The 57,671-nt window shown below is 50.5% G+C and carries 49 protein-coding genes (1 of these 49 running past the window's edge); 13 read left to right on the forward strand and 36 right to left on the reverse strand.

The window, feature by feature from the left end; translation table 11 throughout:
• The 19 genes from P9J64_15710 to P9J64_15800 all read right to left on the reverse strand — a co-directional run.
• On the reverse strand, positions 1 to 1,252 hold a 1,252-nt coding region (locus P9J64_15710; protein ID MDG5469768.1), incomplete at its 3' end, for a cytochrome c biogenesis protein ResB.
• Positions 1,253 to 1,434: 182 nt separating this feature from the next.
• Positions 1,435 to 1,854 carry a hypothetical protein gene (locus tag P9J64_15715; GenBank protein MDG5469769.1) on the reverse strand — a complete coding sequence of 140 codons (420 nt, stop codon included), beginning with the start codon at positions 1,852 to 1,854 and terminating at the stop codon, positions 1,435 to 1,437.
• Between the two features lie 109 nt (positions 1,855 to 1,963).
• The gene (locus tag P9J64_15720) at positions 1,964 to 2,272 is read right to left on the reverse strand and encodes a hypothetical protein (protein MDG5469770.1); all 309 of its coding nucleotides are present in this window, start codon (positions 2,270 to 2,272) and stop codon (positions 1,964 to 1,966) included.
• Positions 2,269 to 2,526 carry a zinc ribbon domain-containing protein gene (locus tag P9J64_15725; protein MDG5469771.1) on the reverse strand — a complete coding sequence of 86 codons (258 nt, stop codon included), beginning with the start codon at positions 2,524 to 2,526 and terminating at the stop codon, positions 2,269 to 2,271. Before P9J64_15725 ends, P9J64_15720 begins: the two co-directional genes overlap by 4 nt.
• A 6-nt stretch (positions 2,527 to 2,532) precedes the next feature.
• Positions 2,533 to 3,240 carry an ABC transporter ATP-binding protein gene (locus P9J64_15730; protein ID MDG5469772.1) on the reverse strand — a complete coding sequence of 236 codons (708 nt, stop codon included), beginning with the start codon at positions 3,238 to 3,240 and terminating at the stop codon, positions 2,533 to 2,535.
• 12 nt (positions 3,241 to 3,252) lie between these two features.
• Positions 3,253 to 4,410 carry an ABC transporter permease gene (locus tag P9J64_15735; GenBank protein MDG5469773.1) on the reverse strand — a complete coding sequence of 386 codons (1,158 nt, stop codon included), beginning with the start codon at positions 4,408 to 4,410 and terminating at the stop codon, positions 3,253 to 3,255.
• Between the two features lie 15 nt (positions 4,411 to 4,425).
• Positions 4,426 to 4,950 (reverse strand): DUF2318 domain-containing protein, encoded by a 525-nt coding sequence (locus tag P9J64_15740; GenBank protein ID MDG5469774.1) that lies wholly within the window; start codon positions 4,948 to 4,950, stop codon positions 4,426 to 4,428.
• A gap of 50 nt (positions 4,951 to 5,000) precedes the next feature.
• The gene (locus tag P9J64_15745) at positions 5,001 to 5,870 is read right to left on the reverse strand and encodes a heavy-metal-associated domain-containing protein (GenBank protein MDG5469775.1); all 870 of its coding nucleotides are present in this window, start codon (positions 5,868 to 5,870) and stop codon (positions 5,001 to 5,003) included.
• Between the two features lie 445 nt (positions 5,871 to 6,315).
• Complete coding sequence (locus P9J64_15750; GenBank protein ID MDG5469776.1) at positions 6,316 to 7,506, reverse strand: Xaa-Pro peptidase family protein; 1,191 nt, start codon at positions 7,504 to 7,506, stop codon at positions 6,316 to 6,318.
• Positions 7,507 to 8,019: 513 nt separating this feature from the next.
• Positions 8,020 to 9,363 carry a multiheme c-type cytochrome gene (locus P9J64_15755; protein MDG5469777.1) on the reverse strand — a complete coding sequence of 448 codons (1,344 nt, stop codon included), beginning with the start codon at positions 9,361 to 9,363 and terminating at the stop codon, positions 8,020 to 8,022.
• 352 nt (positions 9,364 to 9,715) lie between these two features.
• Positions 9,716 to 10,321, reverse strand: a complete 606-nt coding sequence (locus P9J64_15760) for a hypothetical protein (protein MDG5469778.1) — start codon at positions 10,319 to 10,321, stop codon at positions 9,716 to 9,718.
• Between the two features lie 16 nt (positions 10,322 to 10,337).
• Positions 10,338 to 11,939 carry a multiheme c-type cytochrome gene (locus P9J64_15765; GenBank protein MDG5469779.1) on the reverse strand — a complete coding sequence of 534 codons (1,602 nt, stop codon included), beginning with the start codon at positions 11,937 to 11,939 and terminating at the stop codon, positions 10,338 to 10,340.
• 697 nt (positions 11,940 to 12,636) lie between these two features.
• Positions 12,637 to 14,253, reverse strand: a complete 1,617-nt coding sequence (locus tag P9J64_15770) for an amino acid permease (GenBank protein MDG5469780.1) — start codon at positions 14,251 to 14,253, stop codon at positions 12,637 to 12,639.
• Positions 14,250 to 14,738, reverse strand: a complete 489-nt coding sequence (locus P9J64_15775) for an amino acid permease (protein MDG5469781.1) — start codon at positions 14,736 to 14,738, stop codon at positions 14,250 to 14,252. The genes P9J64_15770 and P9J64_15775 overlap by 4 nt, the downstream gene beginning before the upstream one ends.
• Before the next feature lie 52 nt (positions 14,739 to 14,790).
• Positions 14,791 to 15,447 (reverse strand): ABC transporter ATP-binding protein, encoded by a 657-nt coding sequence (locus tag P9J64_15780; protein MDG5469782.1) that lies wholly within the window; start codon positions 15,445 to 15,447, stop codon positions 14,791 to 14,793.
• Entirely contained in the window at positions 15,444 to 16,607 is a 1,164-nt protein-coding gene (locus P9J64_15785; protein MDG5469783.1) for an FtsX-like permease family protein, read from the reverse strand. The genes P9J64_15780 and P9J64_15785 overlap by 4 nt, the downstream gene beginning before the upstream one ends.
• Positions 16,604 to 16,963 (reverse strand): DNA-binding protein, encoded by a 360-nt coding sequence (locus P9J64_15790; protein MDG5469784.1) that lies wholly within the window; start codon positions 16,961 to 16,963, stop codon positions 16,604 to 16,606. Before P9J64_15790 ends, P9J64_15785 begins: the two co-directional genes overlap by 4 nt.
• A 46-nt stretch (positions 16,964 to 17,009) precedes the next feature.
• Positions 17,010 to 17,864, reverse strand: a complete 855-nt coding sequence (htpX, locus tag P9J64_15795; GenBank protein ID MDG5469785.1) for a zinc metalloprotease HtpX — start codon at positions 17,862 to 17,864, stop codon at positions 17,010 to 17,012.
• Between the two features lie 191 nt (positions 17,865 to 18,055).
• Entirely contained in the window at positions 18,056 to 18,499 is a 444-nt protein-coding gene (locus tag P9J64_15800) for a hypothetical protein (GenBank protein ID MDG5469786.1), read from the reverse strand.
• 485 nt (positions 18,500 to 18,984) lie between these two features.
• Between P9J64_15800 and P9J64_15805 the strand changes: the two genes are divergently transcribed.
• Positions 18,985 to 19,758 carry a ZIP family metal transporter gene (locus tag P9J64_15805; protein ID MDG5469787.1) on the forward strand — a complete coding sequence of 258 codons (774 nt, stop codon included), beginning with the start codon at positions 18,985 to 18,987 and terminating at the stop codon, positions 19,756 to 19,758.
• Between the two features lie 92 nt (positions 19,759 to 19,850).
• On the opposite strand, the gene P9J64_15810 is transcribed toward P9J64_15805, so the two are convergent.
• From P9J64_15810 to nadC, 8 genes are all read right to left on the reverse strand, one after another.
• The gene (locus P9J64_15810; GenBank protein MDG5469788.1) at positions 19,851 to 20,348 is read right to left on the reverse strand and encodes a MogA/MoaB family molybdenum cofactor biosynthesis protein; all 498 of its coding nucleotides are present in this window, start codon (positions 20,346 to 20,348) and stop codon (positions 19,851 to 19,853) included.
• The gene (locus P9J64_15815) at positions 20,345 to 20,815 is read right to left on the reverse strand and encodes an MOSC domain-containing protein (GenBank protein ID MDG5469789.1); all 471 of its coding nucleotides are present in this window, start codon (positions 20,813 to 20,815) and stop codon (positions 20,345 to 20,347) included. The genes P9J64_15810 and P9J64_15815 overlap by 4 nt, the downstream gene beginning before the upstream one ends.
• Complete coding sequence (locus P9J64_15820; protein ID MDG5469790.1) at positions 20,816 to 21,862, reverse strand: hypothetical protein; 1,047 nt, start codon at positions 21,860 to 21,862, stop codon at positions 20,816 to 20,818.
• A 17-nt stretch (positions 21,863 to 21,879) separates the two neighbouring features.
• Positions 21,880 to 23,265 (reverse strand): SPOR domain-containing protein, encoded by a 1,386-nt coding sequence (locus P9J64_15825; GenBank protein MDG5469791.1) that lies wholly within the window; start codon positions 23,263 to 23,265, stop codon positions 21,880 to 21,882.
• A gap of 59 nt (positions 23,266 to 23,324) precedes the next feature.
• Entirely contained in the window at positions 23,325 to 25,403 is a 2,079-nt protein-coding gene (fusA, locus tag P9J64_15830; protein ID MDG5469792.1) for an elongation factor G, read from the reverse strand.
• 76 nt (positions 25,404 to 25,479) lie between these two features.
• Positions 25,480 to 26,250, reverse strand: a complete 771-nt coding sequence (locus P9J64_15835) for a type III pantothenate kinase (protein MDG5469793.1) — start codon at positions 26,248 to 26,250, stop codon at positions 25,480 to 25,482.
• Positions 26,251 to 26,363: 113 nt separating this feature from the next.
• Positions 26,364 to 27,347, reverse strand: a complete 984-nt coding sequence (locus tag P9J64_15840; protein MDG5469794.1) for a biotin--[acetyl-CoA-carboxylase] ligase — start codon at positions 27,345 to 27,347, stop codon at positions 26,364 to 26,366.
• A gap of 26 nt (positions 27,348 to 27,373) precedes the next feature.
• Positions 27,374 to 28,204, reverse strand: a complete 831-nt coding sequence (gene nadC / locus P9J64_15845; protein ID MDG5469795.1) for a carboxylating nicotinate-nucleotide diphosphorylase — start codon at positions 28,202 to 28,204, stop codon at positions 27,374 to 27,376.
• A 232-nt stretch (positions 28,205 to 28,436) separates the two neighbouring features.
• Here nadC and P9J64_15850 point away from each other — a divergent pair, with 232 nt between their 5' ends.
• Both P9J64_15850 and P9J64_15855 read left to right on the forward strand, forming a co-directional pair.
• A complete protein-coding gene (locus P9J64_15850; GenBank protein MDG5469796.1) occupies positions 28,437 to 29,324 on the forward strand; it encodes an OmpA family protein in 888 nt (295 codons plus the stop codon).
• Between the two features lie 232 nt (positions 29,325 to 29,556).
• Entirely contained in the window at positions 29,557 to 30,390 is an 834-nt protein-coding gene (locus tag P9J64_15855; protein ID MDG5469797.1) for a mechanosensitive ion channel family protein, read from the forward strand.
• 94 nt (positions 30,391 to 30,484) lie between these two features.
• Here P9J64_15855 and P9J64_15860 read toward each other — a convergent pair whose 3' ends face one another.
• The 4 genes from P9J64_15860 to P9J64_15875 form a co-directional block, all read right to left on the reverse strand.
• A complete protein-coding gene (locus P9J64_15860) occupies positions 30,485 to 31,168 on the reverse strand; it encodes a hypothetical protein (protein ID MDG5469798.1) in 684 nt (227 codons plus the stop codon).
• A 77-nt stretch (positions 31,169 to 31,245) separates the two neighbouring features.
• Positions 31,246 to 32,196, reverse strand: coding sequence for a GTPase-activating protein (locus tag P9J64_15865; protein ID MDG5469799.1), 951 nt, complete (start codon positions 32,194 to 32,196; stop codon positions 31,246 to 31,248).
• A gap of 142 nt (positions 32,197 to 32,338) precedes the next feature.
• Complete coding sequence (locus P9J64_15870) at positions 32,339 to 33,625, reverse strand: ParA family protein (GenBank protein MDG5469800.1); 1,287 nt, start codon at positions 33,623 to 33,625, stop codon at positions 32,339 to 32,341.
• The gene (locus P9J64_15875; GenBank protein ID MDG5469801.1) at positions 33,622 to 35,562 is read right to left on the reverse strand and encodes an ABC-F family ATP-binding cassette domain-containing protein; all 1,941 of its coding nucleotides are present in this window, start codon (positions 35,560 to 35,562) and stop codon (positions 33,622 to 33,624) included. The genes P9J64_15870 and P9J64_15875 overlap by 4 nt, the downstream gene beginning before the upstream one ends.
• A gap of 139 nt (positions 35,563 to 35,701) precedes the next feature.
• On the opposite strand from P9J64_15875, the gene P9J64_15880 reads away from it, so the two are divergent.
• Together P9J64_15880 and P9J64_15885 are read left to right on the forward strand one after the other, a co-directional pair.
• Positions 35,702 to 36,796, forward strand: coding sequence for an AAA family ATPase (locus P9J64_15880; GenBank protein ID MDG5469802.1), 1,095 nt, complete (start codon positions 35,702 to 35,704; stop codon positions 36,794 to 36,796).
• A 411-nt stretch (positions 36,797 to 37,207) separates the two neighbouring features.
• Positions 37,208 to 39,943: an Rne/Rng family ribonuclease gene (locus P9J64_15885; protein MDG5469803.1), complete on the forward strand. Its 2,736-nt coding sequence runs from the start codon at positions 37,208 to 37,210 to the stop codon at positions 39,941 to 39,943.
• Positions 39,944 to 40,329: 386 nt separating this feature from the next.
• Here the strand turns inward: P9J64_15885 and P9J64_15890 are convergent, their stop codons facing one another.
• Positions 40,330 to 40,920, reverse strand: coding sequence for a histidine phosphatase family protein (locus P9J64_15890; protein MDG5469804.1), 591 nt, complete (start codon positions 40,918 to 40,920; stop codon positions 40,330 to 40,332).
• A gap of 434 nt (positions 40,921 to 41,354) precedes the next feature.
• Between P9J64_15890 and P9J64_15895 the strand changes: the two genes are divergently transcribed.
• Positions 41,355 to 41,702 (forward strand): hypothetical protein, encoded by a 348-nt coding sequence (locus P9J64_15895; GenBank protein ID MDG5469805.1) that lies wholly within the window; start codon positions 41,355 to 41,357, stop codon positions 41,700 to 41,702.
• A gap of 427 nt (positions 41,703 to 42,129) precedes the next feature.
• On the opposite strand, the gene P9J64_15900 is transcribed toward P9J64_15895, so the two are convergent.
• Positions 42,130 to 43,854, reverse strand: a complete 1,725-nt coding sequence (locus P9J64_15900) for a mechanosensitive ion channel family protein (GenBank protein ID MDG5469806.1) — start codon at positions 43,852 to 43,854, stop codon at positions 42,130 to 42,132.
• A 277-nt stretch (positions 43,855 to 44,131) separates the two neighbouring features.
• Positions 44,132 to 45,208 (reverse strand): KamA family radical SAM protein, encoded by a 1,077-nt coding sequence (locus P9J64_15905; protein ID MDG5469807.1) that lies wholly within the window; start codon positions 45,206 to 45,208, stop codon positions 44,132 to 44,134.
• Positions 45,209 to 46,235: 1,027 nt separating this feature from the next.
• Between P9J64_15905 and P9J64_15910 the strand changes: the two genes are divergently transcribed.
• From P9J64_15910 to P9J64_15930, 5 genes are all read left to right on the forward strand, one after another.
• Entirely contained in the window at positions 46,236 to 46,604 is a 369-nt protein-coding gene (locus P9J64_15910) for a response regulator (protein ID MDG5469808.1), read from the forward strand.
• A gap of 319 nt (positions 46,605 to 46,923) precedes the next feature.
• Complete coding sequence (locus P9J64_15915) at positions 46,924 to 47,886, forward strand: ABC transporter ATP-binding protein (protein ID MDG5469809.1); 963 nt, start codon at positions 46,924 to 46,926, stop codon at positions 47,884 to 47,886.
• Entirely contained in the window at positions 47,886 to 48,881 is a 996-nt protein-coding gene (locus tag P9J64_15920; protein MDG5469810.1) for a dipeptide ABC transporter ATP-binding protein, read from the forward strand. The genes P9J64_15915 and P9J64_15920 overlap by 1 nt, the downstream gene beginning before the upstream one ends.
• A gap of 505 nt (positions 48,882 to 49,386) precedes the next feature.
• Positions 49,387 to 49,869, forward strand: a complete 483-nt coding sequence (locus P9J64_15925) for an ecotin family protein (GenBank protein MDG5469811.1) — start codon at positions 49,387 to 49,389, stop codon at positions 49,867 to 49,869.
• A 95-nt stretch (positions 49,870 to 49,964) separates the two neighbouring features.
• Complete coding sequence (locus P9J64_15930; GenBank protein MDG5469812.1) at positions 49,965 to 50,450, forward strand: YajQ family cyclic di-GMP-binding protein; 486 nt, start codon at positions 49,965 to 49,967, stop codon at positions 50,448 to 50,450.
• Between the two features lie 52 nt (positions 50,451 to 50,502).
• Here the strand turns inward: P9J64_15930 and ltaE are convergent, their stop codons facing one another.
• Positions 50,503 to 51,528 (reverse strand): low-specificity L-threonine aldolase, encoded by a 1,026-nt coding sequence (gene ltaE, locus P9J64_15935; protein MDG5469813.1) that lies wholly within the window; start codon positions 51,526 to 51,528, stop codon positions 50,503 to 50,505.
• Positions 51,529 to 51,722: 194 nt separating this feature from the next.
• Between ltaE and P9J64_15940 the strand changes: the two genes are divergently transcribed.
• Together P9J64_15940 and ptsP are read left to right on the forward strand one after the other, a co-directional pair.
• Positions 51,723 to 54,002 carry a sigma 54-interacting transcriptional regulator gene (locus tag P9J64_15940; protein ID MDG5469814.1) on the forward strand — a complete coding sequence of 760 codons (2,280 nt, stop codon included), beginning with the start codon at positions 51,723 to 51,725 and terminating at the stop codon, positions 54,000 to 54,002.
• Between the two features lie 496 nt (positions 54,003 to 54,498).
• Entirely contained in the window at positions 54,499 to 56,844 is a 2,346-nt protein-coding gene (gene ptsP, locus P9J64_15945; GenBank protein MDG5469815.1) for a phosphoenolpyruvate--protein phosphotransferase, read from the forward strand.
• A gap of 194 nt (positions 56,845 to 57,038) precedes the next feature.
• On the opposite strand, the gene P9J64_15950 is transcribed toward ptsP, so the two are convergent.
• Positions 57,039 to 57,671, reverse strand: the final stretch of a protein-coding gene (locus tag P9J64_15950; GenBank protein MDG5469816.1) for a valine--tRNA ligase. Its footprint extends 2,028 nt past the window's final position; only the last 633 of its 2,661 coding nucleotides appear in the window; its start codon lies beyond the right edge, outside the window; it ends in the stop codon at positions 57,039 to 57,041.

The raw sequence follows: 57,671 nt of genomic DNA on the forward strand, positions 1-57,671 counted from the left end.
CAATGCCCTTATCCAGTTGCTCAATGCTGACCCAGATACGACGGTGCGACAAGAAGAAAGCACCACAGGAGCCGAGCACCATCAACAGGCAGCCGAGCCAGACCACCCAGACGCCGGGGTCTTTGGCCACCTGCAGGCCGGTGTAATAGCTTTGCGTTGCCTCAAGCAGACTGACTGAATAAGCACCACCGCGTTTTTCATCAAACTGCGGATAGTTTTTCATAACGATAAAGGGTGCTCCGGTACCGACCTTCACCTGGGCGGCCGGGCCGAAGTTCTGATAACTCTCGGCATAGCCCAGGGCAATCAGGGAAGCGCCACCGGGAAGCTTGAGACGCTTGCCTTGGGCCCCCTGCACGATTACGGTTTCGCCGGTCTCATTGTTTTTGACACGGAACTTATAAACCGGGTCACCGGTCGGGCCGTAGCTGGACTGGTAGAAGGTCAAGCCTTTGTAGCTCAAGGGATCGTTAACCTCAATCGTCTTCTTCAAGACTTCTTTGCCATTCTCAAGAACAACCAGGTCGCTGGTAAAGTCTTTGGGACGGCCACCACCTTCGTAAAAGGTGACCTCGAAATTATCGCAACGGACTTCGAAACCAAGAGGAATCGGGGTTTGCCCGGCCCGCGGCCAGACAGCATCAACCGATTTGCCTTCAACGATATTGATATAGGCCTTGAAACCCCAGATGTTACCGATCATGGCACCGAGGAAGATGATCAGGATCGAGGTGTGGGTCACGTAAACACCGAAGCGGGACAGCTTGCCTTTTTGTGAAAACAGATAAACCTTGTCATCCTGCTCGGTGACCACCGGCGCGGCAAATTTACTGCTGAGCAGTGCGACCACTTTATCGCGGACGCTCTCGATGGTGCCCTCTGCGACAACTTCGCCCTTACTGGAAAAGGTGCGAAACAGGTTGTCATCGGCCACCAGGGTGGGCTCGCGCACAATCTTGATGATCCTGGGCAGGCGCTTGATCGAGCAGCAGATCAGGTTGACGGCAAAGAGGCCCATCAGGGAGAGGAACCAGTAAGAGTGGTACATGTCGAAAAACTGCAGGGTGTCGAGGGCCTTGTAGGTCGACTCGCTCATGCCGTAGTTCTGCATGTACTCCTGGGGAGACTTGTTCTGCTCAATCACCGTACCGATAATCGAGGTCGTTGCCAGCAGAATCAAAGTGATAATCGCAAGCTTCAGGGAACAGAAAAAGTCCCATAGCTCGTCAGTGAAGCTCTTTTCTTTATTCAAGATAATTTCTCCTGAACCAATTGTTAACAATGGCGGTTAAAAGAAGAGTTGCCATTGCGTATCGAAGCATCCGTGAGACCGTCATGGTCTTGCGGACATTAACTATTGAATTGTCTTTATTTGGATCAATTGGGAGAGTGGGGAAAGGCCGTATCGGCCCAACCTCACCTATGGGACATGACTCAATTCAGCAGAACAACCGTGCGATGAGCAAGAATGGTTGGCGAAACACGTGGTGACAGAGAGGTTAACCTGGCAACTCGCAGATCGCCTTGTACCCTTTTGGGGGAGAAGCTATCAGCAGCCAAAGACGCAACAGAAGCTGTCGAAGCATGCTTCAGACGTTTGAAAAATACCGCACCACGCTGTTGAGTGGAGACATCCAGGCATGAACCGCAGGAGTCTGCACTCGACTGGCTGAGACTGGGGACAGCATACCTGTCCGTAGCAGACTTCTCAACATCTTCGGCACAACAACCACCGCCCTTTGAGTAACTGACCTCCACATGGCCATCATCGCCGAAGCACCAGGCATAACCGAAAACGGTGCCCGCGCTGGCAACCAGGAAGGTCGTCACAAGCAGGTAAGTCACTAATTTCAAACAATATCTATATTTCATCGCATCAAAAGATAGCACAAGAGCAGCTTGGCTTGCCAGCCTTATCGAGTCGTTTGGTTGCGAAAACCAAGCAGGCCATCTGCCCTGGTTCTCAGCCCGGGTGATCATCACCGCAATTAGGACAGTAGACCCAGGAACTCTGCAGTTCTGAGCTGCACGAAATACAGTGAATGTCATCATGCTTCATAGTGTTGTATCGTTTGAGCAAGACGTAGACCAGAGCAGCAACCAGGTTAGCGCCGATCACCCCCCAGCCTATCAAGGGGATGCGTAGAAAATCATTGAGAACACAGTGTCCCCAATAAAGAGACCAGAGGTTGCATACGACGATAGACGCAATCGCTACCAGACAAAAAACGATAAATGGCGAGTATTTATATTTTCCGAACAAACTCTTCATGCCCTTATCTTTTCGTTCAAATATTTACACCAGGGACAATATTTCATCCAGACATCATGGGCTTTGCCGCAACCGGGACAACTTTCCCTCAATACCGCCTGGCATTCCGGGCAAACCAGCCATCCCGACTCCACCTGCTCCGAACAACCTGGGCATGGACCAGACAAAGCCGACTCCGGGGGCGCCGGTTTAACCAGCTCCATGCAGATGAAGTAGAAGATGATCGAGAGACTGATGATAAAGAGTAAAAACATACGGCCTCACACCGCCTTTGAAAAGCTGCGCGCATCTCCGGCAGAATCCATTTCAAGCATTCCGTCACGCAGATAAATAGTGCGATCAAACCACTCCAGATTTTCCCTGTTATGGGTCACCATGATGATGGTCTGGCCATCCTGATGAAGTTCAGAAAGCAGGTTCATCACTTGTAGACTGGTCGCCGAATCAAGGCTGCCGGTCGGCTCGTCAGCAAGCAGGAGCGGCGGATTGTTCACCAGAGACCGGGCAATGGCGACCCTCTCCTGCTCTCCCCCTGACAGTTGCTGCGGCAAATGCAGCATACGATCAGGAAGCCCGACACGCTTGAGCATATTGCAGGCACGCTCACGTTTCTCCGCTGAAGAAAGTTTTGATACCGCCAGAGGCAACATGACATTTTCCAGGGCGTTCAGGTATGGGATCAGGTTGTGTGACTGAAAGATGAAGCCAAGATATTCACGCCTGAAGTCAGCTTGCTTCTCCTGTGAAAGGCCGTAGACATCGATCTCATCAACACGAACTTTCCCGGAAGACGGGCTGGTCAAACAGCCTAGCACGCTCAACAAGGTGCTCTTGCCGCTGCCGGAGGGTCCCATAACACCGAGGAAGGTCCCTTCATTAACAGCGAGGTTCAGTTCCTGCAGTGCCGTAACACAATCAGCACCGTTGTGGTAGCGCTTATTCACCTGTTTCAATTCAATCAGACTCATAATTAATCCGTATCAAAGAGCCCTGAGGGCTTCACTAGGTTCAAGGCGACTGGCACGAAATGCCGGCTGTAAAGAAGCGAGCAGACCTACAAAGATAGCCGCGAAAACGGCAGCAACGGCCAAGGTTGGATTCCATTGCCAGCTCGCTTTACCGCCATCAAGCAATGGCAGAGCCACCAGGGTTGCAGCCACTCCGGTCAGATAGCCAAGCACACCAGCCAAGGCACTGACGATAGTCGCCTCCATGAGTACCAGGTGCAAAACGTGTCGACGGCGGTAACCGATTGCCCGAAAAATGCCAATTTCTCGGGTTCGTTCACTGATGGCACCCATCATGGTTACGAAAACCAACAAAGCACCGATAATCACAACGGTGACGGCAACACCCCAGGCAAACAAGCGAAACTGGCCAAGGGCATGCATGCGCGTTTTCACGACTTTTTGAACCGCCTGGACATCCGTTCCAGGCAGTACCGTTTGCAATTGGTTGACCATGTCATCAACAGGGCAATCGTGGCAAAGCGCAGCAATTTCGACCATGCTGACCTGCCCTGGCTTGCCTAAAGTGGCCTGGGCCTCATCAAGAGGAGCGATCAAAAGCTGATCATCCTGAGAGCCTGTCTTGGCCAGAAGCCCGACCACAGTGAAATCCTGGCCATTGACTTTAAGCGTGTCGCCCATATTCAGGTTGAAACGCTTGACCACTGCGTCACCGACCAGCAGCTCGCGACCTTGCTCAACGGGTCTCCCTGCGATGGACCACCATCTTTTCAGCTTAAACTCCGCCGCCGGGTCAACGCCCATCATCATAATACGTTGGCCGTCAACCTCAACAGCCCCTAACACCTTGGGTGCAATCGTGGCGACATTACGGCGATTGGGGATGTCATCGATATTGGCAAGGCTTGACTGCTCAAGCTCTTTTGCAACCAGGGTTACACCCGCGAGTTGAATGCCTCCATAGTTCAAAGCAAGGGCGTCGCTACGCGGGGTGATGATGATATTGGCGCCAAAGTTCTCCAGTTCGTGCTGGGCACGCTGCCCCATGGCATCAGTCAGGGAAAGCAAGGTGACAACCGTCGCCACACCGATCAGCAGACCGATCACCAGAAAGATGGCCCGTCCCTTCCGACGCCTGAGATTATGTAAGACGATATGCTCTAAACGCACGATAGGTTTCCTTGCTTAATTTGTAGCGCCTTTGAAATACCAGGCCCCTGCCTTGATGTCATTTGCAGCGATGACAACATTTTCACCAGATTGCTGACGTTTCAGCGGGGCAGGATTACAACCACCCTTGACCACGTTGATCATGTCTGTTTTAAAACGTTGATCGCAGTTATTACAGACCATATCATTCCCTTCCTGGCGGTATCCCTTGAGCGCTTTGTAGCAAACATCACAGGTGTCAAAAGCGCTGCGGATCACACCATCATTGCTGCGCACGACAAAGAAATCGACCGGCCCGGACTCACCTTTGAAGCGATAGAATTTGGCTTTACCGTCGTTGAAATCGGTCGCCGTGAGACGGACCTTACCATCCTGCCCGGCCGAGACAATCTCCGGTCCACCGACAGACGTCGAACCAAAGAGGAACCATCCGCCAACAGCAAATACGGCAAGGAACAGCACAGCAACGGGAGCCATCAGTTTCTTCCTCGCAGAAGGTTTTTCGTTAAATTGTTCTCGCTTGGATTCGCGTTCTGACATGATCAATATCTCCTGTCCTTATTTATTAGGGGTCGTGTTCAACTAAGCCATTAACTGCTGCAACAGCCACCGCCACCGCTGCCACAGCCACCGCCACCCTGACTGACGGCCTTAAGTCGACTGTCAAAGATAACGACGTCGGTTTTATTCTGCAGCTCTGCATACCATTGTTGCAGCTTGTTTTTTTGCGCGCCAGGATCGGTGATCCCGGCATAGACATGATCTTCAATATTTCTTGTGATAATCATATCCTCATGCAGTCGGGCACGAAAAACATCCACGCTGCCGTAACGTTTAGCCAGCAGATCGTCAAGCCCTTGATGTCCCTTGCGTAACTCATCCAGCCTCGCCTCGACTTCTCCATCCAGAACAACCACCTTGTTCTCTTCCGCAGAAGACAACATCAATTCACGCTGCAAGACATCCTGCCAGACGGTCTTCCAGAGCTGAGCGTTCTGCCCTGAAGCCACAGCGCCACGTGAGCGCTGCGTGACCAAACCTTCAAAATCCGACCGGGCAAGCAGACGGTCGCCGATACGAGCAAGGTACTCCTGACCGAGCTGGGCCTGTTCCTGCTGCAACGCAAGATATGCTTCAGAATCCAGCTCGAAGCGAAGCTTGGCCGGATAGCCAGCGGCAGTAATAGCCTCGGCAATCGCCTGGCTGTCCAGTAGGGTTGGATCGTAAGTAACCCGGCCACGGTTGCTGGTCAGGTTGATATCGACAGAACCAACACCGCCAAGACCAACGAGCGCCGTTTCAATATTGCCGATGCATGATCCACAGGTCATTTTTTCGATCTGGTATTCAGCCAGAGCGGCGTTGGCAAGATTGCTTCCCGTGGGATAAAAGAGCCATACGGCAACAAGGGCAGCAAGGCCAAGGCACAGAGACAGATAAAGCTTAGGACTTTTAATCATTGGTTTCGACTCGATTAATTTAAGGGTTATAGTCAACGCGCATTGTTAATAATGGTTACTCAATAGATCAACTTTCATGCCAACCAACAAACAGACTAACAACTACCCTAAATCATTGACTTATTGATTTTTCAAGAAAAACCATGATGACAAAAGACCTACTACTTGTGGAATATTACACAGAAGAGAGGAGACTATTCTGCACCTTACGAAAACAGGGCAAAGAACAAAAAACCCCATCAATAAATGATGGGGCATTGAGATAATCTATGGGTTTAAAACCCAAACAAGGGCAAAACTATTTATTAACGCAGAGACGCAAAGACGCGGAGGTGAGCCACTTGAATTTATGGAAAACAGCTTAATCTTGCCAATTAGGCTCTGCGACTTTGCGCATTTGCATTAAACATTTTTTCTATAAACTACAACCGATGCTTGAAAAGTACTAAAGAATGATCAATTCGTGATTGGCAAAGGTTAGATGCTTCAGGCCATCTGCTCCAACCCAGAAAGTATCCTCAACGCCGACCGCACCCAGTCCCGGATAGACCACTTTGGGCTCAAAAGCAAAGACCATATTCTCTTCTAATTCGTAATCGTTAAAGCCTCTGGCGATAAAAGGGTATTCATCCAGTTCCACACCAACGCCGTGACCGATAAAGGACACCTGGGCTCCTTTGGAGCCCATGAAGTGATCCTGGTAACCCATATCGCAAGCCATCTGCAAGCATTCGTCGTAGACGCCGCCCCAGGTCGCGCCTGGCTTAGCTATTTTTTTGGCATGGTTGAGGAGAAGAACCATGTCGACGTACGCCTTTGAAAGCTTCTCAGGCAACTCACCGATACTGAACATCCGGGTTTGATCAACAATGTAACCGTCAAACACTCCGGAGAAATCAACGGTTACAGGCTCATTCTTGCGTACGCTTTTATAACTGGCGCCCTGGGGAAAAGAGGGGTTGAGGCCAACACCACCGAGGGGGGTGTCAGAATAGGTCGGTACGGCGCTATCGGCCCCGGAGAATGTGTGACCGTAGAACAACTCGTTATTGAAGCCCCGCATACGAACCAAACCTTGATGGCCTTCTTTTCTGGCGACAAACTCAAGCTCTGCCGTCAGCTCAAGATCTGTCATACCTTCCCTGAGAATCTCTGGAACCCTTTTACAGACCTTGTCGACAATCAGTGCGGCATCCTTCAAAATACCGAGCTCATAATCCGACTTAACCGCCCGCACCTTGCGAATCATTGGAGTTGCGTCACTGATATTGCAGCCTCCGAGGCCTTTGCGAAACCTGTTCATCACGGAAACCGGCACGACATCCAACTCCATGCCGATTGTGTCCGGCAACGTATAACCGAAATCAACGAGGACGCCGGGAATATCTCTTGGGCTGCTGAAAGGAATGACTTCCTTCAGACCCGACTCCATCCTGGCACGCGCAAAATCCTTGCGCACCAGGTAGAGAGCCTCCCCTTCTAAAGGCACGTACAAGGCTCCCTGCTGGATGGCACCGGTAAAGTAAAAGAGATCTGCATTCTGCAACGCGAGGATCGCTCCCAGGCTGTGGACAGCCATCTCTTTCTGCAGTTTTTCTATGCGATTTTTCAGTTCTGAGGCAGGTGTAATACGCATGCTTTACTCTCCAGGGGCAATATCGGCAAAAGTGGAGTTAAAAGGGACAACAAGTACTTTAGAATAGAAGTCAGAAGCTATTGATTTATAAAGCACAAGTCTCAAGCAAAGACACTTTATTCCATAAATAAGGGCAGAAGCTTTCAAGCCATGCCACATATCACGACAAAGGAATAACTTACTGTTATATATAGGCTTTTTAAATACCACAACGATTCATGCAAGGCAATCAAAATAAGAAAGCACCCTGTCACAGTTATGTGATAACAGCATCACAGATATCTCCCTTTATTGGAAATGTAGAAGAAATATTCAACCTGATTTAGTCATGCTTTATTTCTGTGCAAAAGGCTAAAAAGTCATACGGCTAAAGTGTTTCACCTTTCCCCTTTCGCTCTTTCCACAAATCTATCCACAGGCATCTGTGGACTGTATACAGCCACTCACAAAAATCTCACAAAAAATCGGCCGGACTATTGTCCGGCCGATTATGTTTTACATACTGCGAAGTTATTATTTCACATCCTGCTGATAACGCTCCTTGTAGTAGGCCTTCATCTCCACGACCTTCTTGGGATCGAAGCCCTTGGTGTACCATTCGTGCTCTTTACGTCCGTCAATGTATTTTGCAATAATTTCTTCGTAGACTTCCGGCTTGCCAGCTTTTTCACACGCATCTCTAGCTTCCGGAAGGAGTTCTGTATAAAAATTCTTGGCAACGTCGTAGATACCATGCCACCACGCATAATCAGGGCCACTCATAGCCGCGCCATGACGGGCACGACGACCTTCATGATGCCAGAGCTCCCAGTAGATCCAATCGATCTTGTCATCAAAATTCCCTTTGGAGATAACCTCATTCTCCATCAGGAGTTCACGGATCTCTTTCGCCGGGATTGCAAACTTATCGTTATAAAGGGCGACAAAGCTGTCAAGTTGCTTGTAAAACCCCTCAACAAAAGACGAGCTGTGGCAGGCAGAGCAGACATCCTGCATATCTGCCAGCTTCTGTTCCCAGTTCTCGGTACGCTTTGAAATCGGTGCACGCAGGTTCCACGCCAGTCGCGTACCAACATCATGGGTCACAGACTGGTTAGGTGTTGCGCTCATATGGCAAGTGGCGCAAGTTGGCGCATCATAGTAATCCTGACCGGCAACCCACTTCGGCTTATCCATGTTCAGATTATCTTCGAAAGCACGATAGAGGATGCCATGCTTGGACTCCTCGTAAACCTCTTTCTGAGGATGATCAGGACCCAGGTGACATTTACCGCAGGTCTCAGGCTTACGGGCCTGCTCTTTGCTGAAACGATGTCGGCTATGGCAGGCAGAACAGGTGCCTTTGGACCCATCCGGATTGACACGCCCGATACCTGTATTAGGCCAGGTGTTGGTGTCGAGAGAACCATCTTCGTTAACTTTGACAATTGAACCGTGACACTGACGACAACCGACAGCAACTGCCGGCTCACCACCGATAGTCTGGCCGAGCATACCATCCTGGGTGTTCAGGATGTCTCCGGCCTTGGCGTGGTGACTGGCCTCCTGCTCTGCAGTTTCCCCGGGATGGCACAGACCACAATCACGGGGGGAAACAATAATTGCAACGGAGAAGCCGAAATGGTCCATGGCATCGGTATCACCTGGCTCTGCCTTGTGACATTCGTAACAACCGACGCCCGCATTCCAGTGTGCGCTGTCTTCCCACTGGCTGACGATACCCGGCATACCTTCATGACAGCCAAGGCAATCCTGAGTCTCTGCCGAAAGACGATCGGATGCTGCCAGGGAAAAACCTGCTGTCAGCAGAACCAACAAAATCGCCAAAATCCCTTGCAAACCCAAAGTCCTACTCATGCTTGAACCTCCCCGTCTGAATAATGGCCACGAATGGCCTTCAAAAAGCGACTCACCAACAAACCAAAACATCACGGATATAAATTAAAGAAGAGATTAAAAGATAACTGAAATGAAACTTTTCTCAACTTGTTACCTGCACACTTTTTAAAAACCTAAGTGCCTCAAGCCAAGAAAGACGCAAAGTGTGACTATTCTCACTTCCTGAAGTGGTTTACTTTGCAGATATTCTCCACCCCTTAACGCCTTTGCATTAAATACTTACAGACTAAGCTTGTGCTATAAGTCCGAAAAAAAGCCGAATAGTTTTCACTACCCGGCTCTTGTCGCGTTCTCAATATGCTCTTATTAGCTAAAAATATTTGATTTCGTGCCCGGCTCGAACCTTTTCAACCAGGGCTCCCATCAATTTGTTTTTAAGGTCAGATTCTACTTCTTGTCTGGCCTGTTTTTCGGAATCGACATTATTCTTTTTCATGTAAAGATCGACGTCTTCAGCCGAAACATTAACCTTGTCCTGCACCTCAATTTTGAGCAGTGTTGAAAGATACATAACATCCTCATCAACGTTACGAGCATTATGATTGGTTACAACAGTATCCTTTTTGCTCACATTCTGCCGGGCATATTCAAGCAGGAGTCTACGATTGATGAAAAAGTCAGCGAGCTTTCTCTGCCCCTCCTTATCATGCAACCATGATTTATACTTAACACCAGCGACATCGTCTACATAAGTTGCCAAAGTCGCAACCGTAATGGTTTCATCATCAAGGCTCGCGACAACATCCTCGCTGTAGGCATAGGCTGCCATGGAAAACATAAAAAATGAGAACAGAGCCAGCGCTGCTCCTAGAGTTTTTTTCGTCATAAAACCTGCACTCCTATGCTTTGACCATACTGCATTTCGTTGACAGACAAATAACGCGGGAGAGCCAAAACCCTCCCGCGCTTTTTTCATTTAAGAACCTGCATGCTTACTTGATCTTTTCTTCTGCAGGAGTCGGTGACGGCAGGCCGATCTTGATGGCCTGGCTTAATGGTGAATTAGGATCTTTCAGATTCAGCTCCTTGACCTTGCGTTCTTCATAAGGCGCATGAAGTGGATGAGAACCGTACTTGGATCCATCGTAATGATCCTTGTTGTTGTAGCGCTCCATCCAACGGTTCCAGGCAACCTCGGTGAGGAAACCTTTCTTATATGCCTGCTCTACGTTGGCTTTCACTTTTTCCCAGTAGTCGGGAATGTACTGTTGGGCAGTGTTGACGGCCTGCGGCTCTTTTGTGGAGATGCCATAGACACCGCCCGGAAAATCGTAGAGCTTGTAGGTGAAGAACTTCGCCGGTGTATCAGCTTCGTAAATTTTCTTGGCTTCCTCGACGCCATGCTCAGCGCCCCAGGCAATCATTTCCTGCATATCATGCTGCAGTTCCCAGACACCGTGCCACTGGACATAGTCAGCACCACCCATGGCTGCACCGTGACGGAAGCGACGTCCTTCATGATGCCAACCGTTGTACATCAAGTGCGAAGCGGTGGTGTACCATCCAGCGTTGATGACCAGTTGCGATTGCGGTCTTTCCTTGCCGTCGTTAAAGGTCTCTTTGAGTGGCTTGATCAGACCTTTTTCAACATAGAGCTTAACCCACTTGAGAAACTCGCGACGCATTTCGTTGTACTGAAGGTTGACCAGGTCATATGCGAGGAAATGGTCTTTGATGAAAGTCGGAGCATGGCAATTCGCACAAACATCCTGCATCCGCTGGTTTTTGTCCTGCCAACTGCCCAGCTCTTCTTCGAACCAGATGGTGCGATAAGACCATGGAGCCTGAGATTCCCAACCGAGACGTTCGGAGACGTTATGGGTCGACTTCAGTTCACCCGCTCCGTCCATATGGCATGTGGTGCAAACTGGCGCCTCAATAGGAATGTTTTTCTGATCATCCGAGCGATAGGAGAGGTCCCATTTATCACCTTCTGCAGCAAATATGTTGCCATGCTTTGATTCATTGTAGATTTCGATATGCGGATGATCGGGGCCAAGGTGGCACTCGCCACAGGTTTGCGGCTCACGGGCAACCTCGATAGAGAAGCTGTGCTTAGGATGGCACGCGTCACACTCGCCTACCGAGCCATCTGGCCACGGATTAGAGATATTGTGACAAGCTTCACAGCCTTGCTTGGTGCCAACAATCGGCTCAAAGATTGCGCGGTCAGCGGGAGCATAGAGCCAGAATTGATAAGCATGCTTCGACTTGGTGTTCTCGGTGACTTCTTTCTCGTGGCACTGTGAGCAATCTTTTGGAGTCGGATAGAGACCGACGGTAAAGCCATTGTGCTCAAAGGCGTCAAAATCGTCCTTTTCAGCCTGGTGACAGGAAAGACAGCCGACACCATTTTCTGCATGCTTCGAGTTTTCCCACATCTCGATCATTTTCGGTGCCATCCCTTTAGCGAGATGACAGGTAATACATTGCTTTGTCTCTTTGTCTACTTCAACGGCCGCAAAAGCACTGCTACAGAGCAGCACGGCCAAAGCCATGGACAATAAGACAGCGGTAAACTTGAGCTTGTTCATGAAACACCTCCATCGGTTAGAGTGAGCAAAAACCCCATACAAAAGATTGGATATCGGCAAAAAGCTTAAGCTGTTGCGGACAAGTGACCAACTATCAACCCTGAAAAACCAACTGAAACAGATTAATAGCAGTTGTCAAGACTGAGCCTGAGTTTACGGTACTTGTCATGCTCTGATTAAGTTAGAACAGTCTTAACTTTATATCTTTGACCTAAGTCAAAACCGCTTGATCGATTTTAAAAGAGAAGAAAGCAGGCTCACCGAAAGAGGCTTACATTGGTTTTGTACCGGGCAAGAACGACTTGTGGGATCTCCAAAAACTGAGTTCTGGAAAACGGCCAGGCCCCTTGACAGCAACTGTTTGTTTCAAGCGTGTTGCATCAGAGGCTTGCAGGTGGATTTGCATGCACAAAAATCAGATCAGAGTTTCCGTTGAAAGGGAGTTCTTCGTATTGGCAACGACCAGGAAGGTTCCAACTCAACATCTATGAATCGGGACTTGATCAGACAGACAGTATCTGGTTTTACCTTAAAGTTCCCCATACTAAATTTCCTTAGATATATGTAAGAATGAGATGCAACAGGATTTATAGAAAAGCCCCGAGCCTAGAAATAGGTTGGGGCTTTATTTTACTGGTAATCATGCTATCTAAGAAAAGAGTCCAAGAGGCGTGCCCCTGACGCTTCGACATTCCAGTTACAATCGCCATTCGCTTTCGAGATAAATCATCTTCAACTCAGCCAATCCACGCTCTTCCCCGATAATTGTCAACTGGTCCCCCTCTTCCAGAACCGTATCGCCGTTCGGCACAAAAGACCGTCCTTTCCGGGAAAGCATAGCAACCAGACATCCCTTGGGAATGCCAGCTGCTCTCAATGGCTTATTAATCATCACTCCGCTTGATGAATATGCACGAAGGAACAAAGATATAAAATGGTCGTCGTGCAGCAGACATTCCCTCAAGCCCTGTTCATTTTGAGCCTTACCCCACTCAAAGACAAAGCTATCCTCGTCTATCCGTTCAGCGATTCGGGCCAATAGTCTGAGATGCTGGGTCGGATTATTGTCAGGGCTGACCAAAAAGAAAATAGCCTGGACACAAACCTCTGCCTCTTCTTCATGAGTCAGCGGGTTATAAGTTTGCATACATACACCTTGACGGGCGCGAACAATAACCATCTCTGTCTGATCAATTCGAGAAGTCCGGAAATGAGGGAGAGCAACGCCGTGGGTCACTGGTGTTGCTCCAAGCATTGTGCCTTCCATAATTTGCAGCATGATTTCATCCGCTGACATATGAACCCTGGACTTGAGTTTGTCGGCAACCACCTTTATGACGTCCTCAAAAGAGGCTTCACCATCAAGGTCAAACACCAGGCTCCTTGATACAATTTCATTGAAAGGGTCTTCATTCCGTAAGCCTTTTTCTCTCAAAATGCCGCGTAATTCAGTATCAAGATCGTGATGTCTTTGCCGGCCCAGCCTCTCAAAAACATGATAGATGGCCCCGGTCCTGGCAACGTAACGCCGAGCATAAAAAAAGTACCAGAGAGAGGATGCGACAATCAGACCAAGGGAAAAAACAATCGGCATCGCTCCCATTTCAAAGATCAGATAGAAAGGTGAAATAATCCCCGCAATCTGCATCCACGGATAAAAGGGGGATTTGTATCCGGGGTCGTATGATGAAATTTGACTTTCACGCATCACAATGACGGCAAAACAGACCAAGGCAAACATAAGAAGTTGAAAAGAGCTAGCCAGTTTGGCGATACCCATGGGGTCGAACATAACCAGGATCAGGATAACAGTCGTAAGAGTCAGCAGAATGGAATAAAATGGCGTACCGAACTTGCCCAGTTTTCTAAAGATCCTGGGGACCAGATGGTCACGGCTCATCGCCAGAGGATAGCGTGACGCACTCATCATGCCGGCATTGGCAACCGAAACAAATGCCAGCAGTGCGGCCAGCGAAAGCAGGATCACGCCATAACGACCCAGAGCGTACTCCGCTGCGGTGGCCACAGGTGTCAAATTACCCTGCAATTCATCCATAGGAACCAGCCCAACGATGGTCAAGGTGCCGAGGAAGTAAACAAGGATTGCCGTTGTCAGTGCCAGGATCACGCCTTTGGGCAGGTTGCGTTCCGGGTCCTTGACCTCTTCGGAAAGACTGGCAACCTTGGTAACGCCGACGTAACTGATGTACACCATACCGGCTGTTGCAATGATCGAATCAAACCCGGCAGCAAAGAAATCCTGAAAATGATCCGTCTGAAATTGCACAGCACCACTGGTCAGAAAAACTGTCAAGATGGAAAGTAGACTAAAAACCAGAAAAACTTGCAGACGCCCACCTTTTTTGCTCCGACCAGATTGACGATGCTTAGCAAGACGGCAAGCATCACCGCAATCGGCACGATCGGCAACTCAGGCACGAATAACGAGATATAGGCCCCCATGCCGACCAGGGCAAAGGCAACCTTGAGAATCAGGGCCAACCAGGTTCCGATGCCGCCGATGGTGCCAACAAAAGGACCAAGAGCACGATCCAGGAAATAATAGACCCCGCCTGCTCGCGGCATGGCTGTCGCCAGCTCAATAACACTGAACATGGCGGGGATCAGGGGGACAGCGGCCAACATATAGGCCAGCACCAGTGCCGGCCCAGCCTCGGCGGCGGCTATGCCTGGTAGTAAGAAAAACCCAGCACTTAACGTCGCGCCTGTGGCTATGGCATAAACATCCAGAAGCCTTAGTTCCTTTTTCAACCGTTTCCGCTGTTTTATCATTGTCATCGGGATATCCCCTGGCCATACATATCAACCTAACTTTGTCCGTGTAAATTCTTTAGGGATGAACCAGGCCGTCTCTGATTTGCACCGTCCTCTGGGCGCGTGCTGCAAGTTCGGTGTTATGAGTAATCATGACCGTCGCCAGCCCGTTCTGGCTGAGCGAACGCAGCAGCGCATAGATCTTGTCACTGTTTTCGCTGTCAAGGTTGCCGGTCGGTTCATCCGCCAGTAGAATCTCGGGATCGTTGACCAGCCCTCGAGCGATGGCAGCCCGCTGCATTTCACCGCCGCTGAGTTGAGCAGGGGCATGGTCAAGTCGGTGTTCGAGGCCCACCATTTCAGCCAAGGCCAGGATCTTGGTCCGACTTGCTTGTTTTTTGCTGAACAGTAGCGGCAAAGCGATATTGTCAAAGACGCTCAGTCCCGGGATCAGGTAGAACTGTTGAAAAACAAAGCCGATCTTTTCACGCCGTAATTGCACCAGCTCCGACTCAGGCATATTGGAGGTGTTCACGCCATCAAACAGGACCTCTCCTCTGGTCGGCTGGTCGAGACAGCCGAGGATATGCAGCAGTGTGGTTTTCCCCGCCCCCGACGGCCCGATAATGGCGAGCAGTTCCCCCGCAGCAATGCTGAGATCGACTCCACGCAACGCCCGTACCTCTTCAGCCCCTCTGCGGTAGTTTTTTTCAATCTGTTTAAGTTCAATCATCCTTTAATCGCCTCGACTGGGTTAATTTTCGATGCCTTTAAGGCCGGATAAATACCGGCACATAGGCCTATAATAAAAATGAACAAAACACTGCCTGCGGCAACGACCGGATCAAAGCTGATCAGATTTCCGGACGGCACAAACGGCATCACTGAGCGAACAAAAGCTTCGATCATTCGCGAACCAAGGATCGAGATGAGGATGCCGACCAACCCGCCACTGAGTGAAAGAATCGTGGTTTCTTCAAGGATAATCCGGAAAATATCCCAGCGTGAGGCACCGACGGCGCGCATCATGCCGATCTCCTGAGTACGTTCGAAGACTGCCATGAGAATGGAATTCATCACCCCCACGGCACTGATCAGAATTGCGATTAAAACAATCGCAAGGCTTAGCGCCCTGGCGGACGCGGCAAGATTGGAAATGGAGTTCATCACCTCGCCCATGGTCACGATCTGGATCCCCGGCACAGCCGCTGTCAGCGCATCGGTAATCTCCACCATGCGCGTCGGGTCTGTTACCTTGACCCCGATAGCGGTTGCCGCAGCAGGCTGGTCGAGAAGTTTCTGTGCTGTCTTGATGGGAAGATAGATAAAAGCGTCATCCTGACTGCCGGTGAGACCGACTATCCCGGAGATAAGCAGATTCACTCCGCCACCGGAGGAGAATTGGTCACCGGGCTGCAGCTTCTCATGTTGAGCGACCTCGTAACCAAGCAGAATTTCATTGTCCTGCTGAGGAATTTTGCCAGTAATCTCCCAGCCCGGCTTGATCGCCGACAGAACCGACATGTCAACACCGTAGATCAGGTCAATTTTACCGCGCTGCGGATCGGGGAGTTGGGCCACCAGAATCGGCGTTGCCAGATCGATGCCAGCCGTGGTTGTGACATGCGCCATGACCTTGGTATCGAGAAATTTAGGGATAACTGCTCCGTGCAGAACCAGTGCTGCAACCTCGTGTGCGCAACCCGAAGGAACAACCATAAAGTGCAACCCGGTTCGCTCCAATTCGACCGCGAGACCCTCTGTAAAGCCCTTGTTAAAAGAGAGCACCGAAAACAGAACGCCAACCGAAGCGGCAATCCCGAGCATCGTCAAAACACTGCGCGTGCGGTGACGCAGAAGATTCTTGCCGGCAAGCTTCAGATAGCCGCTCATTTGACTTCAACCCCGGTGGCAACGAGCATGTAGCTTTGCTTCGACCTGCCCACTGTGCCGCTGGCAAGTGCCAGCTTGCCCGGCCGGGACGGAAGGGTTAATTGGCTCTTGGCAAGGTCAATATATATCTGTCCGGTTTCGTCCTGCAGATAGAACCAGCAGCCGTTTGATTGGCATTGCGAGACGATCTTGCCTTCCAATGTGACCTTTTTGCCCAAAAGCTCCTGCTTCAGGAAAACATCCTTGACCTGAACTTTTGGTGCATCATGGTCGACGCCGGAACCATAGGTCTCGCCACCGCAGCCAGCGAGAACAAGGGAGACAAGAAGCAATGTTGTCAGTAAAAGATTTTTCATTTGTAATAACCTCGATTAAATTGTTTGTGAATATTCGACTTCGTAATTAAAGCTTCCCCAAGGTCATGAGCTCAAGTCTGGCAACACGCTCTTCCATGGGGGGATGAGTAGAGAAGAGCTTGAGCATTGATCCGCCGGTCAGTGGATTGACAATAAACATGTGCGAGGTCGCGGGGGTCGCCTCAGTCATAGGTACCGCCTGTGCGCCCATCTGTAACTTGCGCAGGGCATTGGCCAGGGCCATAGGGTTGCCGCAAATCCTTGCTCCTGAGGCGTCTGCCAGGTATTCACGGGAGCGGGAGACCGCCATCTGGATCAGCATGGCCGCCACAGGCGCAATAAATGCGAGAGCCAGGCTCCCGAACAGATTGCCGCCACTCTCTTCGTCATTGTTGCCACCGCCAAAGATAGCCGCCCATTGCAGCATGTTTCCAAGCATTGCAATGGCCCCGGCAAAAGTCGCTGCGATCGTGCCAATCAAGGTGTCTCGATTCTGCACATGAGCTAACTCATGGGCCATCACTCCTTCAAGTTCTTCATCCGAAAGAAGGCGCATAATCCCTTCTGTCGCTGCGACAGCTGCATTTTCGGGGTTGCGGCCGGTAGCAAAAGCATTCGGCCCATCGGAAGGAATAATGTAAACCTTCGGCATCGGCATATTCGCCTGCCGGGCAAGCCGGCTTACCATATTGTAAAAAGATGGATTCTCAGACTCAGAAACTTCCTTGGCCTTGTACATCTTGAGGACAAGTTTGTCCGAGTACCAGTAAGAGAAAAAGTTCATGCCGCCGGCAATGAGAAAGGCTATGATCATGCCGGTTTTACCACCGATAGCGCTGCCCATGACGACGAGCAGCAGGGTGAGACAGGTGAGTAGAAAAGTGGTCTTGAGAGTGTTCATTTCATTCATCTCCATACGCATTGGTTGCGCCGAAGCCATAAGAAAAGTCTTTTGATTTAGTGGATATAGCCAGTAAACATCCCCCTCAAGAGAGAAGGACGCTTGTTGTTCAATTGTGGATTAAGTCAGAAATCAGGGCGAAACCATATTTGAAGGTGTGAACCTTCCGACGGTTTCAAGAGAAGGGTGAATCAATTGAGGAGGACAACTGTCCGATGAGCAAGAAGAGTTTGTGACATTTTCGTCGGCGGTTTCGGTGCAAGGTTGCCAACAACCAGCTTTACACTTGTGGCAGCGGTGAGCGGGAAGTCATTTGAGATTGTAGCAATAGTGGCGGCAGCTGGAATTCTTTTGGTTCGTTTTGAGAAAACAGTCGAGCCCTGCTGTGTAGGGCAGTCGGAACATGAACCCTGCTGTTCATCACCTAATTGATGGATAGCAGGGGCATCATGACTATCATCATGGTTGTTTATTAGATCATCAGTGCAGTAACACGTTTCCACGGTGGTGTTGACTCTTTGTGACCTTTCACCGCCCGCACACTCAGTACAACCAAATACATTCGCCGCTGTACTTGTTGCCAGAAATGCCGAAATGAGGAGTAGAGCTATTATCTTTTGGAATTTCAGTCGCATAATTTTCAAATTAACACAACTAATCTCAAGGATGCAATGGGGTGGGGTTTCGGGTGAGCAGTAAAACCCTCTTCATTCTCCCTCCCCCTTAACGAGACCGAAAAAGCCACTCGCTAATCTAAGGTTAGCTTGTGATTATAAATCAACACTCTCGCGAAATTTTTACTGACCCGGTGCCTTTAAATGGGTGACACAGGTGGCCTATCAAATAAGAATGATTTACCAAGTTAGAGCTTTGAACAGGACATAATCTTACACTGAGCGTCATATCAAATTTGAAATACTACACGTTATATTCCAGGAAAAGCTCAATGTTATCGGCCAACTGGATCTTCCTGTTGACCTCCACAATAAGCTCTCTGTGGGCGAATCATTTTAGTCACATCAGGGCTCTTGCCCTTAACCAGCTTCGACTCTATACTGCACTATCTAGAAGCGGGACTAACTCCCGCTTTCCTCTAAACCATACCCTCTGGAGATGTTGAATGTCTGAACAATGGTGGCACGTACTCTTTGCCGGAAGTTTTGCGGGCGCCGCAACCTTTGCCGGGATGTCTCTGGTTCTGCTCAAAGAGAATTGGAGCCGTCGTCATTCTTCGTCTCTGGTTTCTTTCTCGGCCGGTGTTCTGCTCGGTGTCGGGGTTTTACACATCCTTCCGGAAGCCATGGAGATGACCGTAAAAGCCCCTCTCTTCATTCTGCTGGCCTTCGTGCTCTTCTACTTCTTTGAACACCACCTGTTGATCCATGCCGGCCATGAAGAGCAGCACCACGTCAACCTGGAGGTCGCCGATTGCCATGGTGACTGTTGCACCCGCCCTCACCCGATGGGTTGGGTTGCCTTTATCGGCATGGGTCTTCATTCGGTGATCGACGGCATGATTATCGGTACTGGTTTTGAAGTCGGACACGATCTCGGTTTACTTGCCGCGCTTGGCGTTATCGCTCACGAAGTTCCGGAGGGGATTGCCATGATCGCAATCCTGCTGCACTACGGTTGGCATCGTAAGAAGGCGATTCAACTCACCTCCTTTGTTGCCCTGGCAACACCTGGAGCGGCGGTCCTGACCTTTGCACTGGTCAACAATCTATCCCAGTCGGTCCTCGGCGCCCTACTTGCAACGGCAGGCGGCTCCTTCATCTATATCGCGGCTTCCGATCTGATCCCGGAATCTCATCGCAGTCGCGGCTTCTCTGCCACACTGGCCCTCTGTGGCGGCATTCTGCTCGCCTGGACCGCTGGCTTTCTTGCCCATTAGGACGGAGTTTGGAGACTGGAGGCTAGGGGCTGGCTTGGATTTAAGATTAGTGCATTTGCCAGGCCCCAACCCCTAGCCTCCAGCCTCCGCCTCTAAGCACAATCAGAAGGATCGCCGGTTAACTTGGCCAAGGCATGGGGTAAAGCCGGCAACACGGTTTCCAGATTCTCTCTGGCCGCCTTGGGGCTTCCCGGAAGATTGACAATCATCGTCTGTTTACGTACACCTACAATGGCACGAGACATCATCGCGTGAGGCGTCTTCTTCAGGCTTTGCATGCGCATGGCTTCCGCCATACCAGGAATTTCGTAATCAATCGCCTTTAAAGTAGCCTGGGGCGTCACATCACGTGGGCTCAAGCCTGTGCCGCCGGTGGTTACGATAAGGTCTAATTTTTCCTGATCCGTCCATGCAATCAGCAGAGTGGCAATCGATGCAAGGTCATCAGGCAGGATGGCAACATCAACCACTTCACCAACAGGCGCCAGAAGTTCTTCGACTACAGGGCCACTCTCATCAATTCTCTGGCCCTTGGAGCCCTTGTCTGAAAGGGTCAGCACTCCAATACGGAATGGCCTATGCGCACTCATGGACTCTCCTGCTTGCCAACAGACTCAAGGATTTCCAGACTATCGCCAGTCTTCACCGGACCACCGTTAATGACAGTGGCAAAGACACCTTCCTTCGGCATGACACAATCACCAGCTTGATGATAGATAGCACAACGATCGTGGCATTCCTTGCCGATCTGAGTCATTTCCAACAAGACGGAATCACCGACACGCAAGCGAGTTCCGACCGGCAGAGTATAGAGGTTCACCCCCTGGGTTGTCAGGTTCTCGGCAAAATCACCGGGGCCCACATCGAGCCCTGCCGCTCGCATCTTATCGATACTCTCGATAGCCAGCAGACTGACCTGACGATGCCAATCGCCACCGTGGGCGTCACCGACCAAGCCGAAACCTTCCAGTAACTCTGCCTGTCCAACATCGGTTTTGCGCTCACCTTTTTCCTTGCTGGTACAGACAGCAACGATCTGTTGACTTATCTTTTTCATTTATCCACCAGATTTCTTGATTCGAAAGGCTAATTCTTTACGAACTGCATTGGATACAATGTTTGTGAGTTGTTTGCTTTTCGCCAACTCCTTAAGGTCTTTCATGGTCAGAAAACTGACAAATCGCAGAGCTTTCGGTGGCGGTGTTTTGGGATGCGCCAACAAGGCTTTTTTAATTTCGTAATTCTTCACCCAGTCTTTATTGAGAAGAATTATGCGAATCAAATCATCGCTGGAAGTCTTGGCCTTGGCCACCATGAGGACTTCACCATCACTGATCCTGGGGTTTTTCATGACAGCGCCCTGAATCAGTTTGTTCGATTGTTTCATCATGATGGAGCGCCATTCCTTGTCGCCAGTCAGCCCCATCTTGATTTTTTCAGAAACCGTGAGATCCATGGCAATCTGATATTTCGACAGGCCTTCACGATCGGCCTCTTCCATCAGGGCCTCGATTTCAGTCTGGCTACGACCAGCCTCATCAGTCTCTTCGTCGCCCTCAGAATCCTCCTGGGGCGGTTCCTGTTTTGTGCTCTCTTCCGGATCCTGCCAACCCAGTTTGAATTTTAAAGCCTTTTCTGCTGCAGAGTTAGCAATAATCGCTTCAACGATTTCTGGATTCTCATAAAGCATATTCTGGTGACCAGCCAAGCGCTCCAGAACATCGGCACCAGCCTTTTGAGCAAGATAGAGCAGGGTTTTCACAGTGACAGCAGGGTGCATGATAACAGCTCCCATTAAATCGCTATCAGCCATCCGGGCTCTTACCATCAATTCAAGCAACTGCGGGTGCAGGCTCTCATCCTTACAGAGTGGAGACAGGATCGTCGCCGGAAGCTCACGTAAAGTCTTGACCGCCGATTTTTTGATCTCAGCGTCAACGCTACGGCAAAGGAAGAAAAGAACGGTAAGGAGATCCTTCCCTGCAAGGGGGAGAGCCCCCCGCGCTGCCGCCAGTTGGGCATCGCGGGGGGCCCCCGGTTTGACAATCCGTGCAACCTCAGGAGAGACTTTTAAACGCACGGTCCTGGATTCAGATTGTGACATAAATCAATACAACTCCATCACTTGGTCTTTACAACAGTCGCCTTCACTCCAGCCTTTGCAACAACGCTAGCGGCCTCTGCAGCATCCTCTTGGCTGGCAAAGCTGCCGAAGCGGACGCGACTCAAGGTTCTGACGACTTGTACCGGCTCAGATTTGACCTGGACCCCTTCAGCGAGGAAGCGCTTTTTAATCTTCTCCAGGTTATTCGTCTTAAGGAACGTGCCGGCATAGATCACGTAGCCATCACCTGCAGGGACGCTGTAGGAGCCAGGTTCAACCTCACGGGCAAAGGCCAGCGAAGCCTGGACGTCTTCTTTGCTGTGAGTTCCGAGACGCAGGCGCGTCATATTAATCGTAGCATCTACAGGAGTCACCAACGGCTGATATCCGAGCTTTTCAAGCTTTGCAACCAAAGTCTTCCTGTTTGACTCCAGTAGATAGGAACCGGCATCCAGCGCATAGGCATCATCTGCTACCTGCTTAGGTGCTGCGACAGATTTCGGTGCCGCCACTGACTTAGCCACTTCGACAGGCTTTGTCACGACCATTGTCTTGACGGCAGGAGTCTCTGCAGTCTTGACAGGGGGAGCCTTGGGGGCTTTTTCTGTGACAGTTGGAGCAGGTTTTATTGGAACTGACGCGGGAACCGGTGCCGGTACCGCAACAGACGTCTGTGCAGGCTTGGCAGGCTCTTGTTTAGGCTTCTCTACAGGAGCAGCTTTAGCTGCTGCCGCAGCAGGATTAGCTTCTGTCTTGGTAACGGCTGGCGCAGGTGGCGGAGGCACGGCAACACTCACCGGTTTCTCTTCTTGCGGGGCTGCTTTCTTTGCAGGGGTCTCGGCAGGTGGTGGCGGTGGCGGCACAGCGACTACTTTGGCCGGTGTTTCTACAGGCATCTTCACGGTCGGTACGGAAGGCGTTGAGCTGCCCAGGCCCATAAAATAATAAGCACCTCCAGCGACAACGATGACCAGTAAAAGCACCATCAACAGAGTGCGGCTTCTTGAACCACCGCTTTTCTCCTGTGGCTCAGGGACGAAATCGACTGGGTCGTCAATTTCCACCTCGTTTTCAGGAAACCCGGCATTTAAGTTGTCGCCGAAGAGATCTTCATCACCTAAAAAGCTGCCCTCATCGTCCTTCGCTGTATCAAGTTCAGACTGTAGATCCTGCTCAGGATCCGAATCCTCCTCTTCAGTATCGAAGAAAAGTCCTTCGCTGCCTTTGTCGGACTCCTCAGTATCCGCCTGCTCGCCGAGGCTGGTTCCCGGAAGGTCTTCTTCCATATCAAAGAAGATTTCACCACCGCCGGCATCCGCTTCTTGGGGTTTTTCCTTCTTCGTTATACTGCATTCGGGACTCTCATCCTCATCTTCAAACGTGAACTGATCCTTGTCAGACATAAATTACCTCCCGTTCTGCTACTCAACCATTGATGAGAAACATGGTTCTTAAGCAGACGTCAATCTTCGCTGTTCAATTCTGCCAGAAGTTTAGCCATCAGGTGAGATGGCACCTCTTCGTAATGCGTGAATTCCATGGTAAAAAGCCCGCGATCAGAGGTCATGGAACGGAGGACCGGAGCGTACTTCAGGACTTCCGACATCGGCACCTGAGCCTTAACCAACTGACTGCTTCCCTGGGGCTCCATACCTAGGACTTTGCCACGACGGGAGTTCATATCGCCGATAACCTCACCGACACACTCGTCAGGTACGGTAATCTCCATCTCCATGACTGGCTCGAGAAGAACCGGAGTCGCAGCTTCAAGGGCCTTCTTGAACGCCATCGAGCCCGCTATCTTGAATGCCATCTCCGAGGAGTCCACCGAATGGTGAGAACCATCGAACAGAGTGACCTGAACATCCTGAACAGGATATCCCGCCAGAGGCCCCTTGCCTATTGACTCAAGAATTCCCTTGTCGACAGCAGGGATAAACTGCCGCGGAATCACACCACCGACGATCTTATCAACAAATTCGTAACCTGCGCCTCTTTCAAGGGGCTTAACCTTAATTGAAACGTCAGCAAACTGCCCTTTGCCACCCGACTGTTTCTTGTGTCGATAAGACTGCTCGACTGATTTTTTGATGGCCTCACGATAGGGGACTTTCGGCTCCTTGAGGAGAACGTCAACACCGAACTTGCGCTTAAGTTTTTCAACCGCAACCTCAACATGTACCTGGCCCATGCCTGAGATGATCATCTCCTTGGTTTCAGCGTCGCGCTGCAACTGCAAGGCGGGGTCTTCTTCCGTCAGCTTTGAAAGCCCGCTAAAAATCTTCTCTTCATCACCCTTGCTCTTCGCCTCCAGAGCAAATGAGATGACCGGCTTCATGCTCATCGGGCATTCGTAGACGATCGGCTTATTCGCGTCGCACAGAGTGTCACCAGTCGTGGTCTCTTTCAATTTGGCGACCGCAACAATATCACCGGCCACAGCTTCGCTGACGGCTTTTTGCTTTTTGCCCTCAGGCAACAGGATCTGACCAAGGCGCTCGCTACAATCCTTGTTTGGATTAAACACTGAACTGTCGGACTTGACTGTTCCTGAATAAACACGGAACAGGTTCAACTTGCCAGTAAAGGGGTCGCTGACAGTTTTGAAGACCATCGCCGAGAAAGGCTCGTTAGGGTCAGGGCGACGCTCTTCCGGCTCATTATTCTTGGGGTTCGTGCCGTACTGGATGCCTTTATCAATAGGCGAAGGCATGCAGAGGACGATATAATCAAGGAGCTGACGAATACCGATATTGGCCGTAGCGCTGCCGCAGAAAACCGGGGTAAAGACACCGGTCAGAGTTCCCTCACGCAAACCACGCAGGACCTCTGCTTCGGAGAGTTCCTCTGTTTCGAGGTATTTCTCCATCAGCTCATCATCGGCTTCGGCACAGGCTTCCATCAACATCACATGCAGACGTTCGGCTTCAGCCTGATAATCTTCAGGGATATCGCCCTCGTCGTAGGTGCCCTTTTCATCGAACTTGAAAAGCCGCGCCTTCATGGTGATCAGGTCGATAACCCCTTTAAAATTGTCTTCTTCACCGATCGGCATATTAACAGCAACGGGGCGGCACCCCAAGGTTGTCTCCATGTCGTCAACAGCCTTGAGGTAATCAGAACGCTCCCGATCAAGTTTATTGATAAAGGCAATGCGGGGGACCTCAAACTCTTCAGCCCACTTCCAGAGCGTCTGGGTTTGAGCTTTAACGCCGTCAACGGCGGAAACCAGCAGCACAGCTCCACCAAGGACACGCATGCAGCCGCGCGTATCATGCAGGAAATTTGTATAACCGGGAGTATCTACAATATGCAGTTCATGGCCGTTCCATTCGCAATGATGCAGCTTCGATGAGATCGTGATCTTTCGCTTGGTTTCTTCGGGCTCAAAATCCATGTTCGAGGAGCCATCGTCAACTTTACCGAGGCGATCGGTCATCCCGGTGTTGAACAACATAGCTTCGACCAGGGAGGTCTTGCCCGCATCCCCTTGTCCGACGATGCCCAGATTCCTCAACTTTTCAGTTTCGAACTTTGCCATGATCTCTCCTTTCAATGTTCCTCATGATTTCCAATAGTCAGATAATCGTAATGATTTTCAGATTATTAAATGACCACTAAGCGACATGGTTGCGTTCATAAATGATCCGCAAGCCTTCCAGGGTGAGACTGTTATCCACTTCATCAATGGTCTGGCTGTATGGTGCAATCAGCGTCGCCAGTCCCCCGGTCGCCATGACATGGGGTTTTTCGCGCGACTCCTGCTTCATGCGACCGACAATACCATCCACCAGACCGACATAACCGTAGAATAAACCGGACTGCATGCTGTTGACTGTGTTCTTGGCGATAACTTGTGGCGGGCAAACGATTTCAACCCGGGGCAGTTTACTGGCCCTTTCGTACAAAGCCTCTGCAGAGATACTCAGGCCCGGAGCTATCGCCCCTCCCTGGTACTCACCACGACAGGAGATGTAATCAAAAGTTGTCGCCGTACCGAAATCCACAACGATCAGACTGGCTTGCTGTTTTGCGTAGGCGGCCACCGCATTAACGATACGATCGGCACCAACCTCTCGGGGGTTGTCATACTGAATCGGCATGCCGGTCTTGATTCCGGGGCCAACCACCAGCGGCTTCAGCTTGAAATAATTATCGCACAGGGTCTCCAGAGTGTTCAGCAACGGTGGAACGACACAGGAGATAATAACATTTGAGACGTCAGGAAAATGTAAGCCACTGAGGCTGAACAGCTCATGTACGACCATCGCCCATTCATCTGCGGTACGCGCTTTATCAGTGGTTAAGCGCCAACTGCGTGCAAGCTCCTTATCCTTGTACAGGCCAAGCACGGTGTTGGTATTACCGACATCTATAACGAGTAGCATCAAAAACCTCGTAAAGCGGTACGCGGTACGCGGTACGCGGAAAATTCAAAACCCAAAATACAGACAAATTGCTTCATCAATCGTTCCCCGTCCCGCGTCACTCGTCCTGGTTTCTAAAGCGGTCGCACGTCCCCTGCATAAATGCTCTCTATCTTACCAGCCGAAGTTCGAACCAGCAATGCGCCATCATCGCCAAGGCCGACCATGGTGCCTTCAATCAACAGATTATTGCAATCCACCTGCACCCGTTTACCGGTCAGGTCGCAGAGCTCTGTCCAGGCAGTGAAAACAGGGGCACTTCCCTCTCCCAGATAGAGCTGGTAAAGAGCGTCCAGCTCCTGCAACAGGGAACGGGTAAAGGCCAACCGGGAAACAGCTTTGCCGGAGGCAATGGCAAGCGACGTGGCAGGGTAACGCAGATCTTCCGGGAACTGTTCGGCGCGCATGTTCAGATTAACGCCAATACCGAGAACGACATAATTAACCTGGTCGGTCTCAGAACTCATCTCATTGAGGAGGCCTGCGACCTTGGCTCCATTCAGGAGAATATCGTTGGGCCATTTAACCGTTGGCTGCAGGCCGGTACAGTTTTTAATTGCACGACAGACGGCCACAGCAGATAGAAAAGTCAGTTTTGGGGCTTCAAAAGGCAGAACAGGAGGGCGCAGTAAAATCGAGGCGTAAAGGTTGACGCCACCGGGTGATTCCCACTGGCGGCCCATCCGACCCTTGCCCGAGGTTTGACGGTCAGCAATCACCACCAGCCCGTCGTCGGCTCCTTCATCACCAAGGCGACTGGCCTGAAGGTTGGTGGAATCCGCCTCGTCAAGCGAGATGATACGGGACCCGACCAGCTGGCATTCGAGACCGGACTGAATGGCTTCCGGCATTAGGACATCGGGAGACTGCTGCAATTGGTACCCTCGTGAAGGAATCGCTTCAATCTGGTAACCTGCCTGGCGAAGGTTGCGAATGTGCTTCCAGACCGCCGTACGCGAAACACCCAACTCATCACTGATCCTTTCACCAGAGACAAAACCGTCTGGCGTCTGGCGGAAAAGTGAGAGGATGGCTTCACGTGGGGCTGGTGTTTTCATCAATAGTTAGGTTCACGCCCTAATGTTTAAGTAAACAACATGGAGATATCAACGGACCGATAAGAGTGCGTCAGTGCGCCGACAGAAATCAAGCGGACGCCGGTCTCGGCAATAGCCCTGACACTTTCCAGGTTGACCCCCCCGGAGGCTTCCGTGATGGCGCGATCGCCAACCAGCTCGACGGCCGCAGACAATTCGTCAAGAGACATGTTGTCGAGGAGCAGGATATCTGCACCAGCGGCCAAAGCTTCTGCCACCTCCTCCTGATTGCGAACCTCGACTTCGATTTTCTGGGTGTGCGGCACACGCTGTTGAGCGCGACTAACCGCGGCAGTAATCCCCCCGGCAGCGGCGACATGATTCTCCTTGATCAGAACAGCATCATAAAGGGCCATGCGGTGGTTACCGCCACCACCCATGCGTACCGAGTACTTTTCCAGGACCCTTAGCCCAGGTGTGGTTTTCCGCGTATCCACAACAACCGCGCGGGTTCCTGCAACCTCTTTCGCAAACGCAGCGGTGAGAGTGGCTACCCCGCACATACGCTGCAGAAGGTTTAACGCAACACGCTCGCCTTGCAGAAGAACGGAGGCATCACCTTTAATCCAGGCCAGAACATCGCCGCGTTTTACCGATTGACCGTCGTTCATAAGTTTTTCAAATGCTGTCTCTGCAGAAAGCAGTTGAAAGACTCGTTGCGCAACATCAATGCCGGCCAGAACGAAATCTTCCTTGGCGACCAGTTCTGCGCTTGCCTGGGTACCAGGCGTTATCGTTGCCAGCGTGGTGACATCCCCGGTACCGATATCTTCTTCAAGAGCACGGCGTAGAATAGGATCGAGTATAAATGAGTTCATAAATTATGTTTCCTGCGGGCCGGCAAAGGTGAAACTTCTTCGTCTCCTCGCGGAAACTCTGAATGTCGCGATTTAGTCTTAAGGTGTATTTTTATAACATATTGAAACTTTTACAAGCAACTGAAAAGCCTGTAACCATGCCTATTTCCAAGCTTTACATTTATCTTGAAATCGCCAACAATGGGAGCTATTGAAAATTTGCAGATTTCTATACAACCCTAAGGAGCTGCTCGTGAAATTTTACTTCAAATTCAGTCTGTTTCTGGTGATGATCGCAACTCTCTCAGCATGTGTCAGTCAAACCGAGCACCAGCAGAAGCTGGACGAAAACCATTATCTCCAATCAGTTATCAAGAGCCTTGAAGGCGATTACGAGAGCCTTAAAGAAGACAAAAACCATTTGGTTGATCGCAATGATAGCCTGAATCAGCGTTTGCTCGAAGCCATCGAGCGCAACAAACGCCTCCAGGAAGACCTCATGCGGGCACGCGCTGACCTGGACCGGGTAGAGAAGGTTCTGGCCAGCCGCAGCGCCGAAGCCGGGGCCGCCATGGCCGAGATGCGCCAGGAGATCGATCGGCTGACCGAAGGGAGCAGTGAGCTACAGCAGCAACTGGAAGTTGAGCGCCTCGAACGCGAAGCCAGGCTTGCCGAGGTGCAGGGCACCTACGATGAACTGGTGGGGAAACTCGAAGAAGAGATCCAGCGTGGTGAGGTTAAAATCTCCGAGCTCAAGGGAAAACTGACTGTTAACGTGGTCGACAAAATCCTCTTCGACTCAGGTAAGGCCGTCCTCAAGCCCGCAGGAATCAATGTTTTGCAACAGATCGGCGACATCCTCAAAGTTGCCGCCGACAAGGATATCCAGGTTGAAGGTCATACCGACAACGTACCGATCAGCGGCACTCTCGCTCAAAAGTTCCCGAGTAACTGGGAGCTCTCCACGGCAAGGGCGACCACGGTTCTGCATTTCCTCCAGGAGAAGGCAGCCATCTCCGGAGAAAGGCTCTCCGCAGTCGGCTATGGAGAGTACCGCCCGGTCGCCAGCAACGGAACAGCCCAGGGACGAGCCTTGAATCGGCGTATTCAGATTGTTCTGACGGCAAGCAAGGACCGCTGAAACGGGCTCATAAGATTAACGGACTGATAACCCAAACAAAGGGTTCAAGGACTTAACGCAAAGTCGCGAAGGGACGAGAAAGGCTGCAAAGAAAACCACTTCAAAAAGCGAGCATAGTCACTGACTATCGCCATGCGCGGCACAGCGGGTGTCTTGACCAGGTATTCTACCGCCCTTATAGGGTGCTGCCCTTCTGTTACAATGTCAGATATCTATTCTGAACCTGGAGGAAATGATGGAACAAGAGGTGGAAACAATCCAGCAGGTCTACAACGTCGTCGTTGAATTCATCATCAATTACAGCTTCCAGATACTGGGAGCCATTATCATATTGACCATTGGCTCCAAACTGGCGAGTTGGTTCGGCCGTTTGGTCACCGGGCTGTGCGAAAAAAGGAATATAGACATCACCCTCGCGCGCTTTCTCGGCAGCGTTGTCAAGATCCTGACACTGACTTTTGTGGTCATTATTGCTATCGGTAAGTTTGGCATTTCAATCGCACCGTTCATCGCGGCTCTTGGTGCCCTGGCTTTTGGCACCAGCTTTGCCATCGCAGGACCGGTCTCCAACTATGGCGCCGGACTTGTGATCATCTTGTCCCGGCCATTTGTGATCGGCAACACGATCACGATTGGCGGCGTAAGCGGAGTCGTTGATGAGATTCACCTGGCCGTAACAATTCTCTCCACAGAAGATGACGAAATAATCACGATCCCAAACAAGCATATTGTCGGAGAAATTCTATCGAATTCATTCGCTAACAAAATTGTCGAAGGGACGGTCGGGATCAGCTATCAGGATGATCCGGAGAAAGCGATAGAAGCGATACAAACGGCGCTTCTGGGGATTGAAGATGTATGCAGTGAACCGCCCCCGCAAGTCGGCATCGAAGCCTTCGGAGACTCCTCAATTGATTTGGGGATGCGTTACTGGGTACCGACCAAGAAGTATTTCCAGACCCTCTATCGTGGGAACATGGCTGCTTATAAGGCATTGGAGAGCGCAGGCATCACGATTCCATTCCCGCAAAGGGATGTCCATCTGAAGCAGAAAGCCACCGGATAGCTATCAATACAAGGCTGACAATGTAAGAACAAAAAAGCGGAGGCCCCAAATAGAGCCTCCGCTTACCTTTTCACATAACGTCATTTACAAAAAACTAACGCAGCAGCTTGCCTAGATAAAGGAACGTGCCTCCAACCGAGATACTTGCGAGCAGACTGCCTGCCAGGTTGGTGTAATGAGAAATAGTGTAGTTAATCAAGTCCTGTTTCGTATCGAGGCTGAAAACATCCATATAAAGCTGAGAACCTTTCCAGAGGAAGATACAGGCAAAAACGACCATAAAGGCAAGAAACCCATTACTGATCGGAGTATCCTTGATATTGAGATGAATTTTGCGAATCAGATCGATATTGATCAATGACAGGAAGACCCAGTTGGTGTTTTCCACGACCCGAATGACGCGGAGAACGTCCTCATCAGGAGTCGGATTGATTAACAGAAAAACCAGGGACGCGACGATAACGCCGACAACAGCCAGGTAGACATGAAGCTTACTGCCTTCGAAATCAAGAGTCCGGGTAAAAACATAGTACTCCTGGAAACCGTGGCTCATAATCAGGATAGAAAGAGTCCCGATGATATGTCCCATGGCCAGTACATAGGGGTTATTGAGGCCAGGGAGAAAAGGCAGGGCACCCGGGATAATCTCACCAATCAGAATCAGGAAGAAGCCAACAGAGATACTGGTCCAGACTCGAGCATTACCGATACTGAAATAGAAAGAAACACACCCGGCAACAAGCCAGAAGACTCCGAGTACAACTTGAAACATTTCCATGAACGCCTCCCTGAGATACGGATTGAATCAATAAAAAACGGCGACTCGAAAGCCGCCGGGATCTGAACCTGGGCTCCTTAAGAGAGCCCGTTGAAACCCTTTTTCATTTCATCCAGCATTTTATCGATTTTGCTGGGACCTGCGACCAGCCTGGCTGATTTACCCAGCTTGGTGTAAAAGTCATCAAGAGCAGATTCGCTAATCTGCCCACCGTTGAGTTTCAGTTTTTCAAACTCTTTATCTACCAGCAAGGAGCCGATTTTGCCAAGATGCGCCATGGCAAAACTCTGAAAAAGCTCCTGTGTCTTCTGCCGCCGATCCGACTCTTTTGTCTCCTGAGTTTTACTTGCAGCGTGCTCCTGCTCTTCTCGCTGACGTTGACGTTCGGCAACAGCAGCACCCCACATACCTGTGATATCCGCGGTTTCCATAAGGTCTGCCAGTGATTTTTCGCCGTCACCACGAGTCACCAGAACATCAACTTTGGCTCCGGGCTCTTTGGCAACCGACATGGAACTGTCTGCAGTGGTTTCAATGTCCGTCGAACCATCGTGGAAGAAACCAAGGGGGCGACCGTCGCGATAAAAGATCAGGGCAATATGTTCTTTAGAATAAATGCGCAGGCATCCGCTACGCTTCTCTTCGCGCATCCGAACCAGCAAGGATTTAATATCGATCAACTGGAGATCCTGCCCTTTGTGCAGAACCTCACCATGCAGGAGGGTATGAATACTGTGCGCCAGCTCGGTAGATAGTCGATAGATGTTCAGCTTACCGTTGCCATTCAGAGACTCGTCGAACGTACGGGAGATACCATCATATGCGATCAGGTGTTCCCGCTCATTCTCAAAGAGTGAGCTGATGAGGCTGCCTTCCTGGTAAATGAAGACGCCGGTCCCTTCAGGAAAATCAAAACGCATGTATCCGGTAAATTTTCCCTGACGCATTTTTCCCAAGGCATCCGCAAGGTTTACTTTGCCAGGATTGATATTTTCCTTAACAGGATTGCCTCGTGGCAACAGAATCATAACTTAAAGCCTCGTTCTCATTAACATTACTTTTAGAACACGAATTTTTAGAATATTTGAGCTTTCATGTCAAGGCCGTTGCGCGACCGAGGGAACGCCCGCAAACTAGGGTTTAGTAGAAAATCATATTGAGATAGGGTCTTTAAAACAAGCCGGCGAGACGAAGTTCCCGAGCGATTTTGCGACGACGGAATGCAAAACGACGGAAAAGATCATCACCCATTTGTTCAGCCGGGCTCATGGCTTGACGATTGATTATGACAAGCTCACGGTAAGCGGCATCAAGAGGACGGCCGATTATCATTGACAGGGCGTTATGGAAGCGACTCTTCACTTTACCAAGCTCTTCACTGGCAACAAGGCTTTCATCGGCATCAAACAGATGGGCCGTCAAGCGACTCTCCGGACCAACCAGTCCAGGCCCTTCAATTGTCAAGGCAAGTATCTCCTCAGACGTCATTACATCCAGCTCGAGTTCGGCAAAAAGCTGGTCACAACAATCAGGATGAATAAAGCCCCGCCGCCGGCTGCTCAAATCAAAGAAGAAATGACCTTCAGCATGCAGGGACTGTTGACAACACAAAGGGCACTCAAGGACAAGCTTGCGTCGCCGTGCAGCGGGCAGTCCCTCCAGGCCCCCTTCACAACCACTGCCACTCCTGTACTCGAAGGTTTCGGTCGCAGAGTTTGACAAGACAAATTCTGCCAGCTTTTTGAACTGACCATGAACGGAAGTATTCCGGGCGTGGGTGAGAACGGGCAAGATGCGACTGGAGAACCCGGAAGCAAGGCCTTCGACCTTGGGACTTTTACTGATGCAAATTTCAAGAACCTGGTAGTCTCGTTCACGGGCGCCGTAGATCAGGAACTCATGAACGCGCACTTCGGCATTCAAGCGAGCACGGGCATCAACCAGGCTTGGCAGCAACCAAAGTTTTTCTGCACGGCCGGCATCGGCCATAATCTTCCTTAACGAACCGGCGTTTATCAGGGCTGCACGATCCTTAACCGGCACAAGGACCAGGTCTGCAGTCAAGAGAGCTGCTTCAGTGAACCAATCAAGAATGGGTCTTGTATCGAGGATTAGAATACCGTCAAGCTTTGAAGCCGACACCCTCTGTCGCAACCAAACAGGATCATGGTCTGGTGGTTGCAGCCGCCGGGATGAGGCGACATACTGCACTCCGTATTGACCGAGCACAGCAAGCTCTTCAATCGGGCAGCCTTCGAGAAGCTTGGCAACATTACCCTCAGGCTGTGGACCGAGAGAAAACATCTGGTCAACGCTGAAGTGGTTATCAAAAGAGGCAATTGTAACCGGTAAATCCTCATGCAAAGCCTTGAGATAGACGGCAAGGTTAGTGGCAATCGTTGTCTTTCCCACCCCGCCTTTTTCGCTGGCAACGGCGATCACAAAAGGACGCTTCACGACACTTCACCTTCTGCGAGCACCTCCTGCAGGGTCTCCCAGCGTTCCATACAGTCGTCCAACTCCTCTTGAAGAATTGAATGTTTCTCAATGAGCGGACTAAGGCGGGCATGGTCAACCGCCATGGCAGGGTCCTGCATTTCAGTGGTCAGCTCAGCGAGAGCCTGCTCAAGAACCTCGATTCGCTCTTCAACCTGAGTCAACTCTTTCTTCCGTTTCTGCTCTTCTCGCCTGGTCGCCTTACGCTCCTCGTGCGAAAGCACCCGGGATGTCTTGCTTTTTACCGGCGCAGAGGTTCCCTTCGCACCAGCCTGCTCGACTCGCAAAGAGGAGTGGCTGCCATCCCCTTCACCACTTTTTACGCGCAGAAAGTCCTCATAATTTCCGAGGTAGGACGTGGCACGATGGCCGGCAACTTCAACAACTCGGCTAGCGAGCTCATCAACAAAATAACGGTCGTGAGAAACAAACACGAGGGTCCCCTGATACCCTTTCAGAGCATTAAGAAGAACCTCTTTGGAGGCCAGGTCAAGGTGGTTGGTCGGCTCGTCCAGAAGCAGCAGGTTGGCCGGCTCTAGAAGCAGGATCGCCAGTGCCAGCCGGTTACGCTCTCCACCTGAGAGAACAGAAACCCGCTTGTGAACGTCATCACCATGAAAAAGAAACGCGCCTAGCAGGTTGCGCACCTTCGGCACCATGTCGAAAGGGGCTGCTTTGGTAATTTGCTCCAGCACAGTCAGTTTTGAGTCGAGGGTGCGCGCCTGATCCTGGGCAAAATAAGCCATAACCATGTTATGACCTTCCTCACGCTCGCCTTGCAACGGCGCCTCAACCCCTGCCAGCAATCTCATCAGGGTTGACTTACCAGCACCGTTAGCCCCAACCAGGGCGACACGCTCGCCGCGAGCAACAGAGAGATCAACATCCTCAACAACGGTCTTGTTTTCGTATCCGTGTGCGACGCCGGAGAGACCGATTGAAAGCTGCCCGCTTTTCGGTGGCGCTGGGAAGGAGAAACCGATTTTTTTACGCTCTGGCGGCAATTCAATGCGCTCAATTTTTTCCAACATCTTGACGCGGCTCTGTACCAGGGCAGCCTTGTTGGCGTTATAACGAAACTTGTTAATGAACGCCTCGAGGCGGGCGACCTCTTCATCCTGGCGTCTCTTGGTTTCACGTAAAGCGGCAACGCGTTCGTCGCGGGCAGCCAGGTAGCGGGAATAGTTACCGGGATAATCTGTGAGCTTACCGTGCCAGATTTCGACGATCCGGGAGACGACCTGGTCAAGGAAAAACCGGTCATGGGAAACCAGGATCACTGCGTATGGGTAGGCCGACAGGTAGCCTTCTAGCCAATCACGGGCAGGCAGATCAAGGTGGTTGGTCGGCTCATCAAGGAGAAGCAGGTTGGGTTTCTGCAGCAATAACTTGGCCAGTGCGATACGCATCTGCCAGCCGCCGGAAAACTGCTCGCACGGTTTACCCCAATCTTCTTCGGCGAAACCCAGGCCCTTGAGGACCCTGCCGATTTCGGTTTCCATGGTGTAACCACCGCGTTGTCGAAAAATCTCCTGCAACTCGGAATAACGATCAAGGTCAGACTCTTCAGCCTCACGACTGATCTGTCCCTCAAGCTGTTTCAGCTCGGCTTCAACCGCGAGCAGCTCCTCAAGAGCTGAGCGCACCTCGGTAAAGAGGTCACGACCACTATGCTCGAGGCCTTCCTGCGGCAGATACCCGATAGTGGTACCACGAGCCAACTGCACCTTGCCGGCATCAACATCCGACTGCCCGGACAGCAGACGTAGCAAAGTGGTCTTACCGGCACCATTTTCGCCACAAAGCCCGATACGGTCAGTGGGACGAACATGCCAGTCAACATGGCGCAGCACAACTTGGTCTGCAAACTGTTTGACAACATCTTTTAGCTGTAACATGGCGCCTGTTATAGCACATCTGTATGCTCTCGAGAATTATCATCTTCATCGTTGACAGGGACAACGAACATTAGCAGAATGAATGAGCGTTTTCTCACCCACCACTAAAGAGCTGTTGCAGTTCTTTCAGGAGGCCTCAATGGCACGTAAAGTCTTCATAGCTGCGACCGGACAGGACTGCGGCAAAACCACCACCAGCCTCTCACTTATCCACCTGGCCCTCAAAAAATACCGTCGGGTCGGCTTTATCAAGCCGGTCGGGCCCAAGCCTTCCCCCTACAAGGATTTCTGGGTCGACAAAGATGCCGCCCTGGTCGCCAAAGTATTCGGGCTTGAGGACGACATCCGCCTGATGTCACCCGTAGTGGTACAACCTGGAGACACACGCAAAGTCATCGATGGCGTGGTCACCCGTGAGCAACTCGAACAGCAGCTCATCAAGGCCTGTAAGGAACTCGAAGAGCGCTGTGACTTTCTGATCATTGAAGGGGCCGGTCATAGTGGTGTCGGCTCGGTGCTCGGTTTAAGTAACGCCCGTGTTGCCCGCCTGCTCGATGCTCCGGTCCTGATTGTCAGCGGCGGCGGCATCGGCCACGTCATCGATGATGTCAGCATGAACCTGGCACTTTACAAAATGGAGGGCGCAGAAGTCCGCATCGTCATGCCGAACAAGCTGATCGCTGAGAAACGGGCAAGAACCCTCGAATACATGGACAAAGCCTTTGCCCACGAAAATTTTATTGTCCACGGTGGCTTCAACTACTCGCCGATACTTGCTGGCCCCACCTTGCAACACGTTGCCAAACTCTTTGATGTGTCTCTGCGTGCCAATCAGGAGCAGGCGAGGCAGATCATCAAACACATACAACTCGCAGCAGCTTCCACGGAGAAGGTCGTCGAAATTCTCAAAAATTCAACATTGCTACTGGTGAACAGCAGTCGTAATGAACTTCTGGTCATGCTCGCCACTCTGCATCATATTCCAGAATATGCTGAGAAACTTTCCGGAGTACTGATTTCGGGAGCCAACCCCATTGCCAAACTGACCCAGCAGGTTCTCGACGACAGTCAGTTGCCCTTCATGCGCACCGAGCAACTCACATCAACGGTCTTCCATACCGTGACCCGCGATGTCTCCAAGATCACTGCTGATGATCATGAAAAAATCAGCCTGGTTAAGAGTCTGGCTGAGCAGGAGCTTGATTTCGATTTAATTGACAGTCAACTTGGGTAAGAGATTAGTCATAGGGAATTAGATTCACTGATAAAAGTTCTTTTATTCAAAGAAAAAAACAACTGACAACACTGGCAGATCTCGTCCTGCCGGTGTCATGACTTATCTGAAAGAGAGCAAAAACAACATCTTTGAAGATCAATTTACATTCAACACAAACGATACAGAGACGTCACCTTCCATTATTTACGTGCAATTTTCATTTAATTTGTTATAGTTCGGCCGTATCTACCTTTTTTAAAAGGTTTTTTCGATCTTAAGGACTGAGATACAGGTCCTACAGATAAACAGTTTTGGTATTTATCCTGTTATTGAGCGCGCTCCCAGTTCCGGTTGAGCCAACCATCTCGAAACAGGGTTTATGCCCCCAACAGATTAAGGTTGTCGCATGCGGCAGCCGGGAAGAATTACATGTCTAAGAAAATGATGGTTAACGCCACCCATCCCGAAGAAAACCGGGTGGCTATTGTAGAAGATGGTATCCTCACTGAGCTCGATATCGAGGTTGCCGGTCGCGAACCCTCCAAAGGGAATATCTATAAAGCGGTTGTGGTCCGGGTTGAAACCGGTCTGCAGGCCGCTTTTGTTGATTATGGCGCAGATCGCCTCGGCTTCCTGCAAATCGATGAAATCAATTACACCACGGTCAAGCCTGACTACACTCCTGCCGAAGATGGCCGCAGGCCACGCATCAATGACCTTTTGTCTCGCGGCCAAGAGATCCTGGTCCAGATCACCAAGGAAGAGCGCGGTACCAAGGGTGCAGCCCTGACCACTTACCTGTCCCTCGCCGGGCGCTACATGGTTCTTATGCCCGGCAGCCAGACACGGGGTGTTTCACGCAAGGCCGAGAGCGACGCACAACGCAAAGAGCTGAAAAAGGCCATGAGCTCTCTCGACCTCGCCGAGGGCATCGGTTATATCGTGCGCACGGCAGCTCTTGACCAGACTCGCGAAGAGTTGGAACGGGATTATCGCTATCTGATTAGGCTCTTTGAAAGCATCAAGGAGCTTGAGCAAAAAGCCAAAGCTCCGGCCCTGATCTACAAAGAATCCAACCTGATGATCCGTTCGATCCGTGATTACTTCACCACGGAGATGGATGAAGTTCTGATCGACGACCCGCAGGTTTTCAAAGAAGCGAAAGACTTCTTCCAGATGGTCATGCCTGACCACATCAAACTGGTCAAACTTCACCAGGAACGTCGACCGATCTTCTCCCGCTACCAGATTGAAGACCAGATCGAGACCCTGAGCCGCAACAAAGTGCTCCTGCCCTCTGGCGGTTCGATTGTCATCGACCCCACTGAAGCCCTCGTCGCCATCGACGTCAACAGTGGCAAGATGGCTTCCGAGCGCGGCGTTGAGGACACGGCGACCAAGACCAACCTGGAAGCCGCCACAGAAGTCGGCAGGCAGCTTCGCCTGCGCGACCTCGGTGGCCTGATCGTCATTGACTTCATCGACATGCGGGACCGCAAAAATAATCGCGCGGTCGAAAACCAGGTCAAGAAATCACTGGAAAACGACAAGGCCCGGGTTAGCGTTGGTCGCATCAGTAAATTTGGGTTATTGGAAATGAGCCGGCAAAGGATTAAAGCCGCCCTGACAGAAGGCTCCTACCTGCCCTGCCCGCACTGTAACGGCTCCGGACATTTGAAGAGTCCTGAAACCCAGGCGGTTGCCCTGTTGCGTAAAATTCACGCCAGCGCCGCTAAAGGCCAGGTCAGTCGTGTTGATGCCCAGTTGCCGATTGAAGTTGCCGCCTACCTGTTGAACAACAACCGTGAAGAGCTCGTCGAGATGGAGCGGCGCTACCAGTTGCAGATCCATATTCACGGTAACCGCGATTTTCTGTCTGACCAGGTTGAAATCGAAATTCAGAAAAAAGAGAAGAGTAAGTCGACCCAGCAGGAATTTGTTGAGGCCGGTTCCGTGCCCCTGGCGACCGAAGAAGAGAGTAAGCGAGACAAAGAGGAGACGGATCTGCCTGCGGTGGAAGAAACAGCTGAGGTGGGAACGGATCAACCCAAAAAACGCCGTCGCAGGAGACGCCGCAAGCCTTCAGGAGCGACAGCTTCTGAAGCAGAGCAGAACACCAGCGATACTGATGAGCCAACATCGGAAGACGCTGCAACTGACTCAACGGACACCATAACCGGGGCGGCAGAAGAAAAGTCTGATGATGTGGCACCGGCGAAGAAGCCACAAAGGCCAAGACGTTCACGAAGCAAAAAAGTAACTGAAAGTGCGGCAACGACAGAAGCGCCTGCACAAGAAGCACCCGTCGCCGAAACGCCAGAGGAGAAGCCTGCGGAGGCCGCAGAAGGAAATCAAGACGCACAGGAAGCCAAACCGAAACGTCGGCGGAGTCGTCGTAAACCGAAATCAGCAGCGGACGAAGTAAAAGTGGAGCCGCCCTCTACAACTGACAAGAACCAGTCAGCGACATCAGACACAACGACAGAACCTCCGGCAGAAGTCGCTGCAGGAGAAAAACCAGAGGTCGAGACCAAGCCAAAACCGAGACGTCCTCGCCGTACGACGAAAAAAACTGATCCACCAACAGAAGCAACCAAAGTTGCGCCAGAGGCCCCTGCAGAGGAGAGCGCTCAGAAAGAAGCTGCGAGCGAAAAGAAAGTTGAAACTAAAAAACCAGCCAGCCGCAGGCCTCGTCTCGCGAAAGCCAAAGTAACGAAAACAGAGGCAGCAGCTGAGAAGAGTGAAGAAAAAAGCGCCCCCGCGGAGAGCGGAGAGGTCGTCAAAAAAGCACCGGCCAAGCGCCCACGCAAAAAGCCGGCAGCCAAAGAGATTGCATCGGTAGAGAAGAGCGAACCAATAGTAACTGAAATTAAAGAGAACACTGTCGGAGAGAAACCTAAGCCGAAAACGCGTCGAACCAGCACGGCCAAGCCAAAAGCAAAAGATGCGGACGCTTTAAAAGCAACAGAGGAAGCTAATTCCGCAGAAAAGAAGACCGTCCAAAAAGCTCCCGCCAAGACGAAAGCCCCGGCTAAGAAGACGACCAGGAAAACCGCGGTTAAAGATGAGGTGGCGGCAAAGCCTACCGAAGAGCCTGCCAAAGCAAAACGGACCAGAACACCTCGCAAGAAAGCGGTCGAAAAGGATTCTGGCAAAGAGGATTAAGAAAAAAGTCCTTTAATACAAACCAAAGCGGTCGCCGTTCTTATGACGTCGACCGCTTCAGATTTCTAAAAACCCCCACTTGTTCCATGTGGGGGTTTTTTGTATGAACGGATTCAACTTGCAGGTGCAACTCGTTGTTTATAAATAGCATTTTTCCGTGAATCATCCGGCATCCCGACAAAAGCAATATAAGCCACCACTGTCGAGACGAAAATTTGCTTCTTATTTATTGATAGAGGTATTCAGGAAGCTCTTTAATACACAAAGCTGTGGCCACCAGGATCTGAGCCTTGGTGGCCTTTTATTATTTGTTATGCGCAATGAAAAAGGGTTTGCGACTCGGGATCAGGATAAGTGCGAAAGGACAGGATATTCCTGAACAACATTTATTTCGTTTTGATCGTTCCGACAACCGCAAATTCACCGGTTTTGGATCGGCGGATTATCACGAGTTCACCAGAGCTGGGATAGACATTAGTCAGAGCTGTTATGTTGACTTGATGTGTCACCAACACAAGAGGCTGGCCAAGGTTTTGCTCATGAAGCCACGCTGTGAGCTTTTGTGTTTGCGACTCACGATAATCATAATTATTGAAGAAGGAGTTGAGAAAAGAAAGGGCCTGAACCGGCCCAAGTTCCAGCAACTTTGCGGTCTCTAGGCAGCGACACCATTGGCTCGAGAATACTCGTGCCGTTTGAATCCTATTTTCACGAAAGAGCTTACCTATCTTAACGGCCTGGCTCCGTCCTTCCTCGGAGAGATTTCTTTGCGTCCGGCAACTGCCAAGTTTGAACCCCGGAGGATCTCCATTGCCAGGAGCAATGGCATGACGGAGTAAAGCAAAATGCTCACCCGATCGCAAACTATTCCAGAGAACAGCATCACCCTCTGAGGACAGTACCGGGGTACAGCTCAAGCTGCTTATAAAGACCACGCTAATCAGCGCCTTACCAACCAAGTTTAAATAATCTAGCATTTTTTGCTGTAACCTCCTTAAGTATATGCAATCTAATTTACCTTATAAAAACAGATCTACCCATCAAACAAAGTGGATAGATCCGTTTTCTTTTCATTTAAGAAGCTCCTGAATCAATTCCGGGTTGGCATTTATTGTTTATGAAGGTTTCTAGTAATCATTTCAAAAATGAAGCCCTTAGACGCCAAAACTTTGGAGGAGGAAGCATAGTAATGTTTGACGTTTGACCATTTCAGCCAAATACACTAAATTAAAAATGTCCTATTTGTGTAGGTATTCAAGAAGTTATTACCCAGAGGGTGGCAAGTAGTATTTATGAAGCTCCTCTGGTCATAGGTTGGGTTTTTATTTGAGTTTTAAACGGTTTGGGGAAGGTCATCCTAAGCGGTTAAAGCTTATATGAATTTAAATTCAATTCCGTAAGGAGTAATGCTTTGATAAGGGCTATTGTAATTTTTTTTGCCATGCTCCTGTTGACCTCCTGTTTGAGCAAACCAATCCAACTTAACGACAAGGATGGTACGGAGCAACTTGCTCTTTTAGGTATCCCTTTTTGGTCCGATGACAGGGCGGGGACACATACTGAGTTAATTTATGGAGGCAGAAGCGGCTCTGAAATTGTGATTATTTTCAGCGAAAAGGTGGGCAATGACACTTCTCCTACCAACAAAGAGTATAAATTTGATTTGTCAGAAAGTAATGTCGTTACAGTCGATAAATATAGACTGAAGATAATTATGGCTTACGAGGCAGATATGATGTTTCGTTTTGTCGTGAATTAGGTTTGTCCTTTGACACCTCACCTTCTGTTGCTGTCCGAAGAATTCCCTTTAATTCTTTTAGTAAAAATACCCGTTTTTTTATAGCTAAAGTAGAAATCTTGTAAACCTCCCTGCTTTAGTACCGACCATTATGCCAAGGAGTCTCATTATTGCTGGCACTATTTTAAGGAATGGTTAAAAAACCGCTTCTTATTGATGGAGGTATTCAGAAAGCTCTTTAAAACACAAAACTACGGCCACCAGGATACGATCCTCGGAGGCCGTTTTCTTATGCCTGATTGCAATGGTTGAAAGCTTCTCTGAAGTAGTAGCTGCCCTGGCATCGGGAAACGCCCTTATTATTTCCTTGGCAAACTTGAGCCTTCTTGGTGAGCGAAGTTATAGCGGGGAGAAGGACAAGAAAGAGGTTATGTTCTGATCTGTTTTTCTATGCCAACGCATGACTGTATAGATGCACATCACGCTGCGGGAACGGAATACTGATTTCTTCAGAATCGAACCTCATTTTTACTGCACGCGTGACGTCCCAATAAACATCCCAGTAATCGTCAGTAGCTACCCAGGGTCTGACGACGAAGTTAACAGAAGAGTCAGCGAGTTCGTGTAAACGAACAATTGGTTCTGGATCTTTGAGGACCTTATGATTCGAATCGAGAATCTCTTTCAAGATTTTCTCTGCCTTTGGGATATCATCGGTATATGAGATGCCGAAAACCAGATCCACACGTCTAGTTGCTTGTGCGGTGACATTTTTTACGACATCTCCCCAAATCTTGTTGTTTGGGATAATAATGGTCTGATTGTCAAATGTTATGACAGTAGTATTGACAAGGCTCATGTGAGAGACCTTGCCAAAAACACCCGCCGCTTCTATCAAGGATCCAACATCGTAGGGCCTGTAGAGCAGAATCATTAGTCCAGAGGCAAAATTGGATAACGAATCTTGAAGCGCAAACCCGACAATAAATCCGATAATCCCCAACCCCGCAAAGAGAGGCCCAATGCTAACTCCAACCTGAGACAGGGCAACCAGAGCTCCAAGCAAGATGATCACGTTACGTGTAAGAGAAAATATCATGCGCCTCAACAACTCAGACAAATGAATGTTTGACTTATTAAAACTCTTTTCAACAACGCTGTGAGCAACCTTTGAGAGTTTTTTTGAAATATATAAGATGAGGATGAACAAAAATATTTTAAAAACAATATCGGGGCCGTTTTCAACAACTCCATTCCAAAGACTCTTTCCCCAGGCTGTCAATAAGCGAGAGCCAACACCTACGTCAAGCACATCTATCGTAATGACTCCAGTATTACTCAGGACCAGTTCCCGATAGGCTGAAGTATCCATGCCTAGATCGGCCATCATATCCAACACACTGTTGAGTGACACAGCAAGCCTTTGAGCCAATTGCTTTGTTGCGTTCAGTTTGGTTGCCAGTTCCGTATCATCGGGGACAACCTCCGCACTGGCGCTTAATGCGACAACGTCTTCCATCATTGAATCTAAAAGAATTGATATGTTGATTGCGCGATTGGACAGACTCTTTCTGAGAGACTGCTCTTGTGCAGTTACATCAAGCTCAAAATCTTTCGCAATTTCGAGACTCTTTATTTGTAGCTCAACCGTTCTTTGGATGGACTCTAACAGGACAAATATTTTAGAAAAGGCGGCAGCTTTTTCTACGGCAGAAGAGCCCTGCTCAGGAAGTTTTATTCTTTGATGGATCCGATTAATTACCGTGTTTGCAATTTCACTCTGCTCGCCAAGAATCTTTTTGGCTTTTTGTTGGTAGTTCTCATTATTGATGTCATCATTCTTTTTGGCATCAACAGTTTCGGCGTAAGCTACGCCTTGCTCTAATAGTTTTAACCAAGACTTGTCTAGCCAGGCCTCAAGTATCTGCTTTTTGGTCCCCCCGCTATTTGCGATACGTTCTTCATAATCTTTTATCGTCTTTCTTTGTCTCTCAATACCTGCGAATGCTATTTCCAAGGCTTCATTGGTTTGATGACTGATTTCTTTTTGTTCAGAAGATGCTGTTGTTTTTTCAGTTACTGAATCAGCAAAAACTTGCTGTGAGATAAGTAGAAAAAAGAATCCGAAAAAGATCAGAAACAGTTTTTGATTTAGATATTTATTTGATCTCATTCTTGCCTCCTTTTGTTGAGACTAAACCTAGCATAACTCCTTATCCGTGGCTGGCAACTTTACCGAAAAACAAAACAGCGACTAATCAGAAAGGGGTTGAGATCGGAGGGCTGAAAAAGCGCAGATATGCGCTTAAGAGATGATCCAGAACAGATGAAGGGATCGGAGAAAAACAGAAGGAAGGCAAGGCCGGTGTCCTCTATGGGCACCGGCCTTGTTGGTTTTCGTTGAAACAGCGACCATTTGTTTCCGGATTTAACGCGTTAAGGTGCAAAGGTTATTCTGGCATATTGGGAATGGTCGTCACCTCACCCTTATGATTGCGCAGCTGGTAGTTTTCATCATCCTTGCCAGCGATGTAATAGTCGGGCATCAGTGGAATTTTACCGATGTTCGTAGCGATGACGTGCATCGGTTGGGCCAGCCCTGTAGTGTGTCCGCGTAGGGCATCGCGTATCAGTTCGGCACCCTTTTCCACCGGGGTGCGGAAGTGGTCAATGCCGGGGGCTGGTTCACAGTAGAAGACGTAATAAGGCTTAATCCTGACCCTCAGCAGTTTCTGGTGCAGTTCGCGGAAGGTCTCGACATCATCATTAATCCCCTTGAGGAGCACCGCTTGGTTACCAATATTTACACCGCATGAGAGCAGCTCAAACACGGCCTTGGCAGTCGTTTCAGTGATTTCTTTCGGGTGGTTGCACTGAGTATTGATCCAGATCGGTACGCGATGATAGGCACTGAGGACCTTTTTCAGCCCCGGGGTGATACGTTGTGGCAACACGATTGGCGAACGGGTACCGAAGCGGATCATTTCAATGTGTGGCAGCTCGCGCAGTTTACGGATCAGGTATTCGAGCTGATCGTCTGAAAGCAAAAACGGGTCTCCTCCAGTAATGAGCACATCACGTACCTCAGTGTGTGCGGCGATCCAGTCGAGACCCTCATCTACATTGAAGTCGAGTTTTAGGTCGCCGTCAACAACCAGCTCCTTGCGAAAGCAGTGTCGGCAGTAAATTCCGCAAGTCTGGGTGACTGTGAAGGCTACGCGATCACGGTACTGCCGGGCGATACTGTCCGGACGTTGTTCCTCAGTGGCGCGGTTCTCCTTCCAGACCAGGTAATCATCCATACCGAAGCGATTCTGTTGCTCCTGCACCGATGGAAGCACTTGTCTGCGAATGGGACATGAAGGATCATCGGGGTCCATCAGGGCAGCAAAATAGGGAGTGGTTCCCCAGGTCGTTTCATTGGTGCGGAGAACCTCCTCTTCCTCGGCAGTGAGGTTGATGAACTGTTTGAGCTTGTCGGCGGTGTTTACAAATTCTCTGAGTTGGTCTTGCCACTCGATTGACATGGTGCCTCCTTAAGCAAGTTGAGGTTGTGCCAAAAAGCCCACAGCCCAACACAGAGGGCGATGAGATCATTTCAGCAGAGGCACTTGCGACAGGCATGACAAACGTGGAGAGAATACAGAAGAGACTCCCGTTTTAGAAAGCGGGAATCAGCCGGGCAGCAGTGTGCCGGAAAAATGATGGTTATTGATTGTTTTAAAGAGGACAGAGCCACCCGCACCCGATGTTGCGATGGGACATCACAACCGCAGTGCTGCTCTGAAGAGAGAGGGTTCGTCTCGAACATACCGGAGCATGAACGATCCACCTCATTTGCGGGTCTATGGTCGGAACGCCCCGGAGAGGACGCCGCCATCAACTCAGGCACACTAACACAGATGAGACGGAACGGCAAACGTGGGCAGGGGCTTTAGCTGTACAAAACTCCCAGCGAAGGCTCGGAGAAAATTCATGGTCCTGGAACAAAAAGCAAAAGCGCCCCCCTGCCCCGAAATTGGTGCGCCAACAGACTGCACTATATTCATAAATGTCACGACTTCTGAGACGAAAACGGGCTTGTTATAGATAGAGCTATTTAGGAGCAGAAAACTATGGCCACCTGGGTTCAATCCTGAGTAGCCTTTTCTTTTCACGGCAACGGCTCAAAAAAAGCTTCACTCTCAGGAGGGGGTAAGGAGCAGGGCAAGTTATCTGTGCCTTAAATAAGGTGGGAAATGCAAAGGCAGTAGATTTTTTTAACTAATAACACCCTTTGAAGTATTGTCTACCGGAAGCGTTGGAATCTTTCCTATAAGACACAACATCCGAGAAAAAATCCGGCTTCTTTTTGATAGAGCTAGTTAAGAAGCTCTTTAACTCACAAAACAAGGCCACCAAGGCTCGATTCTTGGTGGCCTTTTCTATAAGGCAGGATTATGTGATTTTCAAGTCACAGCACATTCTGTTTTATATGTTAAAGTGTACCAATGCTGCGATTTGATCAGGAGACTGAGGATGACGATCGGATCAGACTTAAACGTGGAGGTTCCTGTGATTAAAAAGAAGATTTTGGTTGTTGAAGACGAAGAATCTCTATTGAAACTTCAAAGTATACTGCTGACCTTAAGGGGTTACAATGTCGAAGGAGTGACGGATGGTCAGGCAGCATTGGAGGCAGTAGTAACTATGAATCCAGATCTGATTCTGCTTGATATTATGCTTCCCAAGATTGATGGCCTTGAGGTTTGTCGGCAGGTAAAGACTAACGTAACGACCCGTCATATACCGATTATCATGCTTACGGCGAAAAAAAGCAAAGAAGATCTTCTCATGGGCGAGCAAGCTGGAGCCGACATGTACATAACAAAACCTTACAAGTCATCAATGGTTATTGAAACCATTCAGAGTCTACTCTCTTGAATATCGGCCTCTGAAGATTGTCCCCATGGATCGTTTCTTATTTTCACGATTTATAAACATATTGATTCTCTGTCGTGTCAGTTTACTGTAAATCCTGTTGCAACTCGTCCTTACATTACCTAGGGATATTTAGTATGCGGTGTGAGTAGGATAAAATCAGACACTGCCTGCCTAATCAAGGCCCGACGGCTGCACATTATTTCTGTTTTGGCTGTCCGCCCTCCCCGTACCACGTCCCGGGTTCCAGTCTTTAATAGATTGACATCCCCAAACGTGTCATGCTTCCATTTAGAAATTACAAATCACCAGAGATGAAAACATGAGCACACTTCTCACTGTCAGCAACCTGAAAACCTACTTCTTCACCAGAGATGGTCTGACCAAGGCCATAAACGGTATCGATTTCACCATCAAACGTGGAGAAACCCTGGCCCTGGTAGGCGAGTCCGGCTGCGGCAAATCGATGACCGCCCTTTCCTTACTGCGCCTGATCCCGGAACCGGGGAAGATCGTCGAAGGTGAAATTCGTTTTGACGACCTGGATCTGCTACGCATACCCGAAGAAGAAGTGCGGCGGGTGCGAGGAAATCGCATCAGCATGATCTTCCAGGAGCCGATGACTTCGCTCAACCCGGTCTTTCGCATCGGCGACCAGATCATGGAGAGCTTGCAGTTGCATCGGGGTAAAAGCAAGCTAGAGGCAACCGAGATCGCTACCGAACTTCTGCACAAGGTTGGAATCCCGGCGGCAGCCCAGAGAATCAAGGATTTCCCTCATCAGCTCTCCGGCGGCATGCGCCAACGCGTAATGATCGCCATGGCGCTTGCCTGCGATCCTCAGTTATTGATTGCCGACGAACCGACCACGGCTCTCGACGTCACTATTCAGGCACAGATTATGGATCTGCTCGCTGCGATCAAGGCCGAACACGACATGGCCATGCTTCTGATCACCCACGACCTCGGCGTGGTCGCTGAAAACGCCGATCGCGTTGCCATCATGTATGCTGGTGTCATCGTGGAAACCGCTCCGGTTAAAGAGCTCTATGCGAACCCTCGGCACCCCTACACGCAAGGGCTACTGGCCTGCATCCCGCGTATCGGTGAGCAAAAGCAACGCCTTATCCCTATAGAAGGCACTGTTCCCAGAGCTGGTGCAACCAACGAAGGATGCTCTTTTCTTGAGCGCTGTTCCGAATCCTTCGCGCCGTGCCGTGGCGAGCTCCCACCACTCAAGGAAGTGCAGCCAGACCACTGGGTGCGCTGCTGGCAGGTGCAATAATGTCGACACTTCTCAAGGTAGAAAATCTGCACAAAGCCTTCAAGGTCAGCGCCAACCGCCCCGGCGCAGCAAAACAATCGCTCAGGGCGGTGGATGGGGTCTCTTTCGAGATCAAAAGTGGCGAAACGCTCGGCCTGGTCGGTGAATCCGGCTGCGGAAAGTCGACCACCGGCAAGTTATTGCTGCGACTCATCGAACCGGACTCAGGCACGATTCAATTTGACGGCAGAGATGTCGCTGGCATGGGCCACCGCGAGTTGACAGCCATTCGCCGTGACATGCAGATGATTTTCCAGGACCCTTACTCGTCGCTCAATCCACGCATGCGGGTCGGCGAGATCATCGGCGAACCGCTGGTAGTCCACTCCCTTGCCAGAGGCAGCGCCATTAAAGAGCAGATCCTGGCTTTGATGCAGAAAGTAGGACTGGCTCCCGAACATTACGATCGCTACCCCCACGAATTTTCCGGTGGCCAACGACAACGCATCGGCATTGCACGAACCCTGGCTGTGCAACCACGCCTGATCGTCGCTGATGAGCCGGTTTCAGCACTCGATCTCTCTATCCAGGCACAGATCGTCAACCTGCTGAAAGACCTGCAAGAAGAATTCGGTCTGACGTACCTCTTTATCTCCCACGACCTTGGCATTATCGAGCACGTCTGCGACCGGGTCGCGGTGATGTACCTGGGGCGGATTGTCGAAATAGCCACGGCAGAGCAGCTTTACCATCAACCATGCCACCCCTATACCGAAGCCCTGCTCAACGCTGTGCCGATCCCCGACCCGCAAAGAGTTCGCGAGCACCAGATTTTAAGTGGCGAAATCCCATCACCGATCAACCCGCCCACAGGCTGCCACTTCCATCCCCGCTGCCCTTACGCGCAAGAGGTCTGTCGCAAAGAATATCCGGCATTGACAGATCACACCGGAGGCCACCAGTCCGCCTGTCATTTTAGCGGTGAAGTCGGCAGGTTTCGCCAGAGCAGAAGCTGATCTCACGGCGGGCTGCAGCTAGTGATAGAATCGTTACCGCTACTTTTAGCAAGCGTCATTGCACTCCGCGCGCTCCGGGCCGAAGAGGTTATAAGGCAAAGAAATGATTTTTACCAACAACCCCGACAAACCCATTGCAAATTTAATCCAGGGAATTTTTCTGATCATCTTTTGTTCCATCGCCCTCTTCGTTGCCTGGATTCTCACAAGAGCAGAGGTTCATTGGTTTTTCTTGTTTTGCATGATTATCTCATTTGTTGTCCCTGCGTTGGCTGCCTTTTGGCTTGGCGTAAAACGGGTGAACGCTTTCACGAAGCACGACAGGACTTCGAACCAATCGCGCGGGAAAGACAGGTAGCCTGACAAGAAACGATGGGCCCCTGACGAATAAGTACCCTAAGCCAGGACTATGCTGCAGAAAGTCGCTTGATAGCACAAAAAGACAAAACGATATCAACTTCGGCCAAAAGGAGGCGTTATGTTAAATACAAGAAAAGAGAGACAAATGATAAAAATCTTGTTTTCATCCATAATCGTCGTTCTTGCACTTTGCAGTGTTCAGGCTTGCGCTGCCGTTCATCCTGAGTTGAAAGCTTTTCCTGCGGCAGAAAAGGGCATGGAAAGATTCGTCGTCGTTCTTCCCGAAAAGACGCGCGCGGAAGAAGTCGATTTCAAGGTCGAACTGATCCCCGGAAAAACCATGCTGACCGATAGCGTGAACCAGGTGCGTCACAGCAGCACCATCGAAGCACGCCCGCTCGCAGGCTGGGGGTATACTTTTTACGAAGTGACAGGACAGGACACAACCATGAGCACCATGATGGCGGCCCCCGAAGGAAGTAAAAAAATTGAACAATTTGTCTCAGGAACGCCTTTGCTGATTCGTTACAACAGCCGTTTGCCGATTGTGGTTTATTCGCCGGAAGGATATGAGCTCAAGTACCGTATCTGGGCCGCGGGTGATGCAGGGAACGCTGACAAAAAGTAACTGCATACTCTTATTGACCCAACACCACATACCGTGGCAAGCTTCCAGCGATTCTAAATTCCGGGTGAACTATCCCCACAACAGGAGTGACAACTATGCCGAGCTTTGACATCGTTTTCAAAGTTGACCTGCAGGAAGTTGACAATGCCGTCAACCAGACCCGTAAAGAAGTGAATCAACGCTTTGACTTCAAGGGCACACATAACGAGATCAACCTGGAAACCGACAGCATCCTGGTCCTTGGCGCCGATGATTACAAGCTGACTGCTGTGGTTGATATTTTGCGCGGCAAACTGGCCAAACGCAGTGTCTCCCCCACTTGCCTTGATTTCGGCACAAAGGAGCCGGCGTCACACGGTGCCGTGCGCCAGCGGATCAGTCTTCTCCAGGGGATCGACAAGGAGCGCGGTAAAGAGATCGTCAAAGCGATCAAGGAGAGCAAGCTGAAAGTTCAGGCACAGATCTTGGAAGACCAGGTGCGTGTAAACAGCAAAAAGATTGATGATCTGCAGAGCGTGATTCAGCTGCTCAAAGGAAAAGACTTCGGAATAGACTTGCAGTTTATTAATATGAGGAGCTAAAGACGATTATTAGCTATAGGCGGCAAGCTGCAAGATTACAGGCTTTGAGGTCTTATAGCTTACAGCTTACAACCGCCTTTTGAAAAGCTTCAACAACGACAGGAATGTCCTCGGCATCAATATCGTGATGCGTGACCAGTCGTAGTTGTCCATACCCGCCAACCAAAATGCCACGCTCTTTCAGAGTCTCGACAAGCCGGGGCTGCGTCTCACGATCCGATGTCACGAAAACCATGTTGGTTTCAACTGTATCCAGCTCAACATCCAACCCATCAATAGTCGAGAGTCCCTCAGCGAGAGCCCTGGCGTTGTGATGATCTTCAGCCAGACGCACAACATGGTGCTGCAGGGCATAAACGCCCGCAGCCGCCAGAATCCCCGCCTGACGCATGCCGCCACCGGCCATCTTACGCCAGCGGTGCGCTCTTTCAATCAGCTCATGCGATCCAACCAGTACTGAACCAACAGGCGTACCGAGCCCTTTCGAGAGGCAGAAGGAGACAGAATCATAATGACGTGTAATCTCAGATATAGGCACCTGCTGCTTAACGGCGGCATTAAAGACACGTGCACCATCAAGGTGCAGCTTTAAATCCTTTTCACGGCCAAAAGCTGCCGCTTCAGCTTGATAATCGAGCGACAGAACCTTGCCTGACTGGGTGTTCTCCAGACAGAGCAAACGCGTGATGGCAAAGTGGCTGTCATCGGGCTTGATCATCTCCGCAACTTTATACAGGTCAAGCCTGCCATCCACCTCGAAATCAATCGGCTGAGGCTGCACCCCGCCAAAGACCGCCGCACCACCACCTTCGTAACGATAACAATGGGCCTGCTGGCCGGCAATAAACTCTTCACCACGCTGACAGTGCGAGAGGATCGCCAGTAAATTACTCTGGGTACCCGTTGGTACGAACAGGCCGGCCTCCTTGCCAGAAATCTCTGCAGCCAGTTTCTGAAGCCGGTTGACCGTCGGGTCCTCACCGTAGACGTCGTCGCCAACTTCTGCATCGAGCATAGCCTGCCGCATCGCCTCGGTCGGCTTGGTCACCGTATCACTACGTAAATCAATTGTTTTCATAGCACTCTCTCCTGACCGGGTTTACTTCGCGCACAAGATAGCATATTAGAAAAGCAAGTGATAAGGCTATAAGGTTTTAATACCATGCCCTACCTAGACACGAGGCCCTAGCCTCCAGCCTCCGCTCTTCCGGTTGACACAATCGTGCCAAAAGTGGCACAATCCCGTACCGTTCTCGACAGACAAGGAGCTTTATGGATCCGATCATTACCGTCAAGGAAAACTGTCGTAAATGCTACGCCTGTGTCCGCAACTGCCCGGTCAAAGCGATCCGCGTCGACCAGAACTACGCCGAGGTCATCAGTGGTCGCTGCATAGGCTGCGGCAACTGCGTGAAAATCTGCTCGCAGAAAGCCAAAGTCATCGCCGACCATATCGGGGAATGCAAAAAGCTCCTCGAAGGCGAAAATAAACCGATCGCCATCATTGGGTGTTCACACCCAGCATTCTTCAACGACGTCAACACAGGCCAACTGGTCACAGGTCTGCGCCGAATCGGCTTTTCCGAAGTCCATGAGGGCGCCGCCGGCATCGATCTGCTACGTGACAGCTACCGTAACAAGGTCGAAAAGAACCCTGATTTCCCGCTGATAACAACTCACTGCCCAACAGTTGTTGACCTGATCGAACGGCACTACCCGCAACTCCTGAAAAACCTGATCGGCATCGTTTCGCCGATGGTGGCGATCGGACGCTTCATCAAAAGCCGCAGGCCTAAAGAGACACCGATCGTCTACATCAGTTCCTGCATCGCAGGGAAATTCGAGATAACAGCCGAAGAGACCGGGGGCGCCATCGACTGCGTCATCTCCTACCAGGAACTCAGCCAAATGTTTCAGGCTCGCAACCTCAACCTGAAACGTCTTGGTGAAATGGCTATGGATGGAATCGAGCCCAGGCGTGGCCACCTCTTTGCCATTTCAGGAGGACCATTCAAATCGTTCGGCATATCAAGCGAAGTCACCGACAAAGACTACATAGAGACCGAGGGGGAAGAGAACACCATGGAGGTGATTAAGGACCTTGCCGCCGGCAGGATCTCCCCCAAAGTTGTCGATATCCGGTTCTGCAACGGCGGCTGCATCGGAGGACCCGGCAAGAACAACCGCCTGACGACCTTCTCCAAACGGAACCTGATTATCGATCAGCACCTTAACAAGAACCTGTACTACAAAACCAAGTCGATCTATCTGGCCGACATTCCATTACCTGCTTTTTTTAGAACTTTCTCCAATAAACATGAACGACAAAAAGCCCCGAGCAGTGAACGCTTACGCCAGATCCTTCAGTCAACCGACAAGTATGACACCAAGGATGAACTGAATTGCGGCGCCTGCGGCTACTCCACATGCCGCGAGCATGCGGTAGCCGTTTATCGTGACCTCGCAGAGGGGAATATGTGCCTCCCTCACTCGATCAAACGTCTTGAAGAGGATCACATCAAGCTCACCCAGAAGTATGAACTGGCCAAACACGCCCTCAATCAGGAATTCGGCGACACAATGATTGTCGGCAACGACCAGCGGACCAGAGAAGTTATCAAACTGATTCACCAGGTCGGTCCGACACCGACGACAGTTTTGATTCGCGGTGAAAGCGGAACCGGCAAAGAACTCACTGCGCGCGCCATCCACGCCCAGAGCAAGCGCGCCGACAAAACCCTGGTGACTGTTAACTGTACGACCCTGACAGACAGTCTCCTGGAGAGTGAACTTTTCGGCCACAAAAAAGGCGCATTTACAGGCGCACTTGCCGAGAAACGCGGCCTTTTTGAATCAGCGGATGGTGGCACCATTTTCCTGGATGAGGTCGGCGACATCACCCCTAAACTTCAGGCGGAACTCCTGCGTGTACTCGATATCGGCGAGATCAGGCCTGTTGGAAGCAATACCGCAACCAAGGTCCATGTACGCCTGATCGCGGCAACGAACCGCAACCTCGAGCAAGGGATCGCTGAAGGCTGGTTCCGTGAAGATCTTTTCTACAGGCTGAATGTCTTCACGATTACCATGCCACCGTTACGTAACCGCCTCGACTCTCTCGACGAGCTGCTACAAACTTTTATTGCCAAGGCCAGCACGCGCGTCAATAAGACATTGATCGGCATCGAAGACCGGGCGATTTACGCCATGCATCAATACCACTGGCCAGGCAATATCCGGGAGCTACAGAACATTATCGAGCGTGCAGCAGTTCTGACTCACGATGAGGTCATCAGGCTTGAGAACCTGCCTGTGATTTTTGGTGAACTGGTCTTTCAGTCACCTGACGAGACCAGCCAGGACAGCCTGCGCAGCCAGCGGCAAAAGCATGTGAACCAGGTGGAAAGAAACCTTTTGACGCGATACTTGCGCGAAACGGATGGCAACACCTCGGCAGCAGCCCGACTTGCCGGAATTCCGCGAAGAACCTTCTACAGGATGCTCAGCCGCAACGGGCTCAACGGGTCTGATTTCAAATCACCACAAAAATGAGAAGCCTCTAAGACAAAACTTGTCATATTTATAAATCTCACTGTGCCACTTCCGGCACAGCGAAATGGCACGGCATTGTGGCGTTTTCCCTGCAGACAAATCATTGTTGTGCCAAATTAGGCACAACAATTCAAAACAACCCAACCTTAAAACAATTCCTGAAAACCCGGCAAAGCCTCTGGAGAAGGTACTTTACAATATTCGTCAAGAACCTCATGCTGTTGGCATAATAGTTGCTCTATATAACAACAACTGTCTAGGGACATCAGTTTCCATTCCTAAAAAGGATTCCTGTTCCCTTGTTTACGCCGCCACGGGACCTCTCTCCCCCGGGCGGCGTTTTTTTATCTACCAGGACCGATCCAAATCCCAGTTGACAAGAGAAGAGACAGCCCCCTTAAAGAGACACCCTGAAATCTTCTCAATTTTTTAGTTCGCCAAAACATCAATCGTCAGCTATCATGCTGTTATAACTATCATCTAACACAGACAACAAATGCCACGTACAGCTAAATCAAAAATTGGCGTCACCACTCTTGAAGATATCAGCGCGCTGATTCTGCAGTCGCACGATCTCGACGAGACACTGCGGAACATAGTCAATCTCGTAGCGCGACGCATGCATACAGACGTCTGCTCGATCTACCTCCTTGACGAAGACAATGAAACCCTGCGCCTGCAGGCATCGAAAGGTCTTTCACGTAAAGCTGTCGGTAAAGTCACCCTGCGTATCGGCGAAGGCCTGACCGGCATGGCCGCGCAAAAGCGCCATGCAATAGCCATAGAAGAACCTCAAGACCATCCCAGTTACCGTTACTTCAAAGAGACTGGTGAAGAGAAATTTCACTCATTTCTTGGCATTCCGCTCTTCGATCGCAACAATCCTCTCGGGGTTATCGTTTTACAGACCAAGACCTCACGGCAGTTCAGCAAAGAAGAAATAAGCGCACTCTCGACTATCGCTTTCCAGATTACTTCTATTGTCGTCAACGCCCGCCTGCTAGACTCAATCCGCCTGCACCAGGAAGAAAGCCAGCGAGTCAGTGAAGCACTCGCCATGGCTCAACAGGGCATCACGGACGTTGAGCAAGCAACTGAAGACTCCCGCCAGAATACGCTTTCTGGTGTTGTCGCCTACCCAGGAGTTGCAATCGGTCCGGCGGCGATCCTCGAGGAGCGTCTCGGCTTTGCCGACATCCTGCACGAGGAGCAGATCGACATTGCAAACGAGTTGAAAAAACTCGAAAGCGCCCTGGAGAAGACCTGCATCCAGACCATCTTCCTGGAAAAACGCGTCGCTGAGCGGCTCAGTGAAAATGACGCAGCAATTTTTCACACACACCTGATGATTCTTGAAGATCGAAGTTTTATCAGGAAGCTTCAAAAGCAGATATCAAACGGACACAGCGCCGCATATGCTCTTGAAAAAACCGTTGCCGACTACATCGAAGTCTTCCATAACATGCAAGACCCGTATCTTCGTGAACGCGCAACTGACATGGAAGATATAGGTCGACGCATTCTCGCTAACCTGGTCGGAGAAGCCACTGATCAGGTTCTGCACCTGAAGCACCCGAGCATTCTGGTTGCCCGGCAGATTCTCCCCTCCGACATGGCTGCTCTCGACAACGAGCAGATCCTCGCCATTGTCACCGAAGTCGGAGAGAAGAACGCTCACGCCATAATCATGGCGAAGTCAATGGGGATACCAGCCATTGTAGACGTGCGTGGTGCTCTCAAGAACATTGCCCCCGAAGACAGCTTGATCGTTGATGGCAATACCGGCCGGATTTACATCAACCCCCTTGAGACGGTCAAGGACGAGTACCATCGGCTTCAGGTTGACCAGACGCGCGAGCTCTGCCGCCTTGAACAGTATCGCGACGAACCGGCAATGACTGCTGACGGCCATCGCATTACCCTGCGTGCAAACATCGGATTGGTCAGCGACATTAATGTTGCCATGCGCTTCGGTGCCGAGGGCGTCGGTCTCTATCGTACAGAATTCCCCTATATGGCCCGCGGCGATTTTCCCAGCAGAGAGGATCAATACGAGCTTTACAGCCACGTGGTCAAAGCCTTTGCCGGCGAGACAGTCACCATCCGGACTCTGGATATCGGGGGAGACAAAGGTCTCCCTTACTTCAGCCCACCCAAGGAGGACAACCCCTTCATGGGCTGGCGCTCGGTCCGTGTCTCCCTCGACAACCGGGATATTTTCCAAACCCAGATCGAAGCGATTCTCATGGCAGGATGCCACGGCCAGGTCAAACTGCTCTTCCCGATGATTTCGAGTATGGATGAAACGATTGCATGCCTTGAAGTGATCAAGGAGGCCCGCGCCAATCTAACGAAAGAGGGCATTGAGTTTGCGGACAATGTTCCTGTCGGCGTCATGATCGAAGTTCCTGCAGCCGTCAGGCTTGTCCCTCGACTTGCCAACAAAGTAGACTTCTTTGCCCTCGGCACCAATGACCTTGTGCAATACCTGCTGGCGACCGATCGCAACAACCCTTTGGTCAGCAAGCACTATGACCCGCTCCATCCTGCCGTTTTACAAGTTCTTTACGAAGTCACCGACACAGCCCTTTCTATGGGAAAAGGCGTCAGCCTCTGTGGCGAGATGGCAACCGATCCGCTTACCCTTCTGTTACTGCTCGGCATGGGGCTTCGTGAATTCTCCATGCCCGCACCTTTCATTCCACGCACCAAAGCCTTTCTCAAAGGGGTTTCACTGGCAACCGCCTGCAAGTGCTACACGGAAATTCATCGCATGGACAGCAGCACGGAGATTCGTGCGCACCTTGCTGAGATTCTTGAGGAAATTGAGCTGGGGTATTAGACTGGGGACTGGGGACTGGGGACTGGGGACTGGGGACGCAACCACTCAGTTTAACTCATTAAATAACTGTACCATTGCTAATCATCTTTCTACTATCAATCCACGGACAGTTCACATAGAACAGCCCCCTAGCATCCAACAAAAAAGGCGACAGATCCCACATCTGTCGCCCCTTACGTTCTATAGCTCTTTTCCTATTTCAAAGCCTGAATCTTGCCCAGACTTTCCTGAAGCACGCCAATCTTCTCCTCGGCATCCTTCAATTTACCGCGATCCTTCTCCAGGACATGAGCTGGAGCATTGGCAACGAACTTTTCATTGGCAAGCTTCCGGGTAAAGAGGTCGACATCTTTTTGCACCTTAGCGATCTCTTTCTGCAGTCGCTTCTCCTCTTCGGCAATATCCACCAGCCCTGCTAAAGGAAGTGAGATTTCGACCTCTCCAGCAACCTGGGTCGCCGACTGTTCAGGCCGATCAAGACTCTGTCCGATGGTCATTTCACCAATCTTGCCGAGAACGCGGATGGCTGCGGCGCCTTCCTCAAGGATTCTGCATGCCTCTTCTGACTTGCAGTCGAGCAGTGCAGTAACCTGTTTCCCGGGAGGAACGTCCATCTCGCCACGGATGTTACGGATGGCACGGATAACATCCATGACCAACTCCATGCGCTCGGCACCAACACTATCGGTCGGCAGACCGCTGCCATCAGGGTAATCCGCCTGCATGATCGATGCGCAGGGACGCTGCCCGGGCAGCACCTGCCAGATCTCTTCGGTTATAAACGGCATAATTGGATGCAACAGACGCAACAGTTGCTCAAGTACCGT

It is taken from the genome of Deltaproteobacteria bacterium IMCC39524 (assembly GCA_029667085.1).
Taxonomy (GTDB): Bacteria; Desulfobacterota; Desulfuromonadia; order Desulfuromonadales; family BM103; genus M0040.

Coding starts and splice junctions, on each gene's coding strand:
- P9J64_15720 (MDG5469770.1), bottom strand. CDS start 2,272: ATGAAGAGTTTGTTCGGAAAATATAAATACTCGCCATTTATCGTTTTT.
- P9J64_15725 (MDG5469771.1), bottom strand. CDS start 2,526: ATGTTTTTACTCTTTATCATCAGTCTCTCGATCATCTTCTACTTCATC.
- P9J64_15730 (MDG5469772.1), bottom strand. CDS start 3,240: ATGAGTCTGATTGAATTGAAACAGGTGAATAAGCGCTACCACAACGGT.
- P9J64_15740 (MDG5469774.1), bottom strand. CDS start 4,950: ATGTCAGAACGCGAATCCAAGCGAGAACAATTTAACGAAAAACCTTCT.
- P9J64_15745 (MDG5469775.1), bottom strand. CDS start 5,870: ATGATTAAAAGTCCTAAGCTTTATCTGTCTCTGTGCCTTGGCCTTGCT.
- P9J64_15750 (MDG5469776.1), bottom strand. CDS start 7,506: ATGCGTATTACACCTGCCTCAGAACTGAAAAATCGCATAGAAAAACTG.
- P9J64_15755 (MDG5469777.1), bottom strand. CDS start 9,363: ATGAGTAGGACTTTGGGTTTGCAAGGGATTTTGGCGATTTTGTTGGTT.
- P9J64_15760 (MDG5469778.1), bottom strand. CDS start 10,321: ATGAAAAAAGCGCGGGAGGGTTTTGGCTCTCCCGCGTTATTTGTCTGT.
- P9J64_15765 (MDG5469779.1), bottom strand. CDS start 11,939: ATGAACAAGCTCAAGTTTACCGCTGTCTTATTGTCCATGGCTTTGGCC.
- P9J64_15775 (MDG5469781.1), bottom strand. CDS start 14,738: ATGACAATGATAAAACAGCGGAAACGGTTGAAAAAGGAACTAAGGCTT.
- P9J64_15780 (MDG5469782.1), bottom strand. CDS start 15,447: ATGATTGAACTTAAACAGATTGAAAAAAACTACCGCAGAGGGGCTGAA.
- P9J64_15785 (MDG5469783.1), bottom strand. CDS start 16,607: ATGAGCGGCTATCTGAAGCTTGCCGGCAAGAATCTTCTGCGTCACCGC.
- P9J64_15790 (MDG5469784.1), bottom strand. CDS start 16,963: ATGAAAAATCTTTTACTGACAACATTGCTTCTTGTCTCCCTTGTTCTC.
- htpX (MDG5469785.1), bottom strand. CDS start 17,864: ATGAACACTCTCAAGACCACTTTTCTACTCACCTGTCTCACCCTGCTG.
- P9J64_15800 (MDG5469786.1), bottom strand. CDS start 18,499: ATGCGACTGAAATTCCAAAAGATAATAGCTCTACTCCTCATTTCGGCA.
- P9J64_15805 (MDG5469787.1), top strand. CDS start 18,985: ATGTCTGAACAATGGTGGCACGTACTCTTTGCCGGAAGTTTTGCGGGC.
- P9J64_15810 (MDG5469788.1), bottom strand. CDS start 20,348: ATGAGTGCGCATAGGCCATTCCGTATTGGAGTGCTGACCCTTTCAGAC.
- P9J64_15815 (MDG5469789.1), bottom strand. CDS start 20,815: ATGAAAAAGATAAGTCAACAGATCGTTGCTGTCTGTACCAGCAAGGAA.
- P9J64_15820 (MDG5469790.1), bottom strand. CDS start 21,862: ATGTCACAATCTGAATCCAGGACCGTGCGTTTAAAAGTCTCTCCTGAG.
- P9J64_15825 (MDG5469791.1), bottom strand. CDS start 23,265: ATGTCTGACAAGGATCAGTTCACGTTTGAAGATGAGGATGAGAGTCCC.
- fusA (MDG5469792.1), bottom strand. CDS start 25,403: ATGGCAAAGTTCGAAACTGAAAAGTTGAGGAATCTGGGCATCGTCGGA.
- P9J64_15835 (MDG5469793.1), bottom strand. CDS start 26,250: ATGCTACTCGTTATAGATGTCGGTAATACCAACACCGTGCTTGGCCTG.
- P9J64_15840 (MDG5469794.1), bottom strand. CDS start 27,347: ATGAAAACACCAGCCCCACGTGAAGCCATCCTCTCACTTTTCCGCCAG.
- nadC (MDG5469795.1), bottom strand. CDS start 28,204: ATGAACTCATTTATACTCGATCCTATTCTACGCCGTGCTCTTGAAGAA.
- P9J64_15855 (MDG5469797.1), top strand. CDS start 29,557: ATGATGGAACAAGAGGTGGAAACAATCCAGCAGGTCTACAACGTCGTC.
- P9J64_15860 (MDG5469798.1), bottom strand. CDS start 31,168: ATGGAAATGTTTCAAGTTGTACTCGGAGTCTTCTGGCTTGTTGCCGGG.
- P9J64_15865 (MDG5469799.1), bottom strand. CDS start 32,196: ATGATTCTGTTGCCACGAGGCAATCCTGTTAAGGAAAATATCAATCCT.
- P9J64_15875 (MDG5469801.1), bottom strand. CDS start 35,562: ATGTTACAGCTAAAAGATGTTGTCAAACAGTTTGCAGACCAAGTTGTG.
- P9J64_15880 (MDG5469802.1), top strand. CDS start 35,702: ATGGCACGTAAAGTCTTCATAGCTGCGACCGGACAGGACTGCGGCAAA.
- P9J64_15885 (MDG5469803.1), top strand. CDS start 37,208: ATGTCTAAGAAAATGATGGTTAACGCCACCCATCCCGAAGAAAACCGG.
- P9J64_15890 (MDG5469804.1), bottom strand. CDS start 40,920: ATGCTAGATTATTTAAACTTGGTTGGTAAGGCGCTGATTAGCGTGGTC.
- P9J64_15900 (MDG5469806.1), bottom strand. CDS start 43,854: ATGAGATCAAATAAATATCTAAATCAAAAACTGTTTCTGATCTTTTTC.
- P9J64_15905 (MDG5469807.1), bottom strand. CDS start 45,208: ATGTCAATCGAGTGGCAAGACCAACTCAGAGAATTTGTAAACACCGCC.
- P9J64_15915 (MDG5469809.1), top strand. CDS start 46,924: ATGAGCACACTTCTCACTGTCAGCAACCTGAAAACCTACTTCTTCACC.
- P9J64_15920 (MDG5469810.1), top strand. CDS start 47,886: ATGTCGACACTTCTCAAGGTAGAAAATCTGCACAAAGCCTTCAAGGTC.
- P9J64_15925 (MDG5469811.1), top strand. CDS start 49,387: ATGATAAAAATCTTGTTTTCATCCATAATCGTCGTTCTTGCACTTTGC.
- P9J64_15930 (MDG5469812.1), top strand. CDS start 49,965: ATGCCGAGCTTTGACATCGTTTTCAAAGTTGACCTGCAGGAAGTTGAC.
- ltaE (MDG5469813.1), bottom strand. CDS start 51,528: ATGAAAACAATTGATTTACGTAGTGATACGGTGACCAAGCCGACCGAG.
- P9J64_15940 (MDG5469814.1), top strand. CDS start 51,723: ATGGATCCGATCATTACCGTCAAGGAAAACTGTCGTAAATGCTACGCC.
- ptsP (MDG5469815.1), top strand. CDS start 54,499: ATGCCACGTACAGCTAAATCAAAAATTGGCGTCACCACTCTTGAAGAT.